This is a genomic window from Acetatifactor aquisgranensis, from assembly GCF_943193215.1.
Taxonomy (GTDB): Bacteria; Bacillota; Clostridia; order Lachnospirales; family Lachnospiraceae; genus Acetatifactor; species Acetatifactor aquisgranensis.
On the sequence record NZ_CALPDH010000015.1, the window covers coordinates 1 to 57,671 of the forward strand.

Sequence of the window (57,671 nt, forward strand, 5' to 3'; positions counted from 1 at the left end):
AATAAGAGATGACTTAAGCCACCTGATAAACAGGTGGCTATTTTTGAAAGTCAAGGTACGGATGATTACCTACTTACATTAAAACTTCTTTCAAAACTTCTTTCAAACTCCTTTCATTTTTTTGATTGAAGTTCCTATCTTCTTTCATTTCCTCTTCATTTGCATATACCATCTTTAATGTCAGAGTAACCTGATTCAGTCTCGTGTCTTCTTTCAATTCGGGTTTTATCCAACCCTCATTTTCCCATGCAGATAAAATCGCCGGAAAACCGGAACCGGCATTGTCGCCGAATCCAATCATCCTGAGCATTGTCTGCATACGTCTGAACGTAATCGAGAGAATTTGCTAATGTATTATTTCTTGGAAATGAGCGATACCGAGATTGCAAAAAGACAAAACATTTCAAGAAGTGGTGTTTTTCAAAACCGACACAATTCATTAGAGCTTATGAAAAAAATATTAAAGGAGAAAAGATAGCAAATGAAACACACAATGAAAAAACCGTCCTACTATTTGCTTTCGCAGGCTATGGACGGGGACGAAAAAGCGATTGAAAAGATACTGGCATTTTATGACCCATACATATCAAAGTGCTGTCTGCGTCCACTCTATGATGAATACGGTAATGTTTATATTGTTGTAGATATGGAATTAAAGGGACTTATCCGAGAAGCACTTATCAAAATGATTTTAGGGTTTGATATTGCCTTAGAAATTGAAGAAGAATAACAAGCAGTAATCGCAGAGCATGATTTGTTCAATCCCCTCTTTCCTGCTCTGCACCTGCTTTTACATGAAAGCAACACGCTTTCGCCACAGCTCTTTGACAAATGAATAAAGCAGACAGATACGTTTGTGAGATAGCGAGCCACGGGGACTGTACGCCACGACCTTTTCAAAAAGAAAGCGAGCGACCCACGCAGTGATCCGAGAGCGACTGTTGGAAAAGTCGTTTTGCCACAACCTATCCTCACAGAATAATGATACGTCCGCATGGTGCGGTTCTGCCCACAAGAATGGGAATAGTTGGAATACTAACGGAGCTTTCCAAAGCCGTCTGCCTGCTTGTAAAAAATGACACACAGTAAAGGGGGTGCATAGATTATGAACAATACTGATGTGCCTATCTGGGAAAAATATACGCTGACGATTGAAGAAGCGTCTAAATACTTCCGCATTGGCGAAAAGAAATTGCGTAAATTAGCCGAAGAAAATATTGACGCTGGCTGGGTTATCGTGAATGGTAACCGTATTCAGATTAAGCGAAAACAATTTGAAAAAATCATAGATACATTGGACGAAATCTAATGTCATTGAGCCGTAGATATGGTATAATAAAGTATAGCGTATCACGGCTCATTCCATGACGGAAAGGAGCTTTACACTATGTCTAATGTGAAACGAAAAGACAGTAAAAATCGCAATTTGCGTAATGGAGAGAGCCAGCGAAAAGACGGAAGATACGTTTATAAATATACCGATATATACGGAAAGCCACAATTTATCTATTCTTGGAAACTTGTACCGACAGACAAGACACCTGCTGGAAAGCGTGATGATATATCGTTGAGGGAAAAAGAAGCACAGATAAAAAAAGACCTTAACGACGGTATCGACACAGCAGGCGGTAAAATGACAGTCTGCCAGCTCTACGAGAAGAAGAACAGCCAAAGAAAGAACATCAAAAGGGCTACTGAAAAAGGACGCCAGTATCTTATGAACGCTCTGAAAAATGACCCATTGGGTATGAGGGCGATTGATACTGTTAAACAGTCAGACGCTAAAGAATGGGCTATCAGAATGAGCGAAAAAGGATATGCCTATAAAACGATTGATAACTATAAGCGTTCCTTGAAAGCGTCATTTTACATGGCGATACAGGACGACTGTATCAGAAAGAACCCGTTTGAATTTAAGCTAAGTGATGTTCTGGAAGATGATACAGAGCCGAAAGTTATCCTTACACCAGAGCAGGAAGAACGCCTTCTTGCCTTTATGGAAAAGGACAAGATTTACAGTAAGTATTATGATGAGGTTGTGCTTCTGCTGGAAACGGGGCTTCGTATTTCTGAATTTTGCGGATTGACGACGCATATTGATATGCAGAACAGAATACTCAATATAGACCACCAGTTATTGAAAGATAGCGAAATCGGCTACTATATTGAAACGCCAAAGACGAAAAACGGTAAACGAGAACTCCCATTGACAGAACGAGCTTATCAAGCAATCCAAAGAATACTAAAGAACAGAGGAAATACACAACCGCTAATTGTAGGTGGTTACAGCAATTTCCTATTCTTAAACCGTGAGGGATTACCTAAAGTTGCAGGAAACTATGAGGGCATGGTGCGAGGACTGATTAAGAAGTATAACAAGTATCACACAGATAAGTTACCAAACATTACACCACATTCATTCCGACATACTTATTGTACGAATATGGCAAACAGAGGAATGAACCCAAACACCCTGCAATATCTCATGGGACACGCTAACATAACCATGACACTTGGCTATTACGCACACGGTACATTTCAATCTGCAAAAGCAGAACTGGAAAGGCTGGCTTGTTAATATCGGAGCTTATATTTACTACTCATTTACTACTTTTGGTTGCATTTTCATGCTGGTAAATGCCAGCTTATGCAAGGTATCTTCCAAAAAGAAAATACCGATAAAGCCCTAAAATACGGGATATATCGGCATTTACCAACTTATGAAAAGATAATCAGAAATTTAGTAAGTTTTTATAATTACACCCTAAAACCAAATAAGCTGTTGTGAATACTTCCTTATCACCGTAAAACTAAGGCGTAACAAGCAGTCTGCTGATTTCGCCCTCTTTGTTACCCCTAACGGTCGAAACGGAATTTTAAATTTGATGCGCGCGGAGTAGCGCCGCAATACTGCCGCCAACAACGGTTTTTTATTTTCCGCTTGCGGCTGTCCGACTATCATATACTTAATTTTACTTGTACTGCAAATTTAACCGGTGCACAGTATAAATAGGGGTTCAATCTCTCTTTTTATGAAATCTATCCTGTCTTTCACTCTTGGAACAAATAAAGAGGAAATAGCGACTACAATTTTGTCTTTAACATTGACATATATCGCATTTCCACCGTCACCTAAAGCCGCATACGAATGCTCCGCTTCATCTATAACCCACCACAAATACCCATACTTTAAATGGCGTGCTTTCCAAACGCTTTGTACCTGCGTACTCTCGAAAATCCATTGATCGGAAATAACCTGTCTGCCGTTCCAATGTCCCTCATTCAAATATAACTGCCCTAATTTAGCCATATCCATAGTTGTAAGGGATAATCCCCAGCCAGCCGTATTCGTTCCCTTCGGGTCAGCAACCCAGCCGTTTGCACCCTTTGATTGATAAAAATCCAGTTGTTCTTCTTTGCTTTGAAAATAGATGTTTTTATCCACCGAAATTCCCAACGGAGAAAAAAGATTGTCCTGTGCAAATTCTAATACGGATTTCCCTGTAGCATTGACAAGTATGCCCGATAAAATATCAATTCCGATGACAGGAGCATATTTGAAATTCCCAATTTTTCCGTTTCCGCCCAAAAGATCAAGAGAGGATATTACCCAATCATCACTGGAAAAATATTTTGGATAAGGGTTAAACCTATACTTATAGGGGGCGGTCATTGTAAGCAGATTCCGGATTGTAACATGCTGTATTGTTTTCTCCCTTTTCCTGGTTTGATAATTTGGAAAAAAATCAATTACTTTTTCATCAAGGTTTTTGATACAGCCTTTATCTAAGGCAATTCCGAATAACATGGAAATGATGCTTTTCGTCACCGAAAAAATATGAATGGGGTCATTTTCTGAACACTGATTAAAATAACTTTCGTAAGCAGCATTATTATCTTTCAGTACAATGATTCCGGTTATATTGCCATATTCTTTTTTTATTTTATTTTCTAAAGATGTTATTTGCTCCTGTTTCATGCCGTTTGATCGACCTCCGCTTTAAATTTTTCTAACTGGATAATAGACTTCTGTAATCAGTTCATCTTCCTCCGCAACCTGAGAGGGGTCTGTTACATACACTTCAAACAATGCGTCGGTGCATTCATACCCTTTCTGTTCTGCCCATTTTATCTGCTTTGCATATACAGAAGATAAAATCGAATAGCTTCCCTTTACAACAGTTTTCAGACATAACCCCGCCTTAAAATCTCTTGTTCCAGTCACATATTCTTTAATAGGGACAGCAAATTCTGTGTCTAAACCAAACGGGCTAAATTCATTGCTGTGGAATAAAACCATTGGGGGATTGGCTATGGTTAAATTTTCTTTCCTTATCCTGCCTGATAGCCTCCCAAAGCAAACGCCGTAATCGTCAGAAAAATTATCTGCTTGAACCATTTTGCGGATGGAGAGCAGGCACATCACCGGAACCTCCACAAGTTCTACATCAATATCATCTAAATATGACATAATGGGCTTCCCATTTTTTAGGTTCGATATATCGCATTCCAGTTGATACAGACGCTTCTCCTGTTCATGTAATTGCTTTTTTATATCTTCCCGTTTTCGGGTTAGGGCAGCATACAATTTTTCCTCATACAATTCTCCCGATTCTATCATCTGCTTTATTTCCTCCAATGAGAAATTGTATGCTTTCAAACGGATAATAAGCAGCATAGTTTCTAACTGTTCAATCGCATAGTACCTATATCCGGTTTCCGGGTTGATTTCACTTGGCAGAATAAGCCCTATTTCAGCGTAATATCTGAGAGTTTTTGTAGATACTTTGCATATTTTTGAAAACTCACCAATAGACAGCACTGATAATCACCTTCCTTTTCTTTAAAGTATACACTTTACCGTAAGGGTAAAGTCAAAGGCATTTTTTGTTGTCGGCTTCTCATGAGAAATCTTAACGCTATATAAAATCCAAATCAATATGAGAATTTCGCCGAACCAGGATACTGATATCACGCCTGTCTTGGCCGCAACCGCATCGTCGGAAATTTTCCATCTGTGCATTGCAACCGCACAGGTGGAAAATTTTTCATTTGGAACTGTCGGAAAATAACTGCTACAACTTCTTTAGAAAAAAGCCCAGAAATGCAAGGAAAACGGCTTTAAACTCGTAGCAGTTATTTGTAGACAATTCCCTCTTGACAGATTCGCCCATAGTGCATATACTCAATATATACAGTAAACACTCCACAAAACAACACCTCACCATGCCGAAGAACCGGCGGCACCGCGAGGAAACCTACAGACCGGAGGTGATGCCCAAAATGAATATCCATATTTCCCTGCAAAGCGACATCCCCACTTACGAGCAGATCAAGATACAAATCAAGGCCCAGATTCTGGACGGACGGCTGGCCCCGAACCAGCCCCTTACCTCCATGCGCCAGCTGGCAAGAGACCTGCGTGTGAGCGTCATCACCACCACCAGGGCTTACAGCGACCTGGAGGCGGAAGGGCTAATCTACACCGTACAGGGACGGGGGTGCTTCGTCAAGGGGGACGCAGAAATGGTCCGCCGCCAGTATCTGCAAAACATCGATGAAGCCTTTCGGACAGCGGTGGAAAAGGGAAAAGCGGCAGGCCTAAACCTTGCCGAACTACAAGACAGACTGGAGGAGATTTTCCATGAAAAATGCAATTGAAATCCATGGTTTATGCAAGACCTATCCGGGATTTTCCTTAAAAAACATCAGCTTCACCGTGCCGGAAGGCCTCTGCTGCGGCTTTGTGGGACCCAACGGAGCCGGGAAGTCCACTACCTTAAGGATGATGGCCGGGCTGGCCTTTCCTGACAGCGGGGACATCCGCCTGCTGGGCAGGCCCGCCGACGCCCCTGCCGCGAAGGAGGATATCGGCATCCTGTTCGACCAGCCCTACTACCAGGAGGAATGGACGCCCCTGGATATCGAAAGAAGCCTGTCCCCCTTCTATCCCGGCTGGGACGCTGCCCTGTACAAAAGCTGCCTGTCCCGCTTTGGTCTCGACCCCCGGAAGAAATTCAAGAGCTTTTCCCGGGGCATGAAGCAGAAGCTGGGCCTGGCCGTCCATCTCTCCCGCAATACCCGATTGCTTCTGCTGGATGAACCCACCGGCGGGCTTGACCCTGCGGCCCGGGACGAGCTGCTGGACATCCTGCGGGAATATCTGGTTCCGGAAAGCCGCACAATCCTGTTCTCCACCCATATCACCAGCGACCTGGAACGGCTTGCGGACTGCATCGTCTATATCAGCGGCGGCGCCATTTCCTATGCCGGGGACAAAGAGGAGCTGGTCTCCCGCTATTGCGTGGTGCGGGGCGACGTGCTTCCCGAGGGGAAGAAATCCGCCGCCATCGGCCTGCGCCAGACCGGCAGCGGCTATGAATGTCTCATGGAACTGGACAGGATTGGCGGACTTCCCCCGGACGCCGTCACGGAACCGGCCACGATCGACGATGTGGTAGTCTATATGGAAAGGAGCAGAAAACATGCTTAGAATGTTGAGATTGAACTGGTCTGCAATGAAATGCTATCGTATCAGGTTCCTGATCATCCCCGGGAGCCTTTTCGTGACGAGATGCTTTTCCCCTGTCCTGCTGGTACCCATGGGAACCTTCCTGCTGTTCTCCTTCTCCCTGAATCCTTTCGCCATAGAGGAAAAGGGGGATCTGAACCGGCTCTATCTGACCTTGCCGGTGCAGCGGCGGACGATTGTCACCGGCAGATACGTCCTGTCTTTTCTCCTGTTCGCGGCGGGCGCCCTGCTGGGGCTGGCCATGATGCCCCTGGCCAATCTGGTCTCTTTTTCCAAATGGTACCCGGGCTTCAGCTGGAAGCTGGCGCTGGTTTCCTTCAGTTTCCTTTTCTACGGCGTCATGAGCCTAGCCATGTATCCGCTGCTCTTCAAGGTGGGGTACCAGAAGGGGAAGGTCTGGGGATATTATGTGCCTGCGCTACTCGTCTGCCTGGCTTATATCGCGTTGATAGAATATGATATGCTCCTGGGGAACGGAACTTTTATCTTCGACCTGCTGGTGTATGCTTCTGACCACATTTTAATCGTCAGCGGAGGGATGTTCACGGCAGGCGGGATTCTGCTGGCCCTCTCCTATCTGCTGTCCGCGAGACTGTATGGGCGGCGGGAGTTTTAGGCACGGCGAAGAGCCGCATGCTCCAATGTCTGCAGCGGAGCGTCAGCCTTATGTCCTGCATGGGGAGAGCGCTCTGCTGTCCGGACTGGCATCCTCTCCTCGCTCAGAAACTGCCGGAAGACAACTGATATAACTTGTTTCGGATAAAGCCCGGAATACCACAGAAGCTACCATGAACTGGCATTCGTTTTTTATAGACAGTCCCCTGCCGCGAAGCAAAAATTGCGCCCCTATGCCATTTTGCGCGGCCTGCCCGCGGGAATCCTGCATATATCTAATCCCCAATCTCATAGAAATACTGCGTCCCCGCACCCGTCCTTACCGCTCCCACGGCCACGCCGTAGAGCCGTTTTGCCATATCCTGCGCGAGCATCTCCTCCGGCGTGCCGCTCCAGATGACCTTGCCCTCTCCCAAAGCGGCAATCCGGGCGGATATCTTCAGGGCCAGCAGAATGTCGTGCAGCACTAAGACGACAGTTTTGCCTTCTTTTGACAGCTGCCGGACTGTCTCCGCGAATTTCACCTGCTGCCCGATGTCCAGGTAGGTGGTGGGCTCGTCCATGACGATGACGGGGGCCTGTCCGGCCAGGGCCATGGCGATGTAGACTTTCTGGCGCATGCCGCCGGAGAGCCGGGACATGTGCTGTTCGGAAAGCTCCGCTATCCCCATCTGCTCCATGGCCTGCCTGGCTATCCGCATGTCCTCCTCCCTGTATTTTCTGGGGTAGGTCAGGTAGGGGAACCGCCCGTGGAGCACCATGCGGCCTGCCGAGATGTCGGGCACGTTCTTTCCCTGGGGCAGGTAAGCGATCCTTCTGGCCAGCTCTGTCCGGGAGATATCTTTTATCGAAATACCGTCTATTCTGATGTCTCCGGAGCGCATGGGCAGGAATCCCAGCAGCGTGCGCAATAGGGTGCTCTTCCCGCTGCCGTTGGTGCCGATGATCGTGGTGATTTCACCGCTTTCCGCCCGGAAGTCCACCCCGCGCAGAATCTCGGCCTTCCCGTACCCGGCCCGGACATCCTCCATCTCAACCATAGCGCCATCCATCTGAACCCTGCCTCCTTTGCTTCCCTCTCCCGCCAGGCTCTTCCTTTCCTGGCCACGGCACCTCACCAATCCGCTCTCCCAAGCCGTTCCTGACCTGCGCAACCGTCCGCGCACAGGCTTTAATCGCTGTACACAGCCTGTACAGCAGCCACCATAGCTGCCCGGCCTGCTCTTTCTGCCGGCACAGGTCTTCTGCGGCTTTACAGCCCCACTGGTACAAGTATATCATAAGCGCAGCCCCTTGACAGCTACAAATTCATGATTTTCCTGAAAGCATTTTCCCCTGGCAACAGAAAAAAGGGGGGCAAGAGGTTGGATAGTGAAGACTAGTGGTAGCCCAGCCCGGACAGTTCGCTTCTCCAAAAAAGAAGAAGAACTCCTGACTGTACTCGCCATACAGCCAGGGGTTCGTTCTTTTTGTGTATCATTGGATGCTTCAATCCATGCGGATTGCGGTGACAAGATGGCTTTTGCCATATGGGCGAATGGAAGAATGCCCAGGCCAGGATAAAATATTGATTTACAGCCCCCGGATAATATTGAGATAATCCTGTCTTTGATCTACTACCGCATAAATGACGACTTCCCTGTCCGCTTCGTTGACCTTATAGAATACCAAATCTTTTTTGAGTATCAAAATCTTGTATCCCTGTCTCTTCAGCACCGGATATCTCGGCTCTGCCCCGATATAGGGATCGTCTGCCAGACTTGATATTCTGCTTTCTATTTCGTCAAGCTGCTCCAAAGCCACATTATTACCGAAGTTCTGAGCCACATATAATATGATTTTCCGGATGCCTGCATCTGCTGTATCGGTACGAACAATCCTGTACTTCAAAATCAATCCTCCTGCAGCATGGCTCGCAAGTCGCTGATGGTATCGCTTATGGGGGCCACACGCCCGTTCTTCACATCATCCTCCGCCTCCGTAAGAATTTCCAGCAACTCTATACGGGATTTCATGTTTTTGTATTCTTCATATGAGAGAGATACCGTATCGCCTCGTCCATTGACAGTAATGATGACAGCTTCCTTTCCTTCCCGGCACTGTCTGGAAATCTCGCTATAATGATTTCTTAGGTCTGCCGACGGCCTTATGGTTTCCTGTAAAGCATACATATCTGTCACCTCCATATACAGCATAAGAAATTGTATCAGTCAATTTCCAACAGTTACTAAGCAAATTATATCGCAATATGCCTATGAAATCAACGCAAATTCTCTTTTCGGAAAAGCATTCCCTATGTGGAGCTGTACCATGCCAGGTATTCCTGTTTGAGATATTCACGGTGCAGCCGCCCATAGCGTCAGAAATACTTCTATAGGTATCCAAAAAAGTCACAAAAATCCCCTGAGGAACCGCGGAACCACATCTCACCCGGCATGCCCGCCCTTATGCCGGATCAGCATATAGAGGAAAACAGGCCCGCCCACCACGGACATCAATATCCCCACCGGCAGCTCATAGGGGGCGAACAGCAGCCTGGCCGCCATATCGCAGAGGGCGACGAACCCCGCTCCCGCCACAGCGCACATGGGCAGGAGCCGCCCGCTCTCATTGCCGGTGAACCTGCGGACGAAATGGGGCACGATCAGCCCAACGAAGCCCAGGAGCCCCGCGAAGCTCACCGCAGCCCCCGCCAGCAGGGCGGCCAATACCAGAAAAAGCATGCGGTACCGCCCCACCTGCAGGCCCACTCCCTGGGCCGTCTCGTCCCCCAGCGTCACCACGTCCAGCTCGTTGCACAGGGTGAACAGCACTGCCAGCGCAAGCGCAATCAGCCCGGCCGCAGGCAGCAGACGCATGTAGGATACCGCGGAGAAGCCGCCCACCCGGAAGTCGATGCTCAGCATGGCCACGTCCGTGTCCAGCACCGTCACGGATTCGCAGACGGCATTCAATATGCTGTTCAGCGCCACGCCGCCCAGGATGACTGTGGTCTTGGACGCATTGGTTCGACGGGAGAACAGGAAAATGAACAGAACCGTAAGCAGGCTCCCGCCGAAAGCCGCACAGGAAACGGCCAGGCCGGACAATGCCCCCGCCGCGCAGCAGAGGGTCACTCCAAGGCCCGCTCCGGCGTTGACCCCGATGATGCCGGGGGAGGCCAGCCTGTTGGCCAGCACGTTCTGCAGCACGGCTCCCGACACCGCCAGCCCCGCCCCGGCCGCCAGGGAAGCCAGGGTGCGGGGGAGCCTGGCGTACAGCAGGATGCTCCTGCTCACCTTATCTCCCTGGCCCCGGAAAAGGGATATCAGCTGCACCGGGGTGAAATGGACGTTTCCCAGGCACAGGCTCGTCACCGCGATCAAAAGGCAGACGGCGATGCCGCCCCCGAGCAGCAGCCGGTTATGGTTCTTATTGTACATACGAGGATTCCTCCGTCCTGTCCTGATGCTCCGGCCATTTCTTCCGCCGAGTGGGGATTTGCTGTAAAAGTCCTGCATCTTGCCTGCGGAAAGCCGCGAAAGACAGCAGCGCGCCAAACCGCATGCCCTTGCGGTTTGTGTACGTCATTGTGCGCCAAGTGCAGACACTCAGTAAACCCCCAGGCAGTTCCCTTTATTGCCTCACTTTCATACAAGGTGACACAGCCCGTTCATGGGGTTACTGCGGAGCGTCCTGCTCCGGATACAGAATCTTCTCCAGCTCTTCATAGGCTTCGGCCCACCGGGCGTTGGGCTTCAGATTGTACAGATGCTTGTCCAGGACATGCACCTGGCCGTTCTTCACCGCGCCCAGCTCGTTCCAGAGGGGATTCTCCCGGAACATGTTCTCGATGTTCTCCTGGGTGCCTTCAATATCATCGCCGGACTGGACAATCAGTATCAAATCCGGATCCATCAGCATTATGCTCTCCAGGCTTAAGCTCTCCAGGAGACTGTCGTCCGTGTCCGCGATATTGACGCAGCCGAAGCTCTCCAGCATCTCGCCCAGCACGTTGCCGCCGTTGCCTTTGGCCCGTATGCTGGTGGCGGAAGCGCGCATGGACAGTACGGTGGGAGCGCTTTTTCCGGCATTTCTGTTCAATATTTCGTTTATTTCTTTCTGGATATCCGTTCCGTATTGGGTGTAGCGTTCCGGCTGTCCTGTGATGTCCGTGCAGGTCTTCAGGACGCGCAGATAGTCATCGAAGCAGGACACGTCAAAATAGGCCACCGTGATGCCCGCGCCCTCCAGGGACGATTGCCACTCCAGATGCTGGCTGGTGTTGGTGCTGGCCAGGACGAAATCAGGGTCTGCGGAAAGCAGAAGCTCCAGGCTGAGGCGCTTGGTCTCTCCCAGGTTCACGGTATCCTCCCCAAGGGGCAGGTCTAGATCCACGAAAGCGTCGTCCGGCGCTGCGCAGACATCCCCGCCCGCCAGTATCCACATATCCGCATAACTCCCCAGCAGAGTCGCCACCCGCTCATAGGATTCCACCGTGACCTCACGTCCCAAATCGTCCGTAAACGTATAGGCAGCGTCCGCCCCGGCATCCGGCTGGCCAGCCTGGCTTTCTCCCTGTCCTTCCGGCTGGCTGTCTGCCTGGCCGCCGGTCCGGTCTTGCGACTGGCTCCCGGTCTGCCCTTCCGTCCCATCACCGCTCTGGTCTTCCGATTGGCTGCCGGTCTGGCCTTCTGTCCGGCTCCCGGTCTGCTCTTCTGCCTGGCCGCCGCTTTGGCCTTCCGGCTGGCTCCCGGTCTGCCCGCAGCCCGCCAGTCCCACTGCCATCATACCAATCATCAGATATAATTTTATCTTTTTCATGCCATTCTCTCCTCCCTTGGACAGCTTCTTTTTAATGCCCCATTTTCGGAAAACCGTTCCTGACGCTTCGTTTCGAAGAACCGCGGGACATTTAATATAATCCTCAATTTGCCAAGCTGCTTATGCGACTATTTAGGAATTGTCGGAAAATAACTGATGCAACTTGTTTAGGAGAAAGCCCAGAAATACAACGAAAACGGCTATAAACTCGCATCAGTTATTTGTAGACAATTCCTTATACTGCCTAACGATTTCACTTGCCGTGAAACCAGACTGCATAACGCTGACTGGTTCAATCGCATGATTACATTAGGCAGTATTCAGCGTTATGCAGTATAAGGCAATCAGCAAAAAAAGATAGTGCGTTTCATAAGGCAGGAGCATGGGCGAACCTGACTCTGCCATCATTTTGAATTCATCAACCGAAATGTATCTTACTTCCTTTACCTCATGATCGGAGAAGGAATACCCATCTATAGGAATATCCGCTCTATAAAGAAACACATCGTCAATCTCATTCTCGAAATATCCGTCAATGCCGCCACATTCACGGCAGGAAAACAGATATTGCAGTTTGGACGTGTCTATATTGATGCCAAGTTCTTCACGTCCCTCTCTCCTGACAGCTTCCAAAGAAGTTTCGCCAGCCTGAATATGCCCCGAAAAAGAAATATCCAGCATATCAGGAAACATGACATGACTGCTCCGCGTTTGCAGCAATAGTTCCTGCTTAGAATTCATAATCCACACACAGACACCTCTATGGATAAGCGCTTTTCTATGTGCCTCGCCTTTCTCTTCGCTTTTACCGCTTTTTTGTCCTAAATCGTCATAAATATCAATGAATTCCATACAAAAAGGTTTCCTCCAAAGTCCGATTCAACAACAGGCAATTCTTTGCGCTCCGGTTTCCGGCGCACTTTTCCAGACTATGATCCATATCCTGAACCACACATGGTACATTATATCGCAGAGTCCCCCAAAATTCAATAGCGGCCGAAACGCCGAACCATTGACGGACTGTTGACAAAGAACCTTCGATAAAATATACTGAAATGCAGAACCGGAAAGGAGGAAGACTACATGAACCAAGTCATCGAAGCAATCGAGAAACGCAGCTCCACAAGAGGCTATACGGACGAGCCGTTGAGCGACGCACAGATCAACGCCCTGATACAGGCCGGGCTCCAGGCGCCCACGGCGGCCAACAGACAGGAAGTGCATTTCACGGTACTGAAAGGGAACCATCCCATTTTAAAGGAACTGGAGGACGAGAAGAACCGCCTACGGGACATCGTTTCCCCGGCCCACAACTTTTACTACGAAGCGCCCACCGTGGTGATCCTCAGCGCCGACAGCACCTACAAATGGGGTTCCCTGGACGCGGGCATCGCCGTGGAGAACATGGCCCTGGCGGCGGAAGGCCTGGGGCTGGGGAGCCTGATCATCGGCTGCATCCTGGACGCGATGCAGGGGGAGAAGAAGGCGCATTTCGCCGCTGCCCTGGACTTCCCCGCGGACTATGAGTACAAGATTGCCATCGCTTTCGGGCATAAGGCGGTCACCAAGGAGCCCCATACCTACGATGCCGATGTGCAGGTCACTTATCTGTGAGCGGAACCCTCGCTTTCCGGCGCTTCCACAAGGTGTCGGGAAGCGGCATTCAGGCTTTCGCCATTTGGGGAGCAGATGTCGGATAGTGCGCGGCTTAAGAACGAATCAAGAAGAAATTCAGAAAAGCTTTACTGCCATTGGAACGTGCAAAACAGCGTGCAGCCAATGAAATGAAAAAGCAGAACGGGCGCCGACAGCATAACAGGCAACGACGCAAATCATAACCGAATAAGTTACACAGCGTCAGAGCGTATAGAAAGCAATCTATGCGCTCTACTCTATTTTGGGAGCTACTACCAGTCCCCCAGTCCCTAAAGCGCAGGGCATCCGCTATCAGCGGCAATCAAACCAATCTGAAACAAAAAATTCCCAAATTTTTTAAAAACGGCATTGACAAACCGATCCAAATCGTCTATAGTGTACTTATCGATTAAGTACGCTAGCTACAATCGATACGTATCAGATATAACATGCACACGGACTGCAGTGCCGTTTTGCCATTGGCTTCGGCTAAGGCATTGACAAACACGCTTTGGCAATCGCTTTCGCAAAAAAGCCCTCCAAAGCAACGCCCCTGGGCCCCGGGAGCACATCCGGCAGATGCGCACAGAAAGCTTTCTATGACAAGAGCAGGAGAACAAAATGGAAATCCTTATCAGCAACAGCAGCGATAAGCCGATCTACGAGCAGATCTGTCTCCAGATCAAGAGCCAGATCATGAACGGCTCCCTGGCCCCGGGCGAGGCTCTGCCCTCCATGCGGGCCCTGGCAAAAGACCTGCACCTGAGCGTCATCACGGTGCAGCGGGCCTACGAAGACCTGACCCGGGACGGCTTCATCGAGACAGTCTCCGGCAAAGGCAGCTTCGTAGCGCCCCAGAACCGGGAGTTCATACAGGAGGAACAGCTGCGCCGGGCGGAGGAGCTGCTGCAGAAGGTAGCGGAGATCGGCAAGGCCCACGGAATCGCCTACGAGCAGATGGCCGGCATCCTCAGGCTTTTCTACGAGGAATGACAGGCACAGACGCCGGACTCCAAACTCAGACGCAGAACCACCGGCGGAACCGCATACAGCAAAAAGGCCGCATACCGGCAGAGGAACCCGCCAGGGAACCCATAACAGGGCAGCTTTTGCCCTTACCCACCACAGACAGGAGGACATCACCATGGAAGAAAACAGCATTTTAGTCAGGGATCTGTGCAAGACATTCCCCGGCTTCACCTTAGACCATGTCTCCTTTCGCGTACCGAAAGGAAGGATTGTAGGCTTCATCGGCGAAAACGGTGCCGGGAAGAGCACCACCATCAACCTGATATTGAATGAGCTGGCCAAGGACAGCGGCGAGATCCAGCTCCTGGGCATGGAGCACACTGCCCGCTGCGCCAGAGAAGACGTTGGCGTCGTATTCGATGAGTGCACCTTCCACGACGTGTTCACGGCGGCCAACCTGGAGAAGATGCTCTCCGGCATCTACCGCAGCTGGGACAGCGCCCTCTATCGCCAATACCTGCAAAGGTTCCGGCTCCCGGAGAACCAGCCCGTGGGCTCCTTCTCCAAGGGGATGAAGATGAAGCTCTCCATCCTCTGCGCCCTGGCCCACAGGCCGAAGCTGCTGATTCTGGACGAGGCCACCACGGGGCTGGATCCTGTGGTGCGGGACGAGATCCTGGATCTGTTCCTGGAATTCATCCAGGACGAGGAGCACTCCATCTTCTTTTCCTCCCACATCACCTCGGACATCCAGAAAATCGCGGATTTCGTCATCCTAATCCATCAGGGCCGGATCGTCTTCGAGGAGCAGAAGGACGACCTGGTGTACCATTACGGCATCCTGAAATGCGGGAAAGAACGGTTCGCCTCCCTCTCTCCCGACGACTATATCACTTACCGGGACACGAAGCTGTCCATGGAATGCCTGGTCCGGGACAAGGAGGCGGCAAGGCGCAGCTATCCGGACGTGATCGTGGACAACGCCAGTTTGGAGGACATCATGCTTTTCTATATCAAAGGAGGGGTACCATGCGAGGACTGATTTATAAGGAATTCACTGTTTTCTGTAAATGTATTGATAAAAAGCTGATACTTATAGCGGCAGCCTTTTCTCTTCTGCTGCTGTGCAAAGCCGGTTATTACGGGGGGCTGATGGCCTCCGTCCTGCTGGCCATGACCGTGGGCATGCAGAATGTCATGAGCTTCGTCAGCGACGACAAGGCCCGCTGGCAGAAATATCAGATGGCCCTGCCCGTGAGCGACATGTCGGTGGTGGCCAGCAAGTATATCTCCGTGCTCTGCACCCTGGGCATCAGCCTTTTGGGCGCCGGGGCGCTGAATCTGGCCTCCTCGGTGCTGTACCGGAACTTTGACCCTGTCGTCTGGGGCCTGGGAGCCTTCGCGGCGGTGTTCCTCCCGCTGATGTGGACGGGGGTGTGTCTGCCGCTGACCTATTGGTTCGGGGTGCAGTCCGCACAGGTCATGGGGATGCTCATCGTGGTTCCGGTATTTTATTTCATCAAATACTTCGAGGACGGCTCCGGGTTCTCCGCGATGGCGGCTTCCCTCTCCTCCTATCTCTTCCTGGCGGGGGCTGTGACAGTCGCGGCTTTCGGGGTATCCCTGCTGATCAGCGCGGCGGGATATGCCAGGCGGAGGGAGCAGCTGCGTCAATAGCTGTTCCCCCCGGCTGATTGTCGAAGTGTCAGCAAGAGAGTCTGTCATCCTCCCTTCTCCGTCAATAGCCTCTCGGAATCTTCAGACCGCTTATCACGCGGCTTCCCGGAAACCGTTTTGCCGATTTCCCCGCTTTTTCTGCCGCCTGGTTTCTCAGCAGCCTGATTTTGCCTGTCTGAAATTCCGAGAGCCTATGTCATACGGTCAATGGCCCGGTTATAGGATTTACCTTTGCCCGAAAGTCCTTTGACCAATGCTTGTCCTTGTTCAGCCAGGGTCTTCAAATCCTCTGTATGGAGTGATTACTTCCTAAGGGCATGAACCACATAGCCACCGTTCCCGGGAAGCGCTTGGGCAGTCGGGTTTTCGTCTGCTCCATAGGCGCAGGCCAGTCTCTCAATCAGTCTATCCGTCTCCTATTCGCTCACCATCTGCTTTACAGATACTGCGTTGATCGTTTTTACAATTGCAAATGTACCCAAGAACATACAGATTGGAAGCAGCACAAAACTCACAGTCGTTCCTGCCAGCGAATTCGCAAACGGAAATTCCGCAATCCCAAGCAAGCGGGCATATGGGGTCAGCAAATCAGGAATCACAAATACCCCCAGCATAAGTCCCAGGCTATTTCCCGCAAGAGCCAAAAGGCAATTCCTCCACGAATGGATCTTCAATATCTGCCAGGATGTCATCCCAATGGCTTTCAGCAAACCTATGAGACGCTGTTCCCGCCGGACCAGAATAAAGGTCAGATTGACAGCAGTCAGGATTGTAACAAGAAGCAGAAACGTTAAAACTGTTCCGACAGCGGGCCTCAGAACGCCTGTCATATTTTCTCCATTTGACTTTGACGCTATGAAGGAAAACTTTCCGCCATATTTCTCAGATAATTCCTTCTCGTATTCCCATTTATCGGTTCCGTCTGAGAGGACGAGCATATAGTCTCCGTATGAGCCGTCGGCCCTTGCGAATTGGTCTAAATCATCCGTAACCATCCGTATGATATTTCCGTAATTGGAAAGTGTCTGGAAAATTCCTGTGATCTCGTACTCTGCCTTTTTTCCGTTCACTGCCAGTTCTATCTTCTCTCCAACCTCCAGTCCATATTCCCTGGCCAGCGTCAGCCCGATACCGACCTCATTTTCCTGCTGAGGCCGTCTGCCATACAGGGTCCGGTCTTCTACTTCATCATTCCAAGGCAGCTCGTAGACTTCCGCCGGAGCACTTTGCCAGGCAGCTCCGGGAGCGGGCTTATACTGTGCGGTTACCTTATTGACCCCGTAGGTGAACGCTACCCTTGAATCGTTCTGCAGTTCGGGTAATATGACGCTCACCGGCGTATCTTCCAATGACGTGATATAAATATCCGTTTTGATAAACCCCCATATCTCCGGTTCCTGATCGATATTTTGGACTGCGTTCAGGCAGCCCAGGCCGATTACAGTAAGGCTGCCAAGTATGAGAGACACACCGGCTATATACGCATATTGCAGCTTTTTATTTTGCATTCCCCTGATGGCATAATACAGCTCAAAGGAGACCCTTCCATGATAATATGTGCCTGGGGGCTTCCTCGGCCCCTGATTCTTTGACGGCCATGTGCTCGTTCTGACTGCGTAAGAAGCATTCAGTCTCCGGACTTTGAAGACGGCGCAGAAGCAGATTGCCATAACAGCGGCCAGTACGATACACCCCGCAAGGAGCTGATAACCGCCTGTTCCGGTAAATGTGACCGTATAGATTCCGATATCTCCGAGGACTTTTGTGATAATGCCCCTGCTCAGCCAGCCGCCAAGAACACTGCCTGACACCGCCCCCGCAAAACCGATCGCCCCATAGCAAAATAGATAAATACCAACAATCTGCATTCCCGTCATGCCCAATGACTTACAGATGCCAATATTCCTGACATCCTCATCCATGTCGCTCTTGATCAGAAATAAAGTCAGTACGGCAATCATACCCGCGAGGACCACGCTTACAAAGGACAGCGCCGCCCCCACCATCTGATAAGCCGCCGTATATCCGCTTCTGATACGCTCATAAGTATACAGCGTATCGCCCAAGGGCAGTTTGAAATACTCTTCTGCGTCACGGATAAAATTCTGCTCCATCTGGCGGCTGTATTCCTCAAATCTGATCTCCAGGTAACTTACTGTGTTGTTCTCAGCCAAAGGGAATTCGGAAAGCCTGCCGGAGCCGCACCACATCCGGTACACGTTGGTACTGCTGCTGCCAAAAACAGGATCCGCAACGATTTTTGCAACACTTACTGTCACACCTTTATCCGCTAATTGCAGAGAAACGCTGTCCCCCACGGCCAGACCAAGGATATTGGCAATCTTTGTTGTGATCCAGATTTCATTCTTGCCGGGCATATCCGGTTCTTCGCCGTTCAGCATTTTGGGCGAAAGCATATCGCTGTTGATCCTTTCGGGAAGTTCCAGCAGAATGCCATTGCTCAGCCTTGTTCCGTCCTTTTCTATGTAATCAATGGTTTTTGTGTTTTCTGTTATCTGATACAAAAGCCCTTTCTGGCCGTCCAGATATTGCCTGACAGCGTCCGGTAAGATTACCTCGCCGCTCCACAGGCAGCAGATCTGCGGTCCGTCCATTTCCTCATAGGCCCTGTCGAACACCGTATCCAGTTCTTTCAGCAAAATCAGGGCATTGACCAGCAGCGCCGCAGTCAGTAAGATACAGATTCCCAGAAACGAATTCGGGACCTTTTTCCTTCTCAGCTTCGCCAGGGCGCACGTAAAACTTGCTTTCAACGTTACCACCCCCTCTTCTGCAGAAAGCGCATGAGTTCCTCTTCCCGATGTCCCACAGGACAGGAGCCGTCATCCGTAAATTTCAGTTCGCCCGCAGCCCGGCCATCCTTGATATAGACCACCCGTCCCCCTCTGACAGCAACCTTGACATCATGTGTGACCAAAAGAATCGTCTGCCCGTTTCTGTTCAATTCATCCAGCAAGTCCATGACGATGACTGACTGCGCCGAATTCAAACTTCCCGTCGGTTCATCACACAGCAAAAGCGGCGGCCTGTTGATAACCGCGCGCAAAATCGCGGCTCTTTGCTGCTGTCCGCCCGACAGCTGCGAAGGATACTTTTGGATATGCTCCTTCAGGCCAAACTGCCCGCATAGGTTTAAGATGGTATCCTTCATGGAATCCTTTGCTTTTTGATTCCCTCCCAGCAGCACCGGCATCATGATATTTTCATAAACCGTAAGGTCAGGAATCAGGCATTGCTGCTGAAAAACGATTCCTATGTTCGTCCGCCTGAACACTGCCTTTTCCGTTTCGCTCATCTGGCTGAAATCCGCCGTTTGACCGGATTGGGTATACTGTATCGACCCGCTGTCGAAATGATCGATACCGGCGAGCAAGTGCAGCAGGCTGGTTTTTCCGGACCCGGACGCTCCCATGATCATGACAAATTCGCCTTTGCCGACTTGCAGATTCACATTGTCAACAACTTTGTTTTCTATCGATTCTTCCTGATATTTTTTGGTCAGGGCTTTGACCTCCAACAGCTTTTCCATGTTTTTACTCCTTTCGCTGTTTTTTTCAGGCATTTCGGAGCATTCGATTTATCCGGAACGCCAGGATCACATAGACTGTCTTTATGATTGCGGTATAGAGCAACGCGAGGATGATTTGCGCAAAAGAACGCCAAACCAAGCTGAAATCATCCATATAGTTGAGCAGAGAGAACGCTCCTAACAGCGCGATCAGGCATCCCAATGTCAAGGTCAAGGCGCCGGCATATCTGACAGCCTGAACGGCCAGCTCCATTTCTTCCTTTGACAGACGCTTTCCAGGCAGACACATTTTCCAGGCGTTCCTATAGTCATGAAACCAGCCGGAAACGGATATGATTGCCAGTTTCAAACCCAGCAGATAAAACAATGTCGGCAAGTCAATCATATCAACCATGCTCCCCTCCCGCATTGAAGCAGCAAACAGAATCAAAAGGGCCAGACCACTCAGCGAGATACCTGTAATCGTACCGATGCTTCTGCTCCTGCTTCTTTTGTCCATTTCGTTCAATTCACTGACCAGTCCGACAATATTGCTCTCGGTTTTTTTCGCATATTCTTCAGGAGGGAGCTCCTTTGGTAAAAATTCCTCCCCCGCAAGGAGCTCGTTTATATCGACCTCCAGAGCGGAGCCAAGTTCCAGAAGAAGCGACGCGTCCGGCAATCTATACCCGTTTTCCCACTTGGATACCGTCTTATCTGTCACATTGAGCTGGTCCGCCAGCTGCTTCTGCGTCAGGCCCTGCTTTTTCCTCATGTCCGAAATGAATTTCCCGATTTTGGCTTGATCCATTATCTTGACCTCCCTTTACATACAGCAGGCAATATCATTCTTGCCTTGAAACACCACATTGAAAGTGTATATCCTTGTGAACACTAAATGCAACCCCCAGGCAGGAGAATGGCTCTCCAATTTGGAGAATTCCATAAAATCAACCGGTTTCTCCTGTCGTTTTGGGCAAAACAGCTGTATAAAGCTATACTGCATAACGCTGAATGCTGCCTAATGTAATCATGCGATTGAATCAGTCAGCGTTATGCAGTCTGGTTTCACGGCAAGTGAAATCGTTAAGCAGTATAAGTGCCGGATAGGAACGGCAAAGAGCAAATAGGCCGGGCATGGTGCCGAGGCGCAAAAAAATCCCTGCCGGGAATCGGATATCCGCGAAGATACCGATTCCGGCAAGGATTTTAGGGTTGCCGGGCATTAGCTCCTGGCTTCCTCCACAGGAATCCCATTCTGGCGCCCAAAGATTCCTATCAGCAGGTAGCCCCGCCCTTCACTTTCTTCTCCAGCACCGCGGACTTGTCGATCTGGGCGTGGAGCAATTTATCCTGTACATAGTCAAATCCCAGACGGTTCACCGTATCCGCGAAGCGCTCGCCGGTGATACCCTCGTCCCGGAAGAACAGGATGGCCCGCTCTATGGCATCCAGCACTTCCTCCTCGCTGGTGAACAGCTTATCCAGGGGACGGCCGTTGGCGATTTTCTTGCCCCATCTGCCGCCGATGTAGATTTTGCAGCCGTCCATGTACTCCTCAGTGACGCCGAAGGGACATTTTCCCTTGCAGCGCCCGCAGCCGTTGCAGGATTCGGCGTCCACTTTCAGGCAGCCGTCCTCCACTTTGGCCAGCTTGATGGGACAGGAGGTCTCCACCTGGCATTTCTTGCAGCCGCGGCACTTGGAATAGTCGAACAGCGGTACCCTCTGGCCGATGACGCCCAGGTCGTTCAGATCCGGCTTCACGCAGTTGTTGGGACAGCCGCCCACGGCTATCTTGAATTTATGGGGCAGCGTCACATGATGGTATCCTTCGTAAAAACGTTCATGAATCTTCTCGCTGATATCAAATGTGTCAATCAGGCCGTACTGGCAGGTGGTTCCCTTACAGGACACCACAGGGCGCACCAGGGAGCCTGTGCCGCCGGTCTCCAGATTATGCTCTGCCAGGAACGCTATCAGGGGATCGATGTTGGCGTAAGGCACCCCCTGGATTTCCATGGTCAGGCGGGTGGTCATGGTGATCTCGCCGCTGCCGAAGCGCTCCGCTCCCTCCGCGATGGCCCGATGCTCTTCGGTGGTGATCTTGCCGTTCCTGGTGATCACCCGGACGTTGAACACATCGCCGTAGCGTTTGTCCTGAAGGCATCCCAGGCCCTTCACCCGCTTGATCTCCTCAGGAGAGAGCTTCCCCCCTGCAGGAACCGCCCTCTTGACCACATTGAACGTAGAACCGCCTTCCAGCACACGGGTATTGGTGAATCCCAGGGCTTTCAGCTTGTTCTGGACGAGATACCCTCTCTTCCCCCTGGCGCAGACCAGCAGCAGCTTCTCCGCCTTGTCATATTTCGCGGAAGACTCTTCCGGTCTGGTCAAATCGAACCACTCCGCGCCGGGCAAGGTGGGTGCGGGATGGGCGTCCACCAGTCGGTATCCGTTTGCCGCGCCCGCCGCGTACTCTCCGGGGGTAAAGGACTCCAGCTTCCCGCTCATCTTGTTCACCAGCACGCCGCAGGCCGCCGCGATAGGATGGATGGCGGTGGAGAAAGGCGGCGCATAGGCGAAATCCATGGTGAGGAAATCTTCCGCTTTCGCTCCAAAGGAAATCCCGGTGACGGCGATGTCCGCCATCTTGTCCACCGCGCCCGCGCCGATGACCTGAAGGCCCAACAGCTTATGGCTTTCCCCATCGGCAATCAGCTTGGTGACGAACATGGCGGAATCCGGATAGTAATGGGCCTTGTCGTCCGTGACGCACAGGGCGGAAACCACCTGGAATCCGGCTGCCCTGGCCTGTTCCTCCGTAAGGCCTGTGCGCGCCGCGTTCAAATCCGAAGACAGCTTCACCACGCCCGTCCCCAGGCAGCCCGGGTAAGGGGTCTCCTGGCCGCTCAGGGAGAGGGCCAGCGCCCGTCCGGCGATGTTGGCGGTGGAGCCCATGGCAGACCACTGGGTGCGTCCAGTGATGCGGTTCTTCACCAGAGCGCAGTCCCCCGCGGCGTAGATGTCCGGCAGATTGGTGCGCTGGTATTCGTCCGTGACGATGCAGCCCCTGTCCATCTCCAGGCCGGTATCTGCCAGGAATTTCGTGGCCGGGCGGATGCCTGCCGCCAGGATGACCATCTCCGCGGGCAGGGTTCCCGTGCCGGTCTGTACGCCGGTGACCCTGTCCGTGCCGGCAATCCGCTGCAAGGCCGTGCCGGTGAGGATGCGCATGCCTTTTGCCTGTAGCTTCCTTCTGACATAATCCGCCATCTCCGTGTCGAAGATATTGGGCATCAGCTGAGCCGCCATGTCCATGACGGTGACGGAAAGGCCCTTCGCCATGAGGTTTTCAGCCACTTCCAGGCCGATGAAACCGCCGCCTACCACGACGGCCCGCTTGCAGTTCTGCTCTTCGGCATACTTTCTGCAGCCGATGGCGTCCTGGGGCGTGCGCACGGTGAACACGCCGGGAAGCTTCGTGCCTTCCACAGGGGGGACGGAGCTTTCCGCTCCTACGGCGATTACGAGTTTGTCATATTTTACTGTCTCCACTTCCCGGCTCTGTGACAGGGCACTGTCAGATTCTGTCCCCGACAGCACCGCTCCCCTTCCGCCGACAGCTGCCCCGGGGTTCTGGGGTTCCGCCCCATTTCCCTCACCTGTTGGCTGCTGCGTTCCCTGGCTGCCTGTCTCCGCGCCACTCTTCCGCACGGAAACCGTCTTTGCCTCCGGGTCTATCGCCACTGCTTCGCTCCGGGTATGTACCGTGGTGCCTGTGAGGCCCATGAACTTCTGAGGGGTGTTCACGACCAGTTCCCCTTCCGTCTCGATGGCTCCGCCGATGTAGTACGGAAGGCCGCACCCGGCATAGGAAATCTCCTTTCCTTTGGTATAGATGACGATTTCAGCCTGGGGAGTCTCCCGCTTCAGCTTCGCCGCCACCTTTGTGCCGGCGGCTACGCCGCCGATGATGACAATTTTCATGATTGTCTGCCTCCTTCAATTTATTGTTCTGTCTTTTTTCCAAAAAAGTATTAAGGAATCGTCTACCAATTTCCGGCAGTTCCTAATTCGTTTTGTTTCCACCGCCTGTCTTTTCCCGCCAACTTATACTTTCTAAACTCCCCTGCATCCCAATGCTCCACCATAAATGAGCACGGCTGGATTCGTGTTATCGAACAGTGGGGACGCTTTTCCAAAAAGTGCGAGACGAATGGGAATCTATCCATTCAGCTTTCCTGTCAGCACATTATTCATATTCCGCTCCATCCTAATCGGTATATGATCAAAAGCAATCCGTCCTCCAAAATTCAGTCCAAACCGAATTCCCTCCCATTCGTCCTTCATTCTGACCTGCTGGATCCCCAACCTTCCCCGTCTGGCTGTGGGCATGGTATCGCTATGTGTAAATTCTACCCTCTCATATGTAGTGTACATTGTGGCCTCGGCGATGTCCAGTTCCAGCATACCGGCAAGGGCCTGAGCCACAAGGTAGCTTGCCCGGAATTTGCCTTTGATTTCCGCCCACTTTTCTTCCCCTACACTGCCTTTCATCTCAATCAAGTACAGCTTCCATTGGTTCCCATTCTGTCTTTCGAATATTATACTGCATAACGCTGAATACTGCCTAATGTAATCATGCGATTGAACCAGTCAGCGTTATGCAGTCTGGTTTCACGGCAAGTGAAATCGTTAAGCAGTATAAATGGTCAACCCTTTTATACATGGACTTCGTCTTCCCTTCCTGAAAAAAGAGAAAGTCTGTTTTTTTCTTATCCATATTTGCAATACACAGATTATCATCCGATACCAGTTTTACCTGCAATTGGCTTCTTCCGGTTTCCTCTGCCTCCTCCAGAAGCATTTCCGAACCCTCATGTACGATAAAATCCTGTACCATCAAATCTTCTATGATGAATTCTCTTTTTGTATTTCCCATTCCGTTCTACTCCTGAATCACATATGCCTCGTCCATAATCCTGTCCAATGCATCGTTGAATGTCGGAACCGCAAAACCGTTTTTACCGCAGCTTAATTCTTCCACCTTTGTCTTTTCTCCGGCTTCTGCCCGAAGCTGGTAGACTTTGACTTCTTCCGACCACAGCAAATCACGGGAATCATATCTCAATTGATGGCATATTTCTTCCCTGTCTTCCCGCCCGGACAGGCGTATCATGTTATTGATATGCTGCAGTATGATGTCGCTGTGCGTCGTGACATTCATCTGCACCCCGGCATTTACCAGCCGGCATAAAACTCTTGCCATTTTCTGCTGAAGCTGGGGATGGAGGCACATTTCAGGCTCTTCATAAAACAGGGCTCCCACATTCTTTTTATGCTTTAGTATCAAGATAAGCGGAGATAGCTCCGTCACTACAGCGGATACGGTTCTCAATGACATTCCTGTCGTTTTTCCGTTCGGGACGTAGGTCACTTCCTTATTCGGAAGAGAACTCATTTCTACTGTCCCGTCAGCCATGCCGCTCTCCAAATACTCCACTATTTCCGCAAAGTTTTCATTGCTTTCGCCGTCAAGAGTCAGGTCATTTATCACGTCCAGGAATTGATTGATTGGCCTTACAAAGGGTGGCAAGGGTTCCGTTTCTATCCCTATGTTAAAGGCCGCTCTTCTGCCGACTTTATTGATGACATCCTTCGTGAGCATAAAACCCGTTCTTGCGGCCGGGAGATAAATGCATTTGTTTAACGTCCTAAGCCGTCCCTCGTTAAGTAAAAATCTGAAAATATTGTTTACAAAAAAGTCCCAATCTGATTCATCCAAATCTTCAGACATACGACCCTTTTCAGAAAAGTATGTCACATACCCTTTAGCATCATTTCCCAGGCGAATCGAAAATATGATTTTGTCTTCACTTGTCTTAGCTCTGAAGCCGATAGAAATATCGTCCAATCCTGTCAATTCTATCTGCAATTCCTTTATATCAACATCCGCACTGTTAAAAATCGCTTTTACCAGCTTATCTTTATGGCATTCTATCCTCGCCTGCAAAACAGTCTGCAGTTCACTTCCGATTTCGCTGGCCTGCACAGTATGTCCGCCCTGTTCCCTGGCAGTTTCCATCTGCTCCTTTACCCAGTGCAACAGCCATTCTTCCGCCTCTGTCTCCAGCGCACTTCCAGTACCGGCAAAAACCTCTTCCAGATTCAGAATCCCCCATAGCAGCGACATCAGATAACTTTTTCCACTGTTGTTATCGCCCACAAAAAGAGTCAATGGAGCCATCTCAATCTCTGCGCTTTCTATTTTTCCATATCCCGCTACTTTTAATTTCCAACCCACCTTTAGGCAAACCTCCCCTTTGTCCGGCTCCTGTGCCCACTGCCGCTTCCGATATCCATTCTATCGGATATCCGCTTTCCATGCAAAAGCCTTTGCACTCTATCGCCGGTCTCTCTACAGCCGAAACGCACAGACCACCCCGGCTGTCTCACCCCCACTGTCCCAGCCGCCAAATCAGGGAAAATCCCCCGGGACGCCTGCTCTTTTCCTCCGAAAAAGCTTTCCTGACAAATGCCGCACATGCCAAATCAGCGACATCCATGTAGGCATTCCCCCGGCTGCTGAAACATGCTTTCCGTCCTTCCATTTCGAAGCTTTCCGTCTCCTCATCCGCCTTCTCCGCCAGCGCTTCCCTGGAAAAGACATGGAAATGTACCTGCTTCACTTCCTGCCGCGCCCCGAAGTTGCAGCACATGGAAACCTCCCGGAAATCCACATGCGCCTCCGCGAATGCCGCAAACGCAGCCCATGCCCTCTCATCCTGCAAAAGAGCCTCCACATCCGGAAACCGCCGCCTGGGCACGATGACGGCGTGCCAACGGGCTATGGGCTGCGGATGGCGCATCATCACGAATTCCGCTGAGCTGGCTTCCACCTTTACCGGCAGCAGACACAGGCATCTCCTGACGCAGAAGCTGGCCAGGACGCCTCCTATCCTGCTTCTGGCAACCTTCATTATCGCCCTTTTCAGCGCTTTCATCCGCCACCTCCGCTTTCTCTGCTTCCCTTTCCGCCGCCAATGCCATTGCGGGCATCCGTCCGGCCCTAATACAGATTTAATTATTTTGTCGCGTTAGCTCTCTTTATAGTAAGTTTACCATGCAAGCGCAGAAAAGACAAACGTAAAATCCGAAATTCTAAAAACGATTTTGAACACAATATGGAAAAGCAGCGGCAAATGTTTTCGGGTGTAAGGAATTGTCTACAGACAGTTCCTAAGGAAGTGTCTGTAGACAATTCCTAAGTATAAATTAGCGGAAGCAGATACTCTATGCGCCTGCTTCCGCCTGTCTCTTCAATCACTGCCTTTCAGAATCCACCGGCCTTTCTTGGTGGAGCCCACACGCTGTAGAATCCCCTCTGCCCGGAGCTGTCCCATGATATACCTCACCCCGCTCCGTGAAAGCCCCGTTACATCCCCCAGCATCTTCTGTGTGACAAAGGGATTGCTGATTTTCCAGTCTATTTTAAGGTCGATTTCCCGGTCAGTGACTTTTTGCCCCATATGCTTCGCTTTGCGATACTGTTTCTGCGGCTATGCCTCGTAAAGCCTGTCGCCATCCCGCCCTGTCCTACATCTTCTCCGGCGCGGCAAATCCCAGCAAATCGATGCAGGTCTCCAGCACGTCCCGGGTCAGCGCCAGCAACGCGATTAGGCTCTCCCGCCTTGCCCCGTCCTCCTCGCCTAAAATCTTGGTCTCATGATAGAAATGGTTGAAAGCGTTGGCCAGGTCATAAATATAGGCGCATACTTTGTGGGGCGCGATTTCCTCAGACGCATTCTGAATCATGGTATTGAACTGCACCAGCGCCATCTCCAGAGCCTTTTCCGACTCGCTTCCGGCCTCCTGGAGGGCAAGCCCCTCCGGCTTCCCGCCCTGCTCTTTGTACTTATTTAAGATAGATTTGATACGTACAATCGTATACAAAATATAAGGCCCGGTATCCCCCTCAAAGGAAGTGAACCGGTCGATGTCGAACACGTAGTCCTTTGCGGCCTGGTTGGACAAATCCCCATACTTCAGGGCGGAAAGCGCCACGGTCTCCGCCACGGCCTTGGCCTCCTCCTCGGGCATCTCCCGGCCTTCCCGAATCTTCCGGTACATCTCCTCCTGGGTCTCCCGCACCAGCACGTCCAGGCGCATGACGCCGCCGTCCCTGGTCTTGAAGGGCTTGCCGTCGCTGCCGTTCATGGTGCCGTGGCCCAGGAACTTCAGCACCGTCTCAGGCTTCACCAGCTTCGTCTTGCGGGCGCAGCGGAACACCTGCTCAAAGTACAGATCCTGGCGCTTGTCCGTGATATAGATGATCTCGTCCGGGGCATACAGGCGCATGCGCTCCATGATGGTAGCCAAGTCCGTGGTGTTGTACAGGGACGCGCCGTCGGACTTCAGGATCATGCAGGGCGGCACCTCCTTGGTGTCGGCCTCCTCCTTCACGTCCACCACCAGAGCGCCGTCGCTGATATAGGCCCAGCCCCCCTCTTTCATATAATCCACCATCTCGGGTATCAGGTCGTTCACATCGCTCTCGCCCTTCCACAGGTCGAACTCCACGTTCAGACTGTCGTAATTCCGCTTCAAATCCACCTTGGATACATCCACGATATGCTTCCACAGGGCACGGTATCCCCGCACACCCTTCTGGAACTTGCGGGTGGCCTCCAGGGCCTTTGCCTTGAATGCCGCATCCTCCTTTGACTTGGCGCTGGCCAGGGGGTAGATCTCCGCGAACTCCGCCTCCGTGATAGGCTCTTCCGCCGGATACTCGCCCTGGTAGCTCTCGTCAAAATATGGCAAATCCGGCTTGCGCTCCTGCAGCTCCGTGATCACCATGCCGATGGGCGTGCCCCAGTCCCCCAGATGCACGTCCCCGATGACCTCATGGCCCGCATAGCGGCTGATGCGCTTGATGCTCTCGCCGATGATGGCCGGGCGCAGATGCCCCACATGGAGGGGCTTGGCCACATTTGCCCCGCCGTAGTCGATCATGATTTTCTTCGGCGTATCCGGCGCCTCCAGGCCGAATTTCGGTTCCGTCCTCATAGCGTTCACCAGATTCAGCAGGAATCCCTCCGAAAGCTTCAAGTTCAGGAAGCCGGGCGCCACTGCCGCAGCCTCTTTGAAGATATGGCTGTCCGCAAGCTTGTCCGCCACTTCATTCGCAATCATGATGGGAGCTTTTTTGTATTTCTTCGCTCCTGCCATAGCGCCGTTGCACTGATATTCACACAGGTCAGGACGGTTGGACAGGGTCACCCTGCCCAGAGAAGCGTCATATCCTGCCGCCTCGAAAGCCTTTCCCATCTCTTCCGATAACAACTCCAGTATCTTTTTCATTATGTCTCTCCGTTCTTTCTATTCCATTTCTTGTGCGCATTTCACTTTTCTTTGGGTTTTCTGTGTCAGCATTATACCCCAAATCGGCGGTTCCTGCAATATATTCTTTTCCAGAATATCCCTCTTTTGAAATATTTGGCGCCGGACGCCCCGCTTCTTCCAGATGTTCATCTTCCGGAATATGTACAGCCGCAGTAGTCCTGCCGGTATAGACCATATTGTGCCGACAGTTCAATGGAACGTTTATATCCCTCCTTTTTCTTGAAGTCCGAAGGCAGCCAGGCAATCCCGTATTCCTGTGACAGGGTCTGTCCGATTTCATTGATTTTCCGCGCATTTTTTAACGGGCTGATGGTCAGAGTGGTGGCGATAAAATCAAATCCGCCCTCCGCTCCGAGCCGTGCCGTCTCGCGAAGCCGAAGCTCATAGCAGCGGAAACATCTCTCTCCGCCCTCCGGGCAGCTCTCCAGTCCCCTTGCCATCTCAAAAAAGCACCGGGGTTCATAATCTCCCTCCACCACGGCGATGGGATATCCCCTGCCCTCCTCATTGAAGACGGCAATCAGCCGTTTCTGCTCTTCCACCCTCTTCTGATACTCCGATGCCTCGGAGATATTCGGGTTGAAATAGAACACTGTTATCCGAAAATACCGGCAGAGATATTCCAGCACATAGCTGCTGCAGGGCGCGCAGCAGCTGTGCAGAAACAGCCTGGGTGCAGACATACTGTCCGCACCCTGCAATCCGTTTATGATTTTTTCCAATTCTTTCTGGTAATTTATCTGATTCATTTTTATCCTCCAAGTACAATTCTGTCACTTCCGCGGTCTGATTTCCTCCAGCCAGTCCTCATAGCGCTTCCCGGCCTTACGCCAGTTGATCAGCTCAAACCATCCGTCCACATAATCCGCCCTCCGGTTCTTATACTGCAGATAATAGGCATGCTCCCACACATCCACCAGCAGGATAGGCATATATTCCTTCAAATCCGGCACATCCTGATTGGAAGTCTGCGTGATGGACAGGACACCGTCTTTGTCAGCCACAAGCCATGCCCATCCGGAGCCGAACTTCCCCACGGCCGCCTGCTTCATCTGCTCTTTCCACTGCCTGTAGGAGCCGAAGTCCCGCTCTATGGCCTCCGCCAGCGCTCCGGCAGGCTCCTGTCCCACAGGCTCCCGCATGGAGTCGAAATACAGCTCATGGTTGTAGACCCCGCCGCCGTTATTGCGCACTGCCGTCTGTATGGCCGCCGGGAGTCCGGTGATGTCGGCCAGCAGTTCCGGCAGGCTCTTCTTCTGCTGTTCCGGATAATCCGACAGCGCATTGTTCAGATTATCCACATAAGTCTTGTAATGCTTGTCATGGTGAAAAGTCAATGTCTCCGCGTCCAGCACAGGGACAAGGGCGTCATACTCATAGGGCAAGGGACGCGCTACAAAAGGATAGACTTCCGCTCTCATATCAGTTACCTCACAGTCCGCCGCCAGGGCTTTTTTCACGAAACGCCGTCTTTCCGAAAGGGCACGATTCCATCCGGAAAACCTACGGTTCTCTGAAAAGTATATGTAAATTTATCCCTTTTATTCAACAATCTTCCTAAATCCAAAAAGCCTTTGCCGCCCCCACGGACTTCAGGAATCCCCATCCTCCGGCGCCGCCGGATTGCCCTGCTTCTTTCTGTAACAGGAGGGAGAAATCCCTGTCTCTTTTCTGAAAAAGCCGGAAAAATGGCGGTAATCCATGAAACCGAGGCGATTTGAGATTTCCTGTATGGGCATGGCCGTGCGTTCCAGCAGAGATTTGGAAAGCGCCAGCCGCAGCGACAGATAGTATCGGTAAGGCGTCACGGCGTAAGCCTCCTTGAACAGATGAATGGCCCGGGAGCGGGACAGCGGGACGCAGCCCGCGATGTCATCGATGGTAAGCGGCCGCGCCGCATTCTGCTCTATGAAGTTTTTCATGATAAGCGCTCTGGACCGGAAAGAAACCTCACTGCCCAGAAAAGAGGAAATCGCCTGGATATACCGGTGCAGCAGAAGCTCCAGCTGACCGCCTGAGTGGATCGGTTCCTTTTCTATCGCATGGAAAATGTCATAGAGATAACCGCTCTCGCCAAAAGCGGGAATCTTCAGGACATTGTCCAGCTGATAATCAGAAATCAGATGCGCCACCAGGCTCCCGCCCACGTTGAACCATATCTTGGTCCACGGATGCTCCTGATCCGAATAATAATGATGGCACCTCCCCGGCTGCAGGATGTAGGCGTCCCCCGCGGTAACTGTGACACTTTCCCCATCCTGACGGACATGCCCTATGCCGGAAAGGACATATTCAAAAACGTAGTAATCTCCCCGGGGACGGTATATTTCATACAATGGATCCGGGTATGTGATACCTGCCAGGCCGGGCGCGAAGCAGCCGGAAACCTGTCCCGTATAGATAGCATATTCTTCTCCTCTTCCCTGACGGAAGACCGGCTGTGCGTCCGGCATGATGTCCCTCCTGATTCCAGTTCTGCATACATCTGATTTTCCTATTATACATCATAGCACTATTTTATACATTTACGCAATTAATTTCCATAGAAAAGTAAGACCCGCAAGATTATACTATAAGTGAAATGTAAACGGCAGAAAGAAACAGCTGCCAGAAACAGACACCAGTGAAATGTGCAAAAGCGACAAGGAGGATTTTACAATGGCCAAAACGGCAAGAATGGAGCATCCAAAGCCCCAGATGCAGCGGGAAAACTGGCAGAACCTGAACGGGGAATGGGATTTTGCCTTTGACTTCGGCTTAAGCGGCGTGGACCGAAAATTTTATGAAAGAGACGGACTCGACCGGAAGATTCAGGTTCCCTTCTGCCCGGAGAGCGATTTGAGCGGCATCGGCTACAAGGATTTCATCCCGGCGGTGTGGTATCAGAAAAAAGTGACTCTGACGGCAGCCCAGCTGAAAGGAACCGTCCGCCTGCACTTCGGCGCGGTGGATTACGAGTGCCTGCTCTGGGTAAACGGGCATGAGGCCGGCAGCCATAAGGGCGGCTATGTCTCTTTCTGCCTCGACATCACGAAATATGCAAAAGAGGGCGAAAACGTGCTGACACTCTGCGCCAAAGACGATACCCGCAGCGGCAGGCAATGCAAAGGAAAGCAGAGCGGCCTCTTCTATTCCCACGGCTGCGATTACACCCGGACTACGGGAATCTGGCAGACTGTGTGGCTGGAGTTCGTGCCCAGAGCCTTTGTGGAAAAAGTGTATTATTATCCCAACATCGCGGAGAGTTCCGTTACTGTCCGCGCCGTGACCGTGGGAGAGGGGATTCTGTCCGCGGAAGCTTCCTACCAGGGAAAGGTCTGCGGAAAGGCCCAGGCAAAGGCGGAAGCCGGGAATGCCACCCTGAACATCCCCCTGTCCGAGCTTCACCTCTGGGAGACAGGCGCGGGACGTCTCTATGACCTGAAGCTTACCTTTGGAGAGGACAGCGTGAACAGCTATTTCGGCATGCGTGAAATCCGCCTGGAGGGTGAGCGCGTCCTGATCAACGGCAAATCCGTCTTCCAGAGACTGGTGCTGGATCAGGGCTTCTATCCTGACGGCATCTATACGGCTCCCTCGGACGAGGCGCTGCTGCAGGATATCCGGCTTTCCATGGAGGCCGGCTTCAACGGCGCAAGACTCCATCAGAAAATATTCGAGGAAAGGTTCCTCTATCACTGTGACCGGATGGGATATCTGGTATGGGGAGAACAGGGGAACTGGGGCCTTGACCACAGCAGGGCGGACGGGCTCAAATGCTTCCTGCCCGAATGGATGGAGGCTCTGGATCGGGACTTCAATCACCCTGCCATTGTGGGATGGTGTCCTTTCAACGAGACCTGGGACTATGAGGGACGCAGGCAGGACAACGATTTGCTGGCCATTGTCTATCGGATGACGAAGCTCTTTGATACTACCAGGCCCTGTATCGACACCAGCGGCAATTATCATGTAGTGACGGATATCTATGATATGCATGACTATGAGCAGGATCCGGCGGTGTTCGCCTCCACATATGAGGATTTCGCAAAAGGAGGGCCTTTGAAAGACCGCATGGCCGACAGGCAGACTCCTGTGACAGGCATTCCGGTGTTCATCAGCGAATATGGCGGAATCAAGTGGGATGTGGATGGAAATCTGGAAGACAGCTGGGGATACGGAGACGGTCCCAAGACAGAGGAGGAATACATCGCGCGTTACAAGGGCCTGACGGACGCCCTGCTGGACAATCCTCACATGTTCGGCTTCTGCTATACGCAGCTTTATGATGTGGAGCAGGAGGTCAACGGGCTTTATACCTATGACAGGAAACCTAAGATGGATATGGGGATTTTCAGGGAAATCAACAGCAGAAAGGCTGCCATCGAAGACGAAAGATAATCGTGATATTCTTCATCCTATCTGATACAATATCCTTACCCGGGACAGGGAACTGCCGGGTAAGGATATTTTTAAGGAGATAAGGTATCATGACGAACCATGAACTGCTGCTGGCCATATCCGCTTTGCTGGATGTAAAGCTGAAAGCAGAGTTACAGCCCCAGAAGAACGAATGCGCGATGAAATCAGGGCAGTCAGGAAAACATGCCGAGTCTCCTAAAACGAACGCAGCAGCCCCTCAATCCCCTCTTCCTCATAAATCCTCTTATAATATGCCACCTCGTCACCAATCAAGTCGTCAATCACCTGCATGCCGAGCAGTTCCACAGGCGCCTTGTCGTCCGTCAGGATATATTCCCCCGGGACATAGCGCTCCAGCCCTGCCGATGCCCGTTCCATCATGGCATACAGATTTCCGTCCTGCAGAAGCTCCCGGTTGGCCTCCAGGTTAGCCAGCATGGCCCCATTGTCCGAAGCGAACAGCTCCCGGTTGGTGGAGCCCGCCACATCCACTGTGTAGACCTGGCCGAACACAGAGGAGATGGTATCGGCCAGATACTGGTTGATATTGCCCTCTTCCCTGCCCCGCATGTTCATGTTGACCACCATGACCCCGTTTTCCGCCAGGTGGGCCTTTACCAGCGTGAAGAATTCCACCGAGGACATCTGAAAGGGGATGGTGATGTCCTGATAGGCGTCCACCATGATGACATCGTATTTCTCGTCCACCGCGTTCAGAAAAGCCCTGCCGTCATAGGTGGTCACCGGCACGTCCTCCGGCAGATGGAAGTATTCCCTGGCAAGCGCCGTAATCTTCTCATCAATCTCCACGCCTTCGATGTCCATGCCGCCGTAATATTTCCTGCACTGGGTGGCATAGGTGCCGGTCCCCATGCCCAATATCAGCACCTTGCAGTCCTCCGGCGCTTTCTCCTGTATCATCAGCGGAGCCGCCATGGCGTAATCGTAATACATCCCTGTCATCCCCTGTTCTTTCATATAAATGGACTGCACGCCGAACAGAACATTGGTGGATAGTATGACGCTCCTGTCACTTTCCTTGACCTGCAGGTAATTATAGACGGATTCCCCCTCATAGGTCAGATTGGTCTCCCAGAAAGCGAAACTGTCGGAATATCCCAATACACAGCAGACAGCATAGCACACCAGCGTGATTATGACTTTTCTCGTGCCTGAACCGGCGTGTTTCTTCTTCCCGTCTTTGCCGGCGCTTTCTTCTGCGCCGTCTTCTCCGCTCCCGGCCATTCTTTCGGCGCTGTCCGCAGTTTCTTTTCCTTCAATTATCTGCTTTTTCGCGCCCTCTGCGCATTTCGTCTCAGTCTGCTGTTCTGCCGCATCCTCTTTATGCATTCCCTGTCTTGTGTTCTCACGCTTTCCCGCGACCGCGTTTCCGCTTGCCGTCCCTCTTCCCGCGCTGATGAAATAAAGAACCGCCAGCACCAGCAGAATCCCTGAGAAAATCAGGAAAGTGACAGAAGTCCCCACAGAGGGAATGGTCACGAAAGTGGGAACAAAGGTACCGATGATGCTGCCGATGGTATTGAACGCTCCCAGGTTCCCCACCGTCTTGCCGCTTTCCTCCAGATTGCCCACAGAGTACTTGGCCAGCGAGGGCGTCACCGTCCCCAGCAGGAACAGCGGGAAGACAAATATCACCATACAGGCCGCGAAAGCCGCGATAATCAGGAAATTGCTGCTCACGGAAAATATCAGAAGCGCCGAGATGCCGAGGATGATATATTTCCCCACCGCCGGAATCGCCGCAATCCACACTGCCGCTATCAGTATCCTGCCATAAAGCCTGCCCGGATCCGGATTCTTGTCAGCGCTGCGCCCGCCGTAGATATTCCCCAGCGCCATGGCTATCATGATGGTCCCGATGATGATCGTCCACACAATCTGGGAGGAGCTGAAATACGGTGCCAGGAGCCTGCTGGCCCCCAGTTCCACCGCCATCACGGACATCCCGGCAAAAAATTCGGTCAGGTACAGGAAAATTTTGTTCTTCAGTATCTTTGGTGCATTGGTCATACTCATAGCCTTTCTCCCTGAAATCTTACAATTGCGCCACATCCACCAGCGTCAGCTCTTTCCCCGCGTTCTCCAGGCTGGTCAGCAGCGCTCTGGCGGTATCCAGCGAAGTAAGGCAATTTACGCCTGTCTCAATGGCCGTCCGGCGAATCAGGAAACCGTCCCGGGACTTGTCCCGCCCTTGAGTAGGCGTGTCGATGACCAAGTCAATCCGGTGTCCCAAAATCAGATCCATCACGGTAGGCGATTCCTGAGATATCTTGTTCACTTTCCTGGCCTTAATCCCCGCCTCGTTCAACGCAGCGGCCGTGCTCCTGGTGGCGTAGATTGTATAGCCCAGTTTCGCAAAACGGCGGCCGATTTCGATGGCCTCGCCCTTGTCCGCATCCTTGACAGTGATAATCATGTTCTTGTGCCTTGGCAGATTCACGCCTGCCCCTAAAAAGGCCTTGTACAGCGCCTCATGGAACTGCTTCGCGATTCCAAGACACTCGCCAGTGGACTTCATCTCCGGCCCCAGGCTGATTTCCGCTCCACGAATCTTCTCAAAGGAGAATACAGGTATCTTGATAGCATAATACTGCGCCTCCGGCTGCAGCCCCGGCTCATAGCCCAGCTGCTTTATGGTCCTGCCCAGAATCACTTCCGTGGCCAGATCCACGATGGGGATTCCCGTCACCTTGCTGATATAGGGCACCGTCCGGGAGGAGCGGGGATTCACCTCAATCACATAGACGTCCTCCCCGATGGCGATGAACTGGATATTGATAAGTCCTTTCACATGGAGCGCTTTTGCCAGCCGCCTGGTGTACTCCGCAATCTTATCTTTCACCAGTTTTCCTATGGTATGGGCAGGGTAGACAGAAATACTGTCCCCAGAATGTACGCCTGTCCGTTCAATATGTTCCATGATACCGGGTATCAGGATATCCGTCCCATCGCACACGGCATCCACCTCTATCTCCTTGCCCTGCAGATATTTGTCCACCAGAATGGGATGATCCTGAGCAATCCGGTTGATGATCGCCATGAATTCCTCAATCTCCTCGTCTGAAATGGCAATCTGCATGCCCTGGCCGCCCAGCACGTAGGAGGGACGCACCAATACAGGGTAACCCAATCGATTAGCCACCGCCTTGGCCTCTTCTGCGGTGTACACCGTCCCACCGGCAGCCCGGGGAATCCCTATCTCCTCCAGAATCTTGTCGAACAATTCCCTGTCCTCGGCAGCATCCACATCCTCCGCCTTGGTTCCAAGGATGGGCACGCCCATCTTCATCAGGCTCTCGGTGAGTTTTATGGCGGTCTGGCCCCCGAACTGCACTACGGCCCCGTCCGGCTTCTCGATATCCACGATGGCCTCCACGTCCTCAGGGGTCAGCGGCTCGAAATAGAGTTTATCCGCGATGTCGAAATCCGTGCTCACTGTCTCCGGGTTGTTGTTGATGATAATCGTCTCATAGCCCGCTCTGGAAAAAGCCCATGTGGCATGCACGGAGCAGTAGTCGAACTCGATTCCCTGCCCGATGCGGATGGGGCCGGAGCCCAGCACCAGCACTTTCTTGCGTCTGTTTCTCACCGAATCCGAAAGAACACTGCTCTTGCGTTCTTTCATGCAGAAATCAGAATCACTTGACGACGTACTTTCGAGTTTCGTGGTTTCCACCACACTGGCTTCACACTCCCCGCCGTAGACGGAATAGTAGTAGGGCGTAGATGCCGCGAACTCCGCCGCACAAGTATCCACCATCCTGTAGGCGGCGCGGATTCCGTTCTCATGGCGCATGGCCTTGATTTCCGCCTCGTTCCTGCCAGTGAGCCGTGCAATCACAGTGTCCGGGAATTCGATTCTTTTGGCCTCTTTCAGCAGATCTGCCGTCAGTTCCCGGTTCTTCAGCGCCTCCTCCATCTCCACCAGAATGGCGATTTTGTCAATGAACCACATATCGATCATGGTAATGGCATGAATCTCCTCATAGCTGATACCCTTCCGGATGGCCTCTGCAATCATCCAGATTCTCCTGTCATCCACCACTTTCAGCTTCGCTTTCAGCTCTTCCGCAGACAAATCGCTGAAATCATAGCTCAGCAGACAGTCCACATGCTGCTCCAGGGAACGGATGGCCTTCATCAGTGCGCCCTCAAAGCTGTCGCAGATGCTCATGACCTCCCCGGTGGCTTTCATCTGGGTGGTGAGTGTACGTTTTGCCGTGATAAATTTATCGAAAGGCAGTCTCGGAATCTTCACCACGCAGTAATCCAGCGCAGGCTCGAAGCTGGCGTAGGTCTTCTGCGTGATGGCATTCTTGATCTCATCCAGGGTATAGCCCAGCGCAATCTTCGCCGCCACCTTGGCAATGGGGTATCCCGTGGCCTTGGAAGCTAAAGCGGAAGAACGGCTCACCCTGGGATTCACCTCGATGACGCAGTACTCAAAACTGGTGGGATGCAGGGCGAACTGCACATTGCAGCCCCCGGTGATCTGCAGTTCGTTGATGATGTTCAGCGCGGAGGTGCGCAGCATCTGGTACTCCTTGTCGCTGAGGGTCTGGGAGGGGGCCACCACGATGCTGTCTCCGGTGTGCACGCCCACGGGATCGATATTCTCCATGTTACAGACAGTGATGCAGTTCCCGGCGCTGTCACGCATGACCTCGTACTCAATCTCTTTCCAGCCCGCGATGCAGCGCTCCACCAGCACCTGCCCCACTCTGGAGAGGCGCAGCCCATTCTCCAGGATTTCCTCCAGCTGCACCTGATTGTAAGCGATACCGCCGCCGGAACCGCCAAGCGTATAAGCCGGCCGCAGCACCACAGGATAGCCGATGGAATTGGTAAATTCAATGCCGTCCTCTATATTTTCCACCACTTTGGAAGCCGCGCAGGGTTCCCCGATGCGCTCCATCAAGTCCTTGAACTCCTGCCGTCCCTCCGCATTGCGGATGGTGGCCGCCGTAGTCCCCAGAAGAGTCACGCCGTGGGAGGCCAGAAAACCCGACTCCTCCAGCTCCATCCCCAGGTTCAGGCCCGCCTGTCCGCCGAGGGTAGGCAGGATGCTGTCCGGCTTTTCCTTTTCTATGATCTGCTCCAGAACCTTTACCGTCAAAGGCTCGATATATACTTTGTCCGCGATGTCCCTGTCCGTCATGATGGTGGCCGGATTGGAGTTCACCAGAATGACCTCCACGCCCTCCTCTTTCAGAGAGCGGCAGGCCTGTGTCCCCGCATAATCGAACTCAGCCGCCTGTCCGATGACGATGGGGCCGGAACCTATGACCATGACACGTGTAATCTCAGGCTTCTTAGGCATGGCAAGCACCTCCTTTTGCTTCTTTCATCATTTCTATGAATCTGTCAAAAAGGTACCTGGAATCCTGCGGCCCCGGGCAGGCCTCCGGATGATACTGCACCGTGAAGATATTCTTGCCCACATAGGAAAGCCCCTCATTGGTGCCGTCATTCACATTGATGAAAGCCGGCACCGCCACTTTCGGATCCAGCTTGTCCATATCCACCACATAGCCGTGATTCTGTGAAGAAATGTACACTCTGCCGGTAGCCAGATCTTTCACGGGATGGTTTCCGCCCCGGTGGCCGTACTTCATTTTATAGGTGTCCGCCCCGGTGGCCAGCGCCATCAGCTGGTGTCCCAGACAGATGGCGAAAATCGGAATCTCCGTCTCGTACAACTTCCGAATCTCCCCAATGATGCCCCCGCACTCCTTGGGATCCCCGGGGCCATTGCTGAGCATGATGCCGGCCGGCCTGTCGGCAATGATTTCCTCCGCCTTGGTCCATGCCGGATACACCGTCACCTCGCATCCCCTCTCCGCAAGAGAACGGGCGATGTTGCCCTTGGCGCCGAAATCCAGAAGCGCCACCCGAAGCCCTGCTCCGTTCAGCTCCTTCACCAGCGCAGGCCTGGGCTCCCGGCCTCCCTTTTCATAAAAGGACGCGTCAAATCTCGCAGCCCCCGACAGCGGCCCGTTGTCCGCCAGCGCAAGCGCGGGCTTCACCACATATTTCTCCCTGCAGGTCACCCGCTCCACCACCTTGCCTGTGGTATAGGCTTTCAGTTTCGGAAGCACCGCCTCTAAATCATACCCCTCATCCGTGGTAATCATGCCGTTCATGGTGCCCTTTTCCCGCAGTCTCTTAGTCAGGGCCCTTGTATCTATCCCCGCTATGCCGGGCACGTCATTTTCTTCCAGGAATTGCTGTAGACTTAAATCAGAACGAAAATTGCTGCAGACGCGGGAAAGCTCCCGCACGATAAAACCATCCGGCCAGGGTCCGTGAGATTCCATGTCGTCCTTACAGATACCGTAGTTGCCGATCAGGGGATACGTCATACATACCGCCTGCCCCGCATAGGACGGATCCGTCAGCACCTCAAGATAACCCGCCATGGACGTATTGAATACGATTTCACTGATAATTTCCCTGTCGGCACCGATATGGATTCCTTCAAACACCGTGCCGTCTTCCAAAATCAAAAACGCCTTCATATCTTCCCTCATTTCTCTGCCTTGTCACATGCACAAAACACCCCGTCCGCAAGAATCTTCTCCATGCTTTTTATATACCTCTCCGGACATTCGTTTCATTATAGCACATAAGAAAAAGACGGGCAATAAAAAAACTTTTTAATTCCGGAAAAGTATGATAAACTAAAGACAGTGCTCCATGTCCAGTATTTTGTTCGTTTTGTATTACATATGGAAGAAAAGGAAATGATGTCAGCAAGATTATTTACAAAAATCAAAGGCAGCAATGAATGCACCATGAACAGCAAAGCCGGAATTTTCGCAAAATTCCTGATTTGTTTTCTGCTTATTGTCCTGATGCCCACCATCCTCATGGGAATGATCTGGTACAGGAACATCGCCCTGAAGGACCACACGGAAATCATGGAGAAAGAGACCCGGATCCTGCAGGAAGTCAACGATTCTTTCACCCAGTGGAAGGATTCTGCGGAACAGGATCTCGTGAGTATGCTGTACGGCGCCACTTTCAAAAATTATGTGTCGACCAAAAAGCCGGAATATATGACGAAAGTAATGACAGAGGCTTTCCGGGTTCTCCATCTGAACGAGATATTGTATTCCATTTATCTCTATGACGCATACGAAGGAACTTTGTGGGATTCCATGACCAAAATGCAGTCCGTGGAGACTTTCTATGACACCGGCTGGCTGGCCCAGCTGCAGTCATCCGTCACGAACCAGATGCTCTCCGTCCGCCAGAACCGGGACGCGGCCTTTGAGACAGAAGAATTCTTTCCGGAAAAACTGAGACAGTTCTATCCGGCGAAAATAAAAAATGTCATGACCATCATCACCCCCCGCACTATGGGGACTACCCTTCTGGGAAACATCGACGTGGAAGCGCTGGGCGAAAGGCTGGCCCAAAAGTTCTACTCCGAAGGAAAGAACAGCTATCTCTTGAGGGAAGATGACGTGCTGTATCAATCGGTGCCGGACGATATGTCCGGGCAAATACCGGCAAGCTCCCTATGGACCAAAAGGACTGATTTTTTCGAATGCCAGGGCGCGGAACACTACTGGTTCGCCTGCAAGCTGGGGGACACGGATTTATATTATGTGGAATCCATACCGCTTGACATCCTCTACAGCAACAGCACGGAATATATCCGCTACATCATCCGGGTGGCAGCCATCATCCTTGTGTTCGTGATAGGACTGGCGGGGCTGATTGCCTACCGCATTTATCATCCTCTGGATGAGCTGTACAGCGTGATCAGCGTATATAACCAAAAATCCAGCCAGCAGCCTCCCAGCGAAGAGACGGAAGGCCATGCCATGAAAAAAGCATTTGAAAGCATGAAACAGAGCGGAAAATCCGAAGTGGACATCCGTATCATGAATGATTTTGTGAGCGCCGCCATGCTCCGCATGCTCTTTGACGGAATCATCACTCAGGAGCGGTTTTTCCAGGAGAATTCCCGCATCTTCCACTCGCAACAGGAAAAAAACACCTACTGCCTGCTGCTCTGCAGGCTGCGGGAGTCCCTTTCCGGCAAGGCAAAGGAAGAACGGGACATGCGCCTGAAAGAGGTCATCAACGTATATCTGATGGTACGTCTGGACGGCATCCTGTCGGAGACCTCAACAGGGGACTTCGCCATCCTGTTCTGCGGGAAGACAGATCATGAAATAGAGCAGATGGAACGGTTCTGGGTAAAAATCTTCAACGAATTGACCGGGGATGGAAACTACTTCTCTTCCAGCCGCCCGTTCTCCGCCAAAGACTCCATAGAGGAACAATACCAGATCTGCCAGAAGAGCCTCCAGAACGAATACTTTTTTGCAGATCAGGAGGAGGGATGGCTGACCTATCCGCTGCCGGAAGAAAATTGCAGCTACAAAAGCCTGCTGCACTATGCGCCTCCCCTGATTCGCTGCATCCTCATGGGCGAAGAAGACATCCTGGGGGAAAAGCTGTCGGAACTGGATAGAGAACTGCGCGAGAAACAGAAAAAAGATTATGCCCTGAACCTGTGCGCACGGATACTGGGAGAAATCGACAAGGAAGTGACCCTGGAACCCCTGGAGGACGGAAACGCGGATCCTGTCAGGGGCGTATACGGGCAGGAAACCGAGAAGCAGCTTCTCGCCTACATGGACTCCGTCCTTCGGAAAAAAATGAGACAGCTGAATACCCAGGAAGAGAATCAGCGCGAGAATTCCTACTATCAGAAAGCCCTTGCCTATATCCATGAAAATTATCAGAAGAACATCAATATCACAGAAATAGCGGATGCCATAGGCATCAGCTACGTATACCTGAACAAGATTTTCAAGGCTTATCACGGGAACGACACCAAGCTGATAGATTACCTGAACCTGATCCGGATCAACAAATCGGCCGAGCTCCTGCAGCAGACCGATGCTTCCATCGCGGTCATCGCGGAGCAGGTAGGATACAACAATGTACAGAGCTTTTCCAGGTTCTTCAAAAAATATAAGTCTATGACGCCCGGCGAATGGAGGAAAAAGTATAGAAAGTAAACTTTCTATACTTTTTCTTTCACTTTCTATAAAATCCCCAAAACACTAGAGAAAATGAAGCCAAATTAGAGAAATCCAAAATTGAACCTCCTCTTTCTGACAGATATAATGTGCACGTAGACGTGATTCCTATCCGGCGCCAGACAGGAACCTCATGTCACGAATACAAAACAGAAAGGAGGATGTTCACAAAAAGTGAAAAAGAAAAAAAGAGGGGCTCTCTACTATCTTAAGCGCGATATGTTCCTGTATCTTTTGCTGCTTCCCGTCATTTTGTACTATTTCGTATTCAAGTACCTGCCGATGGGCGGAATCGTCATGGCATTCCAGGATTTCAATATCTTTAAGGGAATCTTCCACAGCGAGTTCGTCGGACTTGATGTATTCCGGAAAATCCTGAAGAGCCAGCAGTTCTGGAATTCCGTGCGCAATACTCTGATTTTGAACCTGAGCACCCTGGCGGTGAGCTTTCCTTTGACCATCATACTGGCCCTGGTGCTGAATGAAATCCGGGCAGTCAGGTTCAAGAAAATCTCGCAGTCCCTGCTGTACCTGCCCCATTTCATCTCCTGGGTCGTCGTGGCAGGAATCGCGCAGAACCTCTTTAACATGACCAATGGCACCGTAAATGGCATCATCAAGTCCCTGGGGCTGGATGCCGTGCCTTTCCTGAGCGAAAATGGATGGTGGATCTTCACCTATATCCTGTGCAATGTCTGGAAAGAAATCGGATGGGGCACAATCATTTACCTGGCTGCGCTGACAGGAGTGGATGAATCCCTTTACGAAGCGGCCTATCTGGACGGAGCTACGAAATTTCAGCGAATTATATACGTCACAGTGCCCATGATAAAGTCCGTCGCAGTGACGATGCTCATCCTGGATGTCAGCAAAATGATGTCCATTGGGCTGGATGCGCCCCTGCTTTTGGGAAACACTAAGGTAATGGCGATATCGGAAGTGATCAGCACCTATGTATATCGGCTGGGCATCGAGAAAGCATGCTACGACCAGGCCACGGCCATAGGATTGTTCCAGTCCGTGGTGAATATCGTCATCCTGTTCATGGTGGATCGAATCGCAAAGATGATAGGGGAGGAAGGAATATTATGAGAACAGACAGACCATCGCAACAGAGAAAAAGACATAAGACCTCCCCCGCCACCATGTTATTGTACGGAATCGTCACGCTCACCGTTGTACTGTGCGTATACCCTTTCCTGAATGTAGTCGCCTGCTCCCTGAGCAGCAAAGGAGCCGTCCTTGGCGGACATGTCACGTTCTATCCTATCGGCTTCCAATTGGATTGTTATACAGAAATCCTGAAAAAGACATCCATCTGGCTTGCCATGCGGGTATCACTGATTGTGACCCTGTCGGGAACCGCACTGGGCCTGGCACTGACGATTGGCGCGGCTTACGCTCTTTCCAAAGAAAAGCTTAAAGGAAGGAAAATCATAAACGGGTTCATCCTGTTCACCATGTACTTTGGAGGCGGCATCATCCCTACCTTTATGGTAGTCAAGGCATTGGGCATGTATGATTCCTATGCGGCGCTGGTAGTGCCCTCTTCCATGAATGTGTTCAACTTTATCGTGATGCGTACATTTTTCAGGGAACTTCCAAAGGAGCTGGAAGAAGCGGCAATCGTAGACGGGGCAAGCGACGCGAAAATACTGTTCCGGATCGTGCTTCCCCTGTCTCTTCCAATCATTGCGACCATCGGGCTGTTTTACGCGGTTTCCTATTGGAACGACTATTTCAGCGCACTGATCTATATCCAGTCCGCAGACAGATACTCCCTGCAGCTTCGCCTGCGGCAGCTGCTGTATGCGGGAGAGATCAATCAGGCTTCTATGGCCGCGGAGGGAATGAGCGGGCAGGTCATGGCGGAATCGCTGAAGATGGCCACAATCGTAGTGGCGACGCTGCCCATCATAGTGGTCTATCCATGGCTGCAGAAATATTTCGTAAAGGGCGTCATGCTGGGATCCGTCAAGGGCTAGGCGCACCGAAAACTTTTGACCCAACACAAGGAGGATCGTTTTTTATGACAAAAAGAAGAAATCGCCTTATGGCAACAATACTGGCAACCACATTAGCTGCAGGCACATTCCTAAGCGGCTGCGGACAGGATTCCGGTTCCGAAAGCGGACGGCAATCAGAAACGTCCCAAAATGAATCGGCGGAAAATTCAGGCACTGATTCCAAGGCAGAAACCAGCTCCGAAGCAGGAACAGATACCGAGGCGAATGTCTCTGATGGCGCCTGCCAGACCACCTATGGCGACAAACAGTTCGACAATGTCACAATCACCGTAGAAATCTTTGACCGCAGCAATGCCCCTGAGGGTTCCACTATCACCGATAACAAATGGACGAAATACGCCCAGGAGGAAATGGGCAAAGTCGGCATCAACGTGGAATACGTAGCTGTCCCCAGAAATGACGAGACTACGAAAATCCAGACCATGATGGCTACAGGCACTTCGCCGGACATCATCTTCACCTATGACTCCGGTCTGATAAAGGAATACTTCGATGACGGCGGGCTCTATGCCCTGAACGAATACATCGACGGAGAAGATCAGGCAAAGAACCTGAAAGAATATGTGACGGAGGATGTGCTGGATTACGGCCGCAACGAAAATGGGGAATTGTATGCGGTAGTGGCAAGAAGATCCACGGTAGCCATGCGGGAGTTCTTTATCCGCAAGGACTGGCTGGATGCCCTTGGGCTTTCCGTCCCCACCACAGTTGAGGAATTTTACGCCGTCCTGCAGGCGTTCAAGGAAAATTATCCGGACTGCGTCCCTTTTTACAGTGACCAAATGAGCAGTGTGGGAGTCTCTGTATTGGCCCATTCTTTCCTCCAGTCCGTGGCGGATGAAAAGAAATACAATATCGCTTCCTCTAATTTTACCCATATAGACGATGGCGCTGTGGAGTACTTCCGATTCATAAACAAACTTTACAATGAACAACTGATCGAGCCGGAATATTATACGATTTCAGATGCCTCCAGCGAATTAGACCGACTGTTGGTGAACGGTTCTGTCGGCATAGTGGAAGCAAATGTCAATTACAACGTAGATCCACTGAGAGGCTCCCTCCTCCAGACTCTGAAAGAAAGCAATCCGGATGCGGAATATGTCTCTTTTGCGCCTCTTCAGAACGTCAATGACGGAAAGGTCTACAATCCGGTATACGCGCCCAGCGGTATGTACATCAGCATCCCCAAGACCGCCAAGAACGTGGAGGCCTGCATCACATATCTGGATTGGCTGTCCACCATGGCAGGAGGATTCACTCTTTATCACGGCATGGAAGGCGAACATTTCGAGTATGTTGACAATGTTCCTGTAGTAATCGATATGGAGTACAACGCCTCAGATAAGGATTGGATCCGTGACGATATATTCCTGGTGGGAAATTCCGGATATTATTACACGGAAAAAGATTTCACTCTGGCCATGGCGCAAAGCTATGGGGAATGGGCTGATTACGTAATCGATAATTACGCCAATGCGGGCACGGGAACCCTCAGATATGCACCGGTATATTCCTCACAGGTAAAAATCGATCATTCTACAGAGCTGAATCTGGTCAGCGATGAATATGTGGTAAAGTGCATCACCTGCGCGGAAAGTGAATTCGACTCTCTCATAGAGGCATACCGCAATGAATTGAAAGAAGCAGGTGCAGAAAAAGTCTGGGAGGATTATAATAATCATTATAACGCTGCCGAATAATGGCATAAACGTTAAAACGAATATTACCCAACGCCCTGTCGCCATTGGCGGGGCGTTGGATAATCCCGTCAAAATCAATACCGCCAAAAGCGGGAAGGAGGCTAACTTGGACAAGAAAGACGGAATGAATTACGCCCCTAAGGGCAAACCGGCACCGGTGGTGGCGCCGGGCGAATTCTGCATCGCAGCCATCGCTTTAGATCACGGCCACATCTATGGCATGTGTAACGGCCTTGCGGAGGCAGGCGCAAAAGTAAAATGGGTCTACGACCCGGATCCTGACAAAGTGAATGCTTTCCTCAAAGCATTTCCGGACGCAGCGGCGGCGGGGAGCGAGGAGGAAATCCTGCAGGACCAAGAGGTAAAGCTTGTCTGCGGCGCCGCAGTCACCAGCGAAAGATGTGCCCTCGGCCTCAGGGTCATGGCCGCCGGCAAGGACTACTTCACGGACAAGGCTCCCCTCACCACCCTGGAACAGCTTGCTGCCGCCAGGGACATGGTCGAACAGACCGGCCGGAAATACATGGTCTACTACAGCGAGCGCATCCATGTGGAGTCCGCCGTATTTGCCGGGCAATTGATTCAGGAAGGAGCAATCGGGACTCCCATACACGTGGACGGTTTCGGCCCTCACAGGGTAGGCGATCCCAAAAGCCGCCCGGAATGGTTCTTCCAGAAAGAAAAATACGGCGGAATCCTCTGCGACATCGGAAGCCACCAGATTGAACAGTTCCTCTTCTACTGCGGGGCAAAGGATGCCCAGGTAAAATACAGCCAGGTAGGACATTACGCCCACCCGGACTATCCGGAACTGGAAGACTTCGGAGATGCCGTCCTGGTAGGGGACAACGGAACCACCCAGCATTTCAGGGTAGACTGGTTCACCCCGGATGGGCTCTCCACCTGGGGGGACGGCAGAACCTTCATCCTGGGAACAGAAGGCTACATAGAACTGCGGAAATATGTCAATGTGGGCACTGGCGACAAAACAGGAGATCATGTCTTCCTGGTGAACCAAAACGGCGAGCAGCATTTTGAGGTATCCGGCAAGGTAGGGTTCCCTTATTTCGGCCAGTTGATTCTCGACTGTATCAACCGCACGGAGAACGCCATGACCCAGGAGCATGCATTCAAGGCCGCGGAGCTTTGCGTCAGAGCCGAGCTGCAGGCCGTCCATGTCAGCTAGTCAGAAAAAGGATAATTATCCACGGAGGTAAAAAATGATTCATGTAGCAATCGTAGGGACGGGCAATATCGCTCACGCCCATGTCACAGGCCTGCTGACCTTTCCGGACAGATGCAGAATCGTCGCTCTCTGCGACATTTACCCGGAAAAAGCAGAAGCCATGAAAGAAAAATACAGCCTGGAATGCGCTGTCTTCGATAATCACCGCAGCATGTTGGACTCCGGCATCAAAATCGACCTGGTTCATGTGTGCACGCCGCCCTTTGTCCACTCCCGGATAGCCATAGACAGCATGGACGCAGGCTGTAATGTCCTGGTGGAGAAACCCATGGCTACCTGCCTGGCCGAATGCGACGCCATGTTGGACGCAGAAAAACGGAATCACGTCACCATGGGCTGCATTGCCCAAAATCGTTTCCGCAATTCAATCTATAAGCTGAAAAAGACTGTTGACAGCGGCCTGGCTGGAAAAATATGCCTGGCACAGGTGGAGTCCGCCTGGTGGCGGGGACATTGTTATTACGATCTGTGGTGGCGGGGAACCTGGGAAAAGGAAGGCGGCGGCCCCACCTTGAACCACGCGGTGCACCATATCGATATGTTGAACTGGCTGGAAGGAAGACTTCCGGATTCCGTGATGGCCATGTTCACCAATGTGATGCATGACAACGCCGAGGTGGAGGATCTGTCGATTGCCTGTCTGCGCTATCAGGACGGCAGCATGGCCCAGGTGACCAGCTCTGTGGTGCATCACGGCGAAGAACAGGGCATTGTCCTCCAATGCGCTGATGCCAGGATTTCCGCCCCCTGGGACGTGAAAGCGGAGCTCAGCCAGCGGAACGGTTTCCCCAGAGCGGAAGGCAACGAAGAGTTGACAGAGAAGCTGAATGCTTTTTACCAGAATATCCCAGACCTCCCCTATGAAGCCCATACAGGTGAAATCGACAATGTGCTGAATGCGCTGGAAACCAGAGAAAAGCCCCTGATTACAGGCATAGACGGCAGGAAGACCGTGGAACTGATCACGGCTATCTACATGGCCTGCTTCAGCGGACAGACCGTGACGCTTCCGCTGGCGCGCAGCGCAGAATGCTACACCTTTGAAGGCATCCTCAAAAATGCCACACATTTTTACGAGAAGAAGGGGTGCGTGGAGAATTTTGCCGAGGAGCCTATCAGTTTGGGAAACTACTGAACTCCCGCTATTGCGCCGAAACCGGGCGATAGGTTCCTGTGCCTCAAAAAAGGAGAATTTTGAAAATGACTGAATATACGCCAAATAACGGATGGATTGAAGGAAAGAGCAAGCCTCATTTCTCCAACAGGCATATCTATGAGGGAAACTCGCCGGTCTACATCATGGCGGGAGACAGGCCGCTGATCCGCCTTGCGGAGCGGCGCGTCCTTCTGGGGACGCTGAGGCTCTTTTTCAGGGAAAAGCCGCTGGAAGACTGTGAAGAAATCCTCATGCGCTATCGCCCGGGCATGGTTCAATGGCAGCTGTCCGACCCGGCCATTCCGGGAGAGATAACGCTCACCGTCACCTCTCCCGGCGATGGCCCGGGGCTGGTACTGCAGGTGAAGTCCCCCGCGGAGCTGCGATTCTGCTACGGCGGCCTGCGCGAGACATTCCCGGCATCCGGCTACAGCTATTCCAAAGAATGGAACATAGATGTCAGCAGGGGGGACGCAGCGCTGCTGGAGACCGTTTTCTGCGAGGAATGGCTGGAGGGGAACCATGCACAGTGGACAGAGGAAGAAAATGAGATTTTGCTGACCTGTCCTGACACAGAGCGGCGCATCCATGTAAAATCGGACGGGACATTCCATATCCAGGGCTGCCAGGCGGCCGGAACCATCGGAACCTATTTTTCCGCCTGCTTTGAGCCCGGAACAGACATCCCCGATGCTTTCGCCGCAGGGTGCGCCCGTTCGGAGCGGCTGGCTGGCCAGCTGGCCGTAAACACGCCGGATGAATACATAAACACGGCATGCGCCGTGGCCGCCGGGGAAATGGATGGGGCATGGCGGCCTCCCAAGACCATGCACGGGAACATGAACTGGTCTTCCCCGTTCGTGGGCTGGCTGGTACATTGCGGCCATGCCATGCTGGGCAGGCATGAGAGGATGGCGGAGACGCTGAAAGCCTATGCGGCCGTTCAGGAGAAAGCGGACAAATATACCGGATATGAGATGAACGAGACTTACACCAGGCCGTCACAGACTTCCCGGTTTTACGGCAAGGGACGTATCACGGAAGACCAGGGACTGTACAACATGCAGACCCAGTTCTTCCACCAGATGATTCAGGCCTGGCGGTTCTCGGGTGATCCCGGGTTCGCCGAAATGCTGCGCGATGCGCTCCGGCTGCATATCGAATGGGAGGACGCCTGTTTCGACCCGGATGGTACCGGACTCTACGCCAGCGTCATCAATACCTGGCCTACGGACAGCGTGTCCTATTCCGACGGGGGAGCCGTAGAGGAGACCTGCTACGCTTACGCCGCCCGATGTGCTATGGCAGAGCTTACGGAAGGCGAAGAATCAGAACGATATGCCCAAAAAGCCGATCAAATCAAGGCAGCCTTCCTGAAGGAGCTCTGGATTCCCGAGAAAGGATACCCTGGCGTTTACCGCGAGCGGAACGGACGGCTCCACGAAGATGCCTGGATCTACTCCTCTTTCCTGCCAGTGGAATGCGGCCTTCTGGATACATTCCAGCAGGCGCAGGCATTGTACTATCCCCTGTGGGCCTTCCAGCGGGCAAAGGACGGCGGTTTCTGGTTCTCCAACTGGACACCGGGCATCTGGTCGGTGCGGGAGAACGGAGCCGGCGAGAACATGCAGCAGGCCTGTGCTTTCTTCAAGGGCGGAGAAGAAAAGGAGGCTCTTGACATCCTGGAGCGCTCCGCGCGCCGCTATCTGAATACGCTCATCCCCGGGGACATGACCCATGCCACCATCGAGACCGCGAACCTGTTCATCAAAGCAGTGGCGGAGGGCCTGTTCGGCTACCGGCCGGACTATCCCAATGACCGCGTGACCATCGCCCCCATGCTGCCTTTCGCCTGGGACAATGCCAGCATGCAGACCGGAGATGTCTCTATCCGGTGGCAAAGGCGCAAGATTCATGTCAGTCTGACCCGCCCGGCTTTCCTCACGATACGCATGCGTCTGTATGCGGAGGAACTGTACTCTGTGACAGGCGCCGACAACTGGTATTTAGAGCCCGGAATCGGCGGCATGACAGTCGTGCTCACACCAGGCAGATGCAGCATGGCAGAAATCGAGCTGCACACCGGCAAAGAACGGGATTTTCTCCCCTATGAAGAAGTCTGCCATATGCCCACCGGAGAGGATATCTTCAATCCTCAGGGCGTGGACAAGGATTCCTGGGGAGAACACATGGCTTTCCGCAGAATGCCGGACGGTTACTTCCAGGCAATCCGCGTGCATCTTCGCAAGAATCCCCAAAAGGAGCTTTTGCTGCAAAAACAGCGCATAGGCATTCCCGCCCATGCAGCCTTTGAGAAGCTGGACATCTCCGATGCTTTCAACGCGGACGTGACCCGGATATTCCGGCAAAAATATCTGTCCCCCAGGCCGGAAAAGGGATGTTATACGCAGATCGGCCTGGACGGTTTCTCATTATGGACATTCCCCTGTTGGGAAATTCAGCCTCCCGGGATGTCCCTGGAGAAAAGAGGCGAAGCAAAAAGCGCCGCCGGAATCCCTTTCGCTATCTCGGCGCAGGCTGGGAATATCGCGTTCGCGAGCCTGTGGGACAATTATCCGGACTTTGTGGAAGTCTCTGTTGACAGAAAAGCTTCTATAGCAGCAGTACTGATCTCCGGTTCCACCAATCCGAACCAATGCGGAATCGAAAACGCAAGGCTCACTTTCACCTATGAGGACGGGACGGCGGAAGAACTCCCTCTCGTCAACCCGGACAACTATATCAGCCTGTGCGCCTATCCGGACCGCGCATCCGCCCTCGGGAAAAAAGTCCTCCGCACTGATGTCTTCAACAAGATAGACATCGGACTGGTAAAAGACTTTACACCGGAAATCGTAGAGCTGGGCGAAAACGTCAGAGCGCTCTCGATAAGGTGGCCTCTTATAAGCGGAAAAGCATTAAAAAAAATACGCCTGACAGCCTGTTCTCAGGAAATCGTCGTAGGATTGATGGGAGTCACGCTTGTCAAAGAGTCCTGATCGGCAGGCAGATCAAGAGCTGGAAAGATTTTTACAGCAGCTCCAGATAAAGTTCCATGGGAATGACCCCGTTCTCCCTGGTAGCAGCGTTGGCCGCCGCCAGCGCTGCCGCCTTTCTCAGAGCAATGTCAGCCTCCTCCCCCGCCAGTTCGCTCATGCACAGGGAAGCCACCACCGTATCGCCGCATCCCACCGTATTGACCGCCCTGACCCGGGCCGCTTTCTGGTACAGTTCCTGCTCTCCGTCCAGACAGAGAAGCCCCTCCGCCCCCAGCGAGACCACTACCTTGCCCACGCCCCGGGCAACCAGCTTTCTGGCCTGGGCCTTTATTTCCTCCAGATCGGTAAGCTGCCGTCCTGCCAGATACTCCAGTTCTCTGAGGTTGGGCTTGACCATATCCGGCTTTGCCAGAATTCCCTGCCGCAGCAGTTCCCCCGACGCGTCCAGGCATACTTTCCGCCCTGCTTCATGGCATTCCTCAATCAGCCGGGCGTAAATGTCCACAGGCACGCCCTGCGGTATGCTGCCGGACAGCACCGCCATCCTGCAAAGTTCCAGGCATCCTGAAAACTGCTTTCGGAATGCCGCCAGCTCTTTCTCTGATATCGTCGGCCCCGGCTCCAGGATTTCCGTCACGCGTCCGTCCCCGGTCAGCACGTTCACGCTGGTCCTGGTTTCCCCCTTTATCCTGGTAAAATAAGTCTCCACCCCCAGTTTTTCCATTGCCTCCTCTATCAGCCTGCCGCCCGGCCCGCCCAGAAATCCCACCGCCGCCACAGGCATATGGAACTGCCGCAGGATTTTAGTCACATTGATGCCCTTGCCTCCCGCCACGCTGACGCTGTTCATGAGGCGGTTCACCTCGCCTGGCCGTAAGCTGTCTGTCTCGCAGTTCCTGTCCACCGCCGGATTCAAAGTCACTGTCAGGTACATCTGTCCCCTCCTCCATCAATCCCCTTTTTTTCCTTAAGAATAATACTGCATCACATACTGAATCTCCGTCTTTCCCCTGTAGGTGTTCTTCCCTAGCTGATATACCACGGAAAGGCTGAAATCCCCCCTGCCCTCATACAGGGCCGCCTCGCTTCCCGGGCCGTACTTTTCCTCCAGGAAAGTTGCGAACCGTTCCAGATTCCCGAAAAAGACCAGCCGCTTCTGCGCGCCGCTCTCGGTCTGCACCCGGTATCTGGCACAGGTTTTGTTGGCGCCCATTTTATAGCCCGACAGAAAGCGCAGATTCTTCTGGGCAAAGAGGGGCTTGGGGTTCCCCACCCCAAAGGGTTCCAGCAGCTCCAGTTCGTCCGCGATTTTTCCGTCCGCGTATTCCAGCGGCATGGGCACATCGATGTGTACTTTTGGGATAAAATCCTCCGGCCCCAGCCTGCAGTTTGCGTTCAGATCCCTCCGGAAATCTCCGATGTCCCCCTCCTTCATGGAAAGCCCCGCCGCCATGGCATGGCCGCCGAATTTGGTGAAATACTGCTTCACCTGAGTCATGGCCTCGTACATGTGGTATCCCTCCACGGAGCGCCCGGAGCCCTTTACACCCTCTTCCCCTCTGGTCAGGATGAAGACAGGATGGCAATACTTTTCCCGGATACGCCCGGCAATGATGCCTGCCAGGCTTTCGTGGACCTCCGGCAGAAATATCACCAGCACCTTATCCTGCTCCATATGATGCTCTAAGAGAAAGCTTTCCGCCTGCTCCACGCCCTGTAAAGTCAGGTTCTTCCGGCTGTCATTGAGTTCCTTCAGCTCCCTTGCCGCGCTCATGGCCTCGGTTTTGGTAGCGCTCTGCAGCAGCTCCAGCGCCCGCTTTGCCGTATCCAGCCTGCCGGTGGCGTTGAGGCAGGGGCCTATGACAAAGCCCAGATGATACGCGCTCAGCCGCTCCGGCTCGATGCCATTCACCTCTATCAAGGCTTTCAGGCCCTGGTTCCTGGTGTTCTTAAGGCGTCTCAGGCCCTCCTTGACCAGGATACGGTTCTCATTTTTCAGTTCCATCACATCGCAGACCGTGGACAGCGCCACAAATTCCAGCAGCTCCTCCATGGCCTCCCTCAGGTTCCCGTCTCCTGTCTTTTCCGCCAGCGCCGCTATCAGCTTATATGCCACCGTGCCGCCGCAGATGCCGGGAAAAGGGTATCTGCACTGCTCCTGCTTCGGATCGATCACCGCCAGCGCAGGCGGCAGCTGTTCCCGGCGGACGCCGTCCTGTTCCGTCACAAAGGGCACCTCGTGATGGTCCGTGACGATGACACGGATGCCGTAGGAATTAGCCAGCGCGATCTGCGGCGCGGCGGCAATCCCGTTATCACAGGTCACGATCATTCCGATGCCGTCCTGCCGTGCTATTTCTATCAGATTATCGTTCAGTCCGTAGCCGTCATGAATCCGGTGGGGAATGGCGGTGTCCACCTTTGCCCCCAGTATCCCAAGTCCTTTCGTCAGGATATAGGAGGCGCAGACGCCGTCCACGTCATAGTCCCCGATGACACGGATGCGGATGCCCTCATCTATGGCCGCGAGAATCTGCTCCACCGCCCGGTCCATGTCTTTCAGACGCCATGGGGAATAGCAGTCTTCCAGCTTACCGTACAGGAAACGCCGCACCTGGTCTTTTTCCGTAAGATCCCGGTTCCGCAGCACCCTCGCCACCACCGGGCTGATATGAAATTCCTCTGCCCATTCATTGAAATCCGCCTTTTTTGCCGCCACATACCATTTTTCCATGCCTGACCTCCCCGCTCTTTGAGATTTTCTCTGAAAATCGTGGTAAAGGCCGCATCTGATGCCCGCCATGGCAATCCGATACGGCCTTCCGTAAATGCCTCCGGGGAGACATCAGCTATATTTCTCTACGATTCTGTCCATCTGCTCTCTGGCTTTCTCCATATCGCTGACCAGCTTGAACTGGGTACGGCAGCGGTCGAGATTCTGATTCTCCCGGTGAATCTTGAAATAGGTATCCCCGCTTAAATAGTCCGTAAGGAAGCGCATGCCGCACTCAAAGGTCATCATCATCGCCCCCACCGGCAGCATCCTCTTCTCGTTCTCTGTCAAAAGCTCCCCGCACTCGCCCAGAAAGCCTTTGGTATAGCATTCAAACAGGCTGATTTCAAAATTGACCTTGCCCAGATCCGGCTCATCCTCCGCCGCGTAGGTAGCGCCGAAGCGGATGCTGTCGCCGAAATCATTGACAGAGAGCCCCGGCATCACGGTATCCAAATCCACCACGGCAAGAGGCCTGCCTGTCTTTTCGTCGAACAGTACATTGTTCAGCTTCGTATCGTTATGGGTGACCCGCAGGGGCAGTTCGCCGCTCTCCTGCATGTCTACCAGCATAGCCGCGAATTCCTTATGGGCGCGCACGAAAGCAATCTCCTCCGCCACGGATGCCGCCCTGCCGCAGGCATCCTTTTCCACCGCCGCCTCAAAGTCCAGAAAACGGGACTTGGTGTTATGGAAATTGGGGATGGACTCATACAGCTTATCCGCCGGGAAGTCCGCCAGAAGCTTCTGAAAATGCCCGAAAGCGCAGGCGCTCAAATAGAACTGTTCCGCGCTCTCACAGGTCTGCATGGTCATGGTTCCGTCTATGAACATATACACCCGCCAGCAGCCCTCCTCGTTCCGATACAGGGTCTTGCCGTCCCTGGTGAGGACTACGTTCATGGTCTCCCTCTGAGAATCCCCTCCCGCTTTGGAAATCTTCTCCCGCAGGAAATCCGTCACCAGAATGATATTGTCCATCAGCGCTTCCGCGTTTTTGAAGACAGATGTGTTGATGCGCTGCAATATGTAATATTTCTCCCCTGTCTGCGTCTTCACCAGAAAGGTATCGTTGATATGGCCGTCTCCGTGGCTCTCCGCGCTTACCGCCCTGCCGTCCAGCTGAAAGCGGTCCGCAATCTCCAGATATCGATTCATTGTCTTCTCTCCAAACCTTCCATTCATTTACATTTAGCTTTTAGTCTACCAATTGTTTCACGTTTCGTCAAGAAAAATTTGAAAGGCTTCACGGAGATTCCCCAAAACTTTTTTTATGGCCGGACATTGGCGCTCAGTCCGTTCATCCCATACACCTTAAGCCCCCGGGATACCTGATTTTCATCCAAAATATCCGAAATCCAGACACACCCCTCCCCAAGCATGATGCCCTGATAATTCACGAACATATTCCCGCAGGGCTCCGCCTGCAGCCCCTCCAGGAAAGCCGGATTCACGCTTTTTATGAAATCCGCCTCCAAAAAGGCCTCCTTATCCTGATATACCGCGCCGTCTATGGTAATCGGGAACTCAATCGCCCCGCAAAGTCCCTCGAAATCCCCCGCCAGGAGCTGCCGCTTCACCTTTCTGGCAAAGCTTTCCACCTCCCAGGCCGACTTGTCCGTAGCTACAGAGTAGATGCTTTCATAACTGTCAAGCCCCTCGTACACCTTTTCCATGCTGTCCGCATAGGAACGGAGATATTCCGACAAAGGCCTGTCCAGCGTAAAGTCTTTTGTCCCCTCTTCCTGAAAATAAGCCCGCACAGTCCGAAAAGAGGCATCTGCGCTCTGCCCCTGTACGCCGGCGTATTCCAAAAGGACCAGGATGTCCGTCCTGCCGTCCTCATTGTAATCCCGGAACGCCACCGAAAGCACCTGTTTAAACTGCTGTCCGTAAAATACATTATCTTCATTCTCACCGGGCAGCGAGAAGACTGATTTCCCTTCTTTCAAAAGCTCAAAGCGCACATCCCCAAAGCAGGCCTGACCCCTTCCGTCCTCCATGGCTCTTTCCGGCTCAAAAGGCGCAAATGTCACTTCGCCCCAGCCATCCAAGGCCGCTGTAAAAGACTGCTCCGAAATCTGTTTCCCGGCCAGGCTTTCCGGGGCCGCCTCCCCGCCGGAGGAGGCCCCGTCGGACTTTCCATTGGAAATGCCATTTCCAATGCCAATGCCATTTCCAATGGAGTAAATATTATCCGTAGTCAGATTCACGTAGGGAATCTGTATCTGCTCCGTCCCTTTCAGGTACTGGTCCCTCCACTGGTTGTATTCCGCGCCGTCCATGGGATTCACCAGCGCATAGTCCCCTTCCATGACATAGTATACCATGCCGTCTCCATCCACGTCCGCCTCCTCAGGAAAATGATTTCCGTCATAATCCTCCTCCCGATATCCCCTGCTCCACGCGTCCACCATGCCCACAGGCACATAGGCATCTGTCTCCGCGTCATACCGGCGCAGGCTGTAGGGCCAGAAGTCTCCGTCCGGGCCTCCGTCGCTGGCCATGCCCTGATTATGGGAAGCCTGCTCTTCGACTACTCCATTGTCATAAAAACTCAGATATGGGTATGCCGCAAGCTCTTCCCTTACGTCTCCCGCACTGCTGTCATAGTCGTAGACCATCGCCACCATCCCCGCCGTATAGGTGGCGGTATAGGAGATCAGCAGCTCCTGTCTGCCATCAAAATCAATATCATATACCGCGAACTGATTGTCGGCCATGTCATAGTCCCCCGACAAATCACCGCAGTACCCGGATCCCGGGAATTTTCCATCGAAATAGATATCCTCCAGAACCGTGATATACGCCTTGTACATGGCCTCTTCTTCCGGCGTCAGGGACAGCACCGGGGCATCTTCCCCGCCGCTTTCCTGTATCCCGGCAGGGCTCTCCTCTTTTTCCTCTGATGGCCGGGATTCCTGCTCCCCGTTCTCCTGCCCGTCGGACAGGGATGTGCGCATGTCCTCCAGCTTTGTCTCCCTGTCTCCATCGCTGCCGCAGCCTCCCAGCACGGCTGCTGCAAGGCACAGCGCCGCCCATTTACACAATGCTTTCTTCATATCTTCCTCTCGCCCGCCTAACGGGCCACAATCAACAACCCGCCGCCAACCGG

At 52.4% G+C, this 57,671-nt stretch carries 48 protein-coding genes and 1 pseudogene; 19 read left to right on the forward strand and 30 right to left on the reverse strand.

Translation table 11 applies throughout. From position 1 onward, the window contains the following. Positions 1 to 73: 73 nt before the first annotated feature. Positions 74 to 310 (reverse strand): hypothetical protein, encoded by a 237-nt coding sequence (locus tag NFS35_RS13845; protein ID WP_251207715.1) that lies wholly within the window; start codon positions 308 to 310, stop codon positions 74 to 76. Positions 311 to 322: 12 nt separating this feature from the next. Here NFS35_RS13845 and NFS35_RS13850 point away from each other — a divergent pair. The 4 genes and pseudogenes from NFS35_RS13850 to NFS35_RS13865 form a co-directional block, all read left to right on the forward strand. Beyond that, positions 323 to 478, forward strand: a pseudogene (locus tag NFS35_RS13850) (sigma-70 family RNA polymerase sigma factor); the annotation flags it as partial. 3 nt (positions 479 to 481) lie between these two features. Then, positions 482 to 730 (forward strand): helix-turn-helix domain-containing protein, encoded by a 249-nt coding sequence (locus tag NFS35_RS13855; protein ID WP_002323370.1) that lies wholly within the window; start codon positions 482 to 484, stop codon positions 728 to 730. 375 nt (positions 731 to 1,105) lie between these two features. Further along, the gene (locus tag NFS35_RS13860) at positions 1,106 to 1,309 is read left to right on the forward strand and encodes an excisionase (protein ID WP_004613735.1); all 204 of its coding nucleotides are present in this window, start codon (positions 1,106 to 1,108) and stop codon (positions 1,307 to 1,309) included. A gap of 78 nt (positions 1,310 to 1,387) precedes the next feature. Beyond that, positions 1,388 to 2,578, forward strand: a complete 1,191-nt coding sequence (locus NFS35_RS13865; RefSeq protein ID WP_251207716.1) for a site-specific integrase — start codon at positions 1,388 to 1,390, stop codon at positions 2,576 to 2,578. 411 nt (positions 2,579 to 2,989) lie between these two features. On the opposite strand, the gene NFS35_RS13870 is transcribed toward NFS35_RS13865, so the two are convergent. Continuing rightward, the gene (locus tag NFS35_RS13870) at positions 2,990 to 3,979 is read right to left on the reverse strand and encodes a serine hydrolase domain-containing protein (protein WP_251207717.1); all 990 of its coding nucleotides are present in this window, start codon (positions 3,977 to 3,979) and stop codon (positions 2,990 to 2,992) included. 21 nt (positions 3,980 to 4,000) lie between these two features. After that, positions 4,001 to 4,822: a MerR family transcriptional regulator gene (locus NFS35_RS13875; protein ID WP_251207718.1), complete on the reverse strand. Its 822-nt coding sequence runs from the start codon at positions 4,820 to 4,822 to the stop codon at positions 4,001 to 4,003. A gap of 461 nt (positions 4,823 to 5,283) precedes the next feature. Between NFS35_RS13875 and NFS35_RS13880 the strand changes: the two genes are divergently transcribed. Genes NFS35_RS13880 through NFS35_RS13890 form a run of 3 tightly spaced genes read left to right on the forward strand, consistent with a single transcriptional unit; the run spans position 5,284 to position 7,148 of the window. Beyond that, positions 5,284 to 5,661, forward strand: a complete 378-nt coding sequence (locus NFS35_RS13880) for a GntR family transcriptional regulator (protein ID WP_251207719.1) — start codon at positions 5,284 to 5,286, stop codon at positions 5,659 to 5,661. After that, positions 5,645 to 6,493, forward strand: a complete 849-nt coding sequence (locus tag NFS35_RS13885) for an ABC transporter ATP-binding protein (protein WP_251207720.1) — start codon at positions 5,645 to 5,647, stop codon at positions 6,491 to 6,493. Before NFS35_RS13880 ends, NFS35_RS13885 begins: the two co-directional genes overlap by 17 nt. Beyond that, positions 6,486 to 7,148, forward strand: coding sequence for an ABC-2 transporter permease (locus NFS35_RS13890; RefSeq protein WP_251207721.1), 663 nt, complete (start codon positions 6,486 to 6,488; stop codon positions 7,146 to 7,148). The genes NFS35_RS13885 and NFS35_RS13890 overlap by 8 nt, the downstream gene beginning before the upstream one ends. A gap of 274 nt (positions 7,149 to 7,422) precedes the next feature. Here NFS35_RS13890 and NFS35_RS13895 read toward each other — a convergent pair whose 3' ends face one another. From NFS35_RS13895 to NFS35_RS13925, 7 genes are all read right to left on the reverse strand, one after another. Continuing rightward, positions 7,423 to 8,199 (reverse strand): ABC transporter ATP-binding protein, encoded by a 777-nt coding sequence (locus NFS35_RS13895; protein WP_251207722.1) that lies wholly within the window; start codon positions 8,197 to 8,199, stop codon positions 7,423 to 7,425. Then, positions 8,180 to 8,428, reverse strand: coding sequence for a hypothetical protein (locus NFS35_RS13900; protein ID WP_251207723.1), 249 nt, complete (start codon positions 8,426 to 8,428; stop codon positions 8,180 to 8,182). The genes NFS35_RS13895 and NFS35_RS13900 overlap by 20 nt, the downstream gene beginning before the upstream one ends. A gap of 291 nt (positions 8,429 to 8,719) precedes the next feature. Then, on the reverse strand, positions 8,720 to 9,037 hold the full coding sequence (locus NFS35_RS13905; protein WP_251207724.1) for a type II toxin-antitoxin system RelE/ParE family toxin: 318 nt from the start codon (positions 9,035 to 9,037) through the stop codon (positions 8,720 to 8,722). A 2-nt stretch (positions 9,038 to 9,039) separates the two neighbouring features. Further along, positions 9,040 to 9,318 (reverse strand): type II toxin-antitoxin system Phd/YefM family antitoxin, encoded by a 279-nt coding sequence (locus NFS35_RS13910; RefSeq protein ID WP_251207725.1) that lies wholly within the window; start codon positions 9,316 to 9,318, stop codon positions 9,040 to 9,042. A gap of 255 nt (positions 9,319 to 9,573) precedes the next feature. Then, on the reverse strand, positions 9,574 to 10,569 hold the full coding sequence (locus NFS35_RS13915; protein ID WP_251207726.1) for a FecCD family ABC transporter permease: 996 nt from the start codon (positions 10,567 to 10,569) through the stop codon (positions 9,574 to 9,576). Between the two features lie 238 nt (positions 10,570 to 10,807). Beyond that, entirely contained in the window at positions 10,808 to 11,950 is a 1,143-nt protein-coding gene (locus NFS35_RS13920) for an ABC transporter substrate-binding protein (RefSeq protein WP_251207727.1), read from the reverse strand. 309 nt (positions 11,951 to 12,259) lie between these two features. Next, positions 12,260 to 12,802 (reverse strand): NUDIX hydrolase, encoded by a 543-nt coding sequence (locus NFS35_RS13925; RefSeq protein WP_251207728.1) that lies wholly within the window; start codon positions 12,800 to 12,802, stop codon positions 12,260 to 12,262. 231 nt (positions 12,803 to 13,033) lie between these two features. On the opposite strand from NFS35_RS13925, the gene NFS35_RS13930 reads away from it, so the two are divergent. The 4 genes from NFS35_RS13930 to NFS35_RS13945 all read left to right on the forward strand — a co-directional run bounded on the left by NFS35_RS13930 (position 13,034) and on the right by NFS35_RS13945 (position 16,231). Further along, positions 13,034 to 13,564, forward strand: coding sequence for a nitroreductase family protein (locus NFS35_RS13930; protein ID WP_251207729.1), 531 nt, complete (start codon positions 13,034 to 13,036; stop codon positions 13,562 to 13,564). Between the two features lie 642 nt (positions 13,565 to 14,206). Continuing rightward, positions 14,207 to 14,578 (forward strand): GntR family transcriptional regulator, encoded by a 372-nt coding sequence (locus tag NFS35_RS13935; protein WP_251207730.1) that lies wholly within the window; start codon positions 14,207 to 14,209, stop codon positions 14,576 to 14,578. Positions 14,579 to 14,729: 151 nt separating this feature from the next. Further along, positions 14,730 to 15,596: an ABC transporter ATP-binding protein gene (locus tag NFS35_RS13940; RefSeq protein ID WP_251207731.1), complete on the forward strand. Its 867-nt coding sequence runs from the start codon at positions 14,730 to 14,732 to the stop codon at positions 15,594 to 15,596. Further along, a complete protein-coding gene (locus tag NFS35_RS13945) occupies positions 15,584 to 16,231 on the forward strand; it encodes an ABC-2 transporter permease (RefSeq protein ID WP_251207732.1) in 648 nt (215 codons plus the stop codon). Before NFS35_RS13940 ends, NFS35_RS13945 begins: the two co-directional genes overlap by 13 nt. 416 nt (positions 16,232 to 16,647) lie before the next feature. Here NFS35_RS13945 and NFS35_RS13950 read toward each other — a convergent pair whose 3' ends face one another. The 13 genes from NFS35_RS13950 to NFS35_RS14010 form a co-directional block, all read right to left on the reverse strand. After that, complete coding sequence (locus NFS35_RS13950) at positions 16,648 to 19,014, reverse strand: ABC transporter permease (protein WP_251207733.1); 2,367 nt, start codon at positions 19,012 to 19,014, stop codon at positions 16,648 to 16,650. Next, positions 19,008 to 19,781, reverse strand: a complete 774-nt coding sequence (locus tag NFS35_RS13955) for an ABC transporter ATP-binding protein (RefSeq protein ID WP_251207734.1) — start codon at positions 19,779 to 19,781, stop codon at positions 19,008 to 19,010. The genes NFS35_RS13950 and NFS35_RS13955 overlap by 7 nt, the downstream gene beginning before the upstream one ends. Positions 19,782 to 19,806: 25 nt before the next feature. Further along, entirely contained in the window at positions 19,807 to 20,571 is a 765-nt protein-coding gene (locus NFS35_RS13960) for a helix-turn-helix domain-containing protein (protein ID WP_251207735.1), read from the reverse strand. Between the two features lie 467 nt (positions 20,572 to 21,038). Continuing rightward, positions 21,039 to 23,750 carry an FAD-dependent oxidoreductase gene (locus NFS35_RS13965; RefSeq protein WP_251207736.1) on the reverse strand — a complete coding sequence of 904 codons (2,712 nt, stop codon included), beginning with the start codon at positions 23,748 to 23,750 and terminating at the stop codon, positions 21,039 to 21,041. Positions 23,751 to 23,987: 237 nt separating this feature from the next. After that, the gene (locus NFS35_RS13970) at positions 23,988 to 24,329 is read right to left on the reverse strand and encodes a hypothetical protein (protein ID WP_251207737.1); all 342 of its coding nucleotides are present in this window, start codon (positions 24,327 to 24,329) and stop codon (positions 23,988 to 23,990) included. 73 nt (positions 24,330 to 24,402) lie between these two features. Continuing rightward, entirely contained in the window at positions 24,403 to 24,705 is a 303-nt protein-coding gene (locus NFS35_RS13975) for a hypothetical protein (RefSeq protein WP_251207738.1), read from the reverse strand. A gap of 6 nt (positions 24,706 to 24,711) precedes the next feature. After that, positions 24,712 to 26,067 carry an AAA family ATPase gene (locus NFS35_RS13980; protein WP_251207739.1) on the reverse strand — a complete coding sequence of 452 codons (1,356 nt, stop codon included), beginning with the start codon at positions 26,065 to 26,067 and terminating at the stop codon, positions 24,712 to 24,714. 148 nt (positions 26,068 to 26,215) lie between these two features. Beyond that, a complete protein-coding gene (locus tag NFS35_RS13985; RefSeq protein ID WP_251207740.1) occupies positions 26,216 to 26,767 on the reverse strand; it encodes an HIT domain-containing protein in 552 nt (183 codons plus the stop codon). Positions 26,768 to 27,082: 315 nt separating this feature from the next. Continuing rightward, positions 27,083 to 27,292 (reverse strand): MarR family transcriptional regulator, encoded by a 210-nt coding sequence (locus NFS35_RS13990; RefSeq protein ID WP_251207741.1) that lies wholly within the window; start codon positions 27,290 to 27,292, stop codon positions 27,083 to 27,085. Positions 27,293 to 27,359: 67 nt separating this feature from the next. Next, positions 27,360 to 29,126 carry an arginine--tRNA ligase gene (argS, locus tag NFS35_RS13995; RefSeq protein WP_251207742.1) on the reverse strand — a complete coding sequence of 589 codons (1,767 nt, stop codon included), beginning with the start codon at positions 29,124 to 29,126 and terminating at the stop codon, positions 27,360 to 27,362. A 167-nt stretch (positions 29,127 to 29,293) separates the two neighbouring features. Continuing rightward, entirely contained in the window at positions 29,294 to 29,917 is a 624-nt protein-coding gene (locus NFS35_RS14000) for an epoxyqueuosine reductase QueH (RefSeq protein ID WP_251207743.1), read from the reverse strand. A gap of 24 nt (positions 29,918 to 29,941) precedes the next feature. After that, positions 29,942 to 30,589 carry a superoxide dismutase gene (locus NFS35_RS14005; protein WP_251207744.1) on the reverse strand — a complete coding sequence of 216 codons (648 nt, stop codon included), beginning with the start codon at positions 30,587 to 30,589 and terminating at the stop codon, positions 29,942 to 29,944. Between the two features lie 171 nt (positions 30,590 to 30,760). Further along, positions 30,761 to 31,621, reverse strand: coding sequence for an AraC family transcriptional regulator (locus tag NFS35_RS14010; RefSeq protein WP_251207745.1), 861 nt, complete (start codon positions 31,619 to 31,621; stop codon positions 30,761 to 30,763). Positions 31,622 to 31,826: 205 nt separating this feature from the next. On the opposite strand from NFS35_RS14010, the gene NFS35_RS14015 reads away from it, so the two are divergent. Then, positions 31,827 to 33,548, forward strand: coding sequence for a sugar-binding domain-containing protein (locus tag NFS35_RS14015; protein ID WP_251207746.1), 1,722 nt, complete (start codon positions 31,827 to 31,829; stop codon positions 33,546 to 33,548). 216 nt (positions 33,549 to 33,764) lie between these two features. On the opposite strand, the gene NFS35_RS14020 is transcribed toward NFS35_RS14015, so the two are convergent. Genes NFS35_RS14020 through NFS35_RS14030 form a run of 3 tightly spaced genes read right to left on the reverse strand, consistent with a single transcriptional unit; the run spans position 33,765 to position 40,108 of the window. Next, positions 33,765 to 35,606, reverse strand: a complete 1,842-nt coding sequence (locus tag NFS35_RS14020; RefSeq protein ID WP_251207747.1) for a spermidine synthase — start codon at positions 35,604 to 35,606, stop codon at positions 33,765 to 33,767. A 19-nt stretch (positions 35,607 to 35,625) separates the two neighbouring features. Then, a complete protein-coding gene (carB, locus tag NFS35_RS14025) occupies positions 35,626 to 38,910 on the reverse strand; it encodes a carbamoyl-phosphate synthase large subunit (protein WP_251207748.1) in 3,285 nt (1,094 codons plus the stop codon). Then, positions 38,903 to 40,108, reverse strand: coding sequence for a carbamoyl phosphate synthase small subunit (locus NFS35_RS14030; RefSeq protein WP_251207749.1), 1,206 nt, complete (start codon positions 40,106 to 40,108; stop codon positions 38,903 to 38,905). The genes carB and NFS35_RS14030 overlap by 8 nt, the downstream gene beginning before the upstream one ends. Positions 40,109 to 40,333: 225 nt before the next feature. Between NFS35_RS14030 and NFS35_RS14035 the strand changes: the two genes are divergently transcribed. From NFS35_RS14035 to NFS35_RS14065, 7 genes are all read left to right on the forward strand, one after another. Next, positions 40,334 to 42,631 (forward strand): helix-turn-helix domain-containing protein, encoded by a 2,298-nt coding sequence (locus NFS35_RS14035; protein WP_251207750.1) that lies wholly within the window; start codon positions 40,334 to 40,336, stop codon positions 42,629 to 42,631. 195 nt (positions 42,632 to 42,826) lie between these two features. Further along, positions 42,827 to 43,744, forward strand: coding sequence for an ABC transporter permease (locus NFS35_RS14040; RefSeq protein WP_251207751.1), 918 nt, complete (start codon positions 42,827 to 42,829; stop codon positions 43,742 to 43,744). Next, positions 43,741 to 44,637 (forward strand): carbohydrate ABC transporter permease, encoded by an 897-nt coding sequence (locus NFS35_RS14045; RefSeq protein ID WP_251207752.1) that lies wholly within the window; start codon positions 43,741 to 43,743, stop codon positions 44,635 to 44,637. The genes NFS35_RS14040 and NFS35_RS14045 overlap by 4 nt, the downstream gene beginning before the upstream one ends. A 44-nt stretch (positions 44,638 to 44,681) precedes the next feature. Continuing rightward, on the forward strand, positions 44,682 to 46,382 hold the full coding sequence (locus tag NFS35_RS14050) for an extracellular solute-binding protein (RefSeq protein WP_251207753.1): 1,701 nt from the start codon (positions 44,682 to 44,684) through the stop codon (positions 46,380 to 46,382). Positions 46,383 to 46,488: 106 nt separating this feature from the next. Next, positions 46,489 to 47,568: a Gfo/Idh/MocA family protein gene (locus NFS35_RS14055; protein ID WP_251207754.1), complete on the forward strand. Its 1,080-nt coding sequence runs from the start codon at positions 46,489 to 46,491 to the stop codon at positions 47,566 to 47,568. 34 nt (positions 47,569 to 47,602) lie between these two features. After that, positions 47,603 to 48,763, forward strand: a complete 1,161-nt coding sequence (locus tag NFS35_RS14060; protein ID WP_251207755.1) for a Gfo/Idh/MocA family protein — start codon at positions 47,603 to 47,605, stop codon at positions 48,761 to 48,763. A 65-nt stretch (positions 48,764 to 48,828) separates the two neighbouring features. Next, positions 48,829 to 51,783 (forward strand): hypothetical protein, encoded by a 2,955-nt coding sequence (locus tag NFS35_RS14065; protein WP_251207756.1) that lies wholly within the window; start codon positions 48,829 to 48,831, stop codon positions 51,781 to 51,783. 31 nt (positions 51,784 to 51,814) lie between these two features. Here the strand turns inward: NFS35_RS14065 and pfkB are convergent, their stop codons facing one another. The 4 genes from pfkB to NFS35_RS14085 form a co-directional block, all read right to left on the reverse strand. Beyond that, a complete protein-coding gene (gene pfkB, locus NFS35_RS14070) occupies positions 51,815 to 52,717 on the reverse strand; it encodes a 1-phosphofructokinase (protein ID WP_251207757.1) in 903 nt (300 codons plus the stop codon). 33 nt (positions 52,718 to 52,750) lie between these two features. Then, on the reverse strand, positions 52,751 to 54,517 hold the full coding sequence (gene recJ / locus NFS35_RS14075) for a single-stranded-DNA-specific exonuclease RecJ (RefSeq protein ID WP_251207758.1): 1,767 nt from the start codon (positions 54,515 to 54,517) through the stop codon (positions 52,751 to 52,753). A gap of 111 nt (positions 54,518 to 54,628) precedes the next feature. Further along, positions 54,629 to 55,714, reverse strand: a complete 1,086-nt coding sequence (locus NFS35_RS14080; RefSeq protein ID WP_251207759.1) for a phosphotransferase enzyme family protein — start codon at positions 55,712 to 55,714, stop codon at positions 54,629 to 54,631. 113 nt (positions 55,715 to 55,827) lie between these two features. Further along, on the reverse strand, positions 55,828 to 57,618 hold the full coding sequence (locus NFS35_RS14085; RefSeq protein ID WP_251207760.1) for a hypothetical protein: 1,791 nt from the start codon (positions 57,616 to 57,618) through the stop codon (positions 55,828 to 55,830). Between the last annotated feature and the right edge of the window lie 53 nt (positions 57,619 to 57,671).

Excerpts from the sequence above, each read along its gene's own strand:
- NFS35_RS13845 (WP_251207715.1), bottom strand. The coding sequence starts at position 310 with ATGCTCAGGATGATTGGATTCGGCGACAATGCCGGTTCCGGTTTTCCG.
- NFS35_RS13855 (WP_002323370.1), top strand. The coding sequence starts at position 482 with ATGAAACACACAATGAAAAAACCGTCCTACTATTTGCTTTCGCAGGCT.
- NFS35_RS13860 (WP_004613735.1), top strand. The coding sequence starts at position 1,106 with ATGAACAATACTGATGTGCCTATCTGGGAAAAATATACGCTGACGATT.
- NFS35_RS13865 (WP_251207716.1), top strand. The coding sequence starts at position 1,388 with ATGTCTAATGTGAAACGAAAAGACAGTAAAAATCGCAATTTGCGTAAT.
- NFS35_RS13870 (WP_251207717.1), bottom strand. The coding sequence starts at position 3,979 with ATGAAACAGGAGCAAATAACATCTTTAGAAAATAAAATAAAAAAAGAA.
- NFS35_RS13880 (WP_251207719.1), top strand. The coding sequence starts at position 5,284 with ATGAATATCCATATTTCCCTGCAAAGCGACATCCCCACTTACGAGCAG.
- NFS35_RS13885 (WP_251207720.1), top strand. The coding sequence starts at position 5,645 with ATGAAAAATGCAATTGAAATCCATGGTTTATGCAAGACCTATCCGGGA.
- NFS35_RS13890 (WP_251207721.1), top strand. The coding sequence starts at position 6,486 with ATGCTTAGAATGTTGAGATTGAACTGGTCTGCAATGAAATGCTATCGT.
- NFS35_RS13895 (WP_251207722.1), bottom strand. The coding sequence starts at position 8,199 with ATGGATGGCGCTATGGTTGAGATGGAGGATGTCCGGGCCGGGTACGGG.
- NFS35_RS13900 (WP_251207723.1), bottom strand. The coding sequence starts at position 8,428 with ATGATATACTTGTACCAGTGGGGCTGTAAAGCCGCAGAAGACCTGTGC.
- NFS35_RS13910 (WP_251207725.1), bottom strand. The coding sequence starts at position 9,318 with ATGTATGCTTTACAGGAAACCATAAGGCCGTCGGCAGACCTAAGAAAT.
- NFS35_RS13915 (WP_251207726.1), bottom strand. The coding sequence starts at position 10,569 with ATGTACAATAAGAACCATAACCGGCTGCTGCTCGGGGGCGGCATCGCC.
- NFS35_RS13920 (WP_251207727.1), bottom strand. The coding sequence starts at position 11,950 with ATGAAAAAGATAAAATTATATCTGATGATTGGTATGATGGCAGTGGGA.
- NFS35_RS13925 (WP_251207728.1), bottom strand. The coding sequence starts at position 12,802 with ATGGAATTCATTGATATTTATGACGATTTAGGACAAAAAAGCGGTAAA.
- NFS35_RS13930 (WP_251207729.1), top strand. The coding sequence starts at position 13,034 with ATGAACCAAGTCATCGAAGCAATCGAGAAACGCAGCTCCACAAGAGGC.
- NFS35_RS13935 (WP_251207730.1), top strand. The coding sequence starts at position 14,207 with ATGGAAATCCTTATCAGCAACAGCAGCGATAAGCCGATCTACGAGCAG.
- NFS35_RS13940 (WP_251207731.1), top strand. The coding sequence starts at position 14,730 with ATGGAAGAAAACAGCATTTTAGTCAGGGATCTGTGCAAGACATTCCCC.
- NFS35_RS13945 (WP_251207732.1), top strand. The coding sequence starts at position 15,584 with ATGCGAGGACTGATTTATAAGGAATTCACTGTTTTCTGTAAATGTATT.
- NFS35_RS13955 (WP_251207734.1), bottom strand. The coding sequence starts at position 19,781 with ATGGAAAAGCTGTTGGAGGTCAAAGCCCTGACCAAAAAATATCAGGAA.
- NFS35_RS13960 (WP_251207735.1), bottom strand. The coding sequence starts at position 20,571 with ATGGATCAAGCCAAAATCGGGAAATTCATTTCGGACATGAGGAAAAAG.
- NFS35_RS13965 (WP_251207736.1), bottom strand. The coding sequence starts at position 23,750 with ATGAAAATTGTCATCATCGGCGGCGTAGCCGCCGGCACAAAGGTGGCG.
- NFS35_RS13975 (WP_251207738.1), bottom strand. The coding sequence starts at position 24,705 with ATGGGAAATACAAAAAGAGAATTCATCATAGAAGATTTGATGGTACAG.
- NFS35_RS13985 (WP_251207740.1), bottom strand. The coding sequence starts at position 26,767 with ATGAAAGCGCTGAAAAGGGCGATAATGAAGGTTGCCAGAAGCAGGATA.
- NFS35_RS13990 (WP_251207741.1), bottom strand. The coding sequence starts at position 27,292 with ATGGGGCAAAAAGTCACTGACCGGGAAATCGACCTTAAAATAGACTGG.
- argS (WP_251207742.1), bottom strand. The coding sequence starts at position 29,126 with ATGAAAAAGATACTGGAGTTGTTATCGGAAGAGATGGGAAAGGCTTTC.
- NFS35_RS14000 (WP_251207743.1), bottom strand. The coding sequence starts at position 29,917 with ATGAATCAGATAAATTACCAGAAAGAATTGGAAAAAATCATAAACGGA.
- NFS35_RS14005 (WP_251207744.1), bottom strand. The coding sequence starts at position 30,589 with ATGAGAGCGGAAGTCTATCCTTTTGTAGCGCGTCCCTTGCCCTATGAG.
- NFS35_RS14010 (WP_251207745.1), bottom strand. The coding sequence starts at position 31,621 with ATGCCGGACGCACAGCCGGTCTTCCGTCAGGGAAGAGGAGAAGAATAT.
- NFS35_RS14015 (WP_251207746.1), top strand. The coding sequence starts at position 31,827 with ATGGCCAAAACGGCAAGAATGGAGCATCCAAAGCCCCAGATGCAGCGG.
- NFS35_RS14020 (WP_251207747.1), bottom strand. The coding sequence starts at position 35,606 with ATGAGTATGACCAATGCACCAAAGATACTGAAGAACAAAATTTTCCTG.
- carB (WP_251207748.1), bottom strand. The coding sequence starts at position 38,910 with ATGCCTAAGAAGCCTGAGATTACACGTGTCATGGTCATAGGTTCCGGC.
- NFS35_RS14030 (WP_251207749.1), bottom strand. The coding sequence starts at position 40,108 with ATGAAGGCGTTTTTGATTTTGGAAGACGGCACGGTGTTTGAAGGAATC.
- NFS35_RS14035 (WP_251207750.1), top strand. The coding sequence starts at position 40,334 with ATGATGTCAGCAAGATTATTTACAAAAATCAAAGGCAGCAATGAATGC.
- NFS35_RS14045 (WP_251207752.1), top strand. The coding sequence starts at position 43,741 with ATGAGAACAGACAGACCATCGCAACAGAGAAAAAGACATAAGACCTCC.
- NFS35_RS14050 (WP_251207753.1), top strand. The coding sequence starts at position 44,682 with ATGACAAAAAGAAGAAATCGCCTTATGGCAACAATACTGGCAACCACA.
- NFS35_RS14060 (WP_251207755.1), top strand. The coding sequence starts at position 47,603 with ATGATTCATGTAGCAATCGTAGGGACGGGCAATATCGCTCACGCCCAT.
- NFS35_RS14065 (WP_251207756.1), top strand. The coding sequence starts at position 48,829 with ATGACTGAATATACGCCAAATAACGGATGGATTGAAGGAAAGAGCAAG.
- pfkB (WP_251207757.1), bottom strand. The coding sequence starts at position 52,717 with ATGTACCTGACAGTGACTTTGAATCCGGCGGTGGACAGGAACTGCGAG.
- recJ (WP_251207758.1), bottom strand. The coding sequence starts at position 54,517 with ATGGAAAAATGGTATGTGGCGGCAAAAAAGGCGGATTTCAATGAATGG.
- NFS35_RS14080 (WP_251207759.1), bottom strand. The coding sequence starts at position 55,714 with ATGAATCGATATCTGGAGATTGCGGACCGCTTTCAGCTGGACGGCAGG.
- NFS35_RS14085 (WP_251207760.1), bottom strand. The coding sequence starts at position 57,618 with ATGAAGAAAGCATTGTGTAAATGGGCGGCGCTGTGCCTTGCAGCAGCC.